We start from the raw sequence: 55,142 nt of genomic DNA, 5'->3' as shown, positions 1-55,142 counted from the left end.
GGCGCTGGCCGCCGATCCCAAGTCCGTCCATGCCCTGATCTACAAGGGAATGGCGGAGAGCGAACTCGCCAAGAAGGACGAGACGACCAGCGTGAGCCGTTGGCGGGACATCCGCGCGCTGTTCATCCAGGCGAACAAGCTCGACACCGAGTATCCCGAGCCGCTGGTCAAGTTCTACGACAGCTTCGAAGCGGCCAAGCAGCCTCCCAGCAAGGGCGCCAAGGACGGCCTGCTCTATGCCTATGTGCTCGCGCCCTACGATACCGGGCTGCGAATGCAGGCCGGGCGGCTGTTGCTGGAAATGGGGGAACTGAAACAGGCCCGTATTGCCTTCGAACCCATTGCCTATAGCCCGCATTCGGGCCCGACGCTGTCGAAGCTGGGCACCGACCTGCTGGCGAAGATCGATGCGAAGGACGGAGCAGGCGCGCTGAAGCTCCTCACCGACGCCGAGGAAAAGGCGAAGAAGGAAGAAGAGGACGCCAAGAACAAGAAGAAGGGCGGCTGATCGCCCTCTCCCGCCGGCGGGCATTGCGGTTAACCACCGCTTGAACCGCCGGCGGTTTTGCCCGAAAGCGGCGCGCCACAAGGAGGTCGCGTTGGTGATGGTTCGGCGTTTGCTGTTGCTTCTGGCACTGGTGGCCGGCCTTGCCGCGCCTGCGCGCGCGGACGACATTTCCGCCTCGGCGCGCGGCGTGGTGCGCATCGTGACGATCGCGGTGGTCGACGATGCCGTGGTCGGCTTCGGACATGGCAGCGGCTTTGCCGTCGCGCCCAACCGCGTGGTCACCAACGCACATGTCGTCGAACTCGCCGATCGCTACCCCAACAACGTCGTCATCGGCGTCGTACCGTCCGAGGGCGACAAGTCGTACCAGGGCCGGCTGATTGCGATCGATCGCCAGCGCGACCTGGCGCTTATCGAGTTTACCGGCGTGCGGCTGCCCCCGCTGACGCTGTTCACCGGCGCGCCGGGCGATGGCGATACGCTGATCGCGCTGGGCTATCCGGGCAATGTCGATGTGGCGACCGCCCAGTCCGCCGCCGATTTCATCACGCCGCAATCGCCGGTGCGCTCGCAGGGCGGCTTTGCCGGCACCCGGATGCTGGAGGGCACCAACGTGCTGCTCCACACCGCCAATATCGCGCGCGGCAATTCGGGCGGGCCGCTGCTCGATCGCTGCGGCCGGGTGCTGGGCGTAAATTCGGCGATCACGCGCGGGGACGAGGGCGATTCGAGCTTTGCCTTCGCAATCGCCGGTTCCGAACTCGCCGCCTTCCTGACCGCCGCCAAGCAGCCCTTCGCGACCGTAGCGGTGCCGTGCACCAGCGTCGAGGAACAGATGGCGCAGGAACGCGACGCCGACGAAAAGGCCCGCGCCGATGCCGCGCAACAGGCCGGCGTGGAGGCTGCGCGCCTTGCCGCTGAGCGCGACCAGGCGATCACCCAGGCACGCGCCCGCAACGAAGCCACCCGCGAGAATTTCATGGCGGGCGCCGCCGTGCTGCTCGTGCTGGGCGCGCTGGCCGTGGGCGGCGGCGGGCTGCTGGCGACGCGCGATCGCCGGCGCGAAGCGATCTGGGTCGCGGCGGGCGGCGGCGTGCTGATGCTGGGCGCGGTCGCGCTGTTCGTGAGCCGCCCTTCGTTCGACGAGTCCAAGGTCATGCCGATGCCCAAGGCCACGGCGGCGGCGCGGGTGCCGAGCACGCTCGAAGTCGGCAAGCTGCAATGCACGCTGGTCCCCGAACGCAGCCGGATCACCGTGACGTCGATCGACAAGGTCGACCTGGACGTCGGCGCCGATGGCTGCATCAACGGCCGCACCCAATATGCCGAGGCGGGCACGCATTGGCAGCGCATCCTGGTGCCCGATCAGGACCAGTCGGTATCGGTGCTAGATTACGATCCGGGCACGCGCATCTACACCAACACCCGCTATTTGTTGTCGTCCGAACAGATGAAACAGGCGCGCGCGCTGCGGGCCGGGGTGCCGATCAAGCAATGCTCGTCCAACCAGGCCGAACGCGCGACTCTCGCCGCCCAACAACAGACGCTGCGCGCGACGCTGCCGCCGGTGTATAACGAGAAACTGGTCTATCGCTGCGGTACCGCCGCGTCCGGGCCGCCGAGCGCTACGCCGGCGTTGTAGGGCGACCCGACCTTCGCTGCGTCTGGGTTCTCGTGCGCGGCATGTGCGCCTGGCACCCGATTGAGCGCGCGATCCACAATCGGGGGCACAGCTTCCAAATCTATTCCTGAAAGCGCCCCGGCGGGAACGCCGGGCTCCTCCTTGCCTGGTGCTGTAAAAAGAATTTGACATGGCCTTTCGGCTGTATAACTTCTTTTACAGGCAATGAGGACGCAAATGGGCATTTCCGCAAGACAACGAAGGATATGGATCGCCGCCGCCGCTACGGTCTTGGCGGCAGCCCTTGGCGGGGTGCTGATCGGGTTGGGGCCGCGCTATCTGCCGGCGCCCGGCGCGGGCGTGTTTGCGGCGATCGTGCTGGCCGGCGCGTTCCTCGCGATGCTGCCGCGCTGGCGCGCGCTCGACCATATGCAGAAGGATAGCCGCCTGATCAGCTGGTATTGGGGCGGCGGTTTCGGCGGCGGACTGGGTCTGGTGCTGGCGGCAGTGCTTGCCGGCACCCGCAGCCCGTTGTTCGCTGGCGCCGCCCTGGTCTGGTTGCTCCAGTTCCTGGGCTATGCCCTCGCCCGGCTCAACTGGTGGCTGGCACATCGCGCAGACGCCGCATGAGGAACCGCCTGCGGGAATCGCGCACCGCCAAGGGCCTGAGCCAGGGCGAACTGGCGGATCGCATGGACGTGTCGCGGCAGACCATCAACGCAGTGGAAGCGGACAAATATGATCCGTCGTTGCCACTGGCGTACAAGCTCGCCGCGTTTTTCGAGATGCCGGTCGAGGACCTGTTCCACAACCCTTTCAAGCCGCCGATGGCGGGCAAGGAATAACCCATGCAAGGCTCCCTGCTGCTCTTGGCGATCCTGACGCTACTAGCTGCCTATCTGGCGGCGCCGGCGCTCGTCGGACTGGCCCGGCACCATCCCGAGCGACGGCTGATAGCCAAGTTGAGCCCGCTGACGCTGTTGTCGTTCGTCCTGTGGCTGGCGCTGCTCGCCTGGGCGTTCACCGGGCGGCGGGACGATGCACGTATCGCGCGTTACGTGGCGCGATTGCGGGAGAGCAATCGCCTGCCTGTCGCCATCGCCGCGCTGGTCGTGGTCGGGCTCGCCGGCAGCCTGCTGACGCTGGTGCGTTGATCCGTCATGGAGTGGATCGTCACGGCGTGCGTCACCGTCGCGCTTGGGCTCGCATTGCCACGCGCGATCGTGGCCGCGAAGAAATCGGTGCGCGGCAATGGCAGAATGGCGGGAGCCGCGCTGTCGATCGGTCTGGCATTTTCCGCGATCTTCGACCCGCGCAAGCAGGAGGCGATCGAGAACATCGGCAAGCGCGTGGACGAGGACGAAAACAGCCTTCGCGATCAGGAACCCGCCGGCGGTGGCGACCCCGTCATCACCCGGTAACCAACGCCAGCACAAAGCAATCCCAACCGAGACTCCGGCTGCTCCGGTAGCCCGTCCAGACACCGCGCCGGTGTCTCGGCCCCCCTAATCCTCCACGCCCTCGCGTCGGCGCAGCACGCGCTTGCGGTCGATGCCGTATGCATAGCCGCCCATGCTGCCGTCGCTGCGCTGGGCGCGGTGGCAGGGGATGATGATCGACACCGGGTTCGCCCCGCACGCGGTGCCCGCCGCGCGCACCGCGCGGGGCGCGCCGGCCTCGGCCGCCAGCTGGGCATAGCTGCGACTCTCACCGGCGGGGATCGCGCGCAGTGCCTGCCACACCGCCTCCTGGAACGCCGTGCCCTGGACATCCACCGGCAGGTCGGTGTCGCGGCCCGGCGTCTCCACTTCGGCCACCACCCGCGCCGCCAGTTCGGCCAGCGCGCTGCCGCCGGCCACGATCTCTGCCGCCGGAAAGCGCCGGGCGAGCTGGAGCGAATCCTCGTCGAACGCGACGCGGCACAGCCCCTTGTCGGTCGCCGCGACCAGCAGCGGCCCCAGGCTGGTCTCCGCGATCGTCCAGCGGATCGTCACCCCCGCCCCGCCGCGCTGCCACACGCTGGGCGTCATCCCCAGCCGCGCGTCGGCGGTCTCGTAAAAGCGGCTCGGCGCCGAATAGCCGGCGGCGTAGATCGCATCGGTCACGCTGCCGCCTTGCGCCAGCGCCGCCGCCGCGCGCCGCGCCTTCAGCCCGCGCGCATAGGCGGCGGGGCTCACCCCGGTCGCGCGCTTGAACAGCCGCTGGAAATGATGCGGGGCATAGCCGACCGCCGCCGCCAGCGCCTCCAGCCCCGGCGCCTCCTCGGCCCCCTCGATCAGCGCCACCGCGCGCGCCACCGCCACCCGGTCGCGCCCCACTTCGTCCGGCTTGCAGCGCAGGCACGCGCGAAACCCCGCCGCGCGCGCCGCCGCCGCATCAGCGAAGAAGCGCACATTCTCGCGCAAGGGCCGCCGCGCCGGGCAGCTCGGCTTGCAGTAAATGCCGGTGGTGGTCACCGCGACGAGGACGCGCCCGTCCCAGGCGCGATCGCGGGCGGCAAAGGCGGCCCAGGCGGCATCATCATTGTGCGAAAGCTGGCTCATGCTCCAGCTATAGCCCGGCCCGATCCGCGCCACATCCCGCCGCTTGCGTTCAAAACAGGCTTGCCGCGCCGCGCGTTTCCGGCCACCGTTACCGCTAACAGGGCGCATCGACGCCGATAGGGGAGAAGGCGATGCGCTTCTGGAAACGCACGCGCGGGCTGCGGTGGTGGATCATCACCGTCGTGATGCTGGGCACGATCGTCAATTATCTGACGCGCAACACGCTGGGCTTCGCGGCGCCGATGATGCTGCGCGACCTGCACATCACCGAACAGCAATATAGCTGGGTGACCGGCGCGTTCCAGGCGGGGATCATGCTCCAGCCGGTGGTCGGTTATATCCTCGACCGGATCGGGATGCGCACCGGCTTCGCGCTGTTCGCCACGGCCTGGGGGCTGCTGACCATGGCGCACGGGCTGGTGTTCAGCTGGCAATGGCTGCTCGCGGCGCGCGGCGCACTGGGCTTTGCCGAGGGGACGGCGCAGACCGGCGGGCTCAAGGTCGTGTCCGAGTGGTTCCCTGCGCGCGAGCGCGGGATTGCGGGCGGCATCTATAACATGGGCGCGTCGGTCGGCGCCGCCGTGGCGCCGCTGCTCGTCTATTGGGCGGCCAGCGTGTGGAACTGGCGCGCGGCGTTCTTCGTCTCGGGCGCGCTGGCGCTGCTGTGGGTGCTGCTGTGGCTCGCCAGCTATCGCCCGCTGGGCGAACATCCCAAGCTCTCCGCCGAGGAACGCGACTATATCCGCGCGGGCCAGGAAGGCTTCACGCAGCAAGCCGTCGCTAAGCCTTCGGTCCTGTCGATTCTGCGCCAGCGCAATTTCTGGGGCATCGCCCTGCCCCGCTTCCTCGCGGACCCGACCTGGGGCACGCTGACCTTCTGGCTGCCGCTGTACCTCACCTCGCGCGGGTTCAGCCTGGGGGCGACGGCGCTGTCGACCTTCCTCCCCTTCCTTGCGGGCGAGCTGGGCTGCCTGTTCGGCCCCACCGTCACGCTGTGGCTGCAACGGCGCGGCGTCGACCTGATCAATGCCCGGCGCTGGACCTTCACGCTGGGCGCGCTGCTGATGACTGCGATGCTGTTCGTCCCCTCCGCCACCAACATCTATATCGCCGTCGCGCTGCTCAGCCTGGGCGGGTTCGCGCACCAGACGCTGTCCGTCACGTGCATCACGATGGCGAGCGACCTGTTCCGCAAGGACGAGCTGGGCACCGTCGCGGGGATGGCGGGGACGATGGCCAATCTGGGCGTGCTGCTGTTCTCGCTGCTGATGGGCGGGCTGGTCGCGCAGATCGGCTATGCGCCGTTCTTCATCGCGCTGGGGCTGCTCGATCTCGTCGCCGCCGCCGTGCTGTGGGGGCTGGTGCGCCCGCCGCGCGAGACCAAGGGCATTGCCCCCGTATCGGAGCTTCCCGTCGCATGATCCGCAATCCCATCCTGCCGGGGTTCAATCCCGATCCGTCGCTCTGCCGCGTCGGCGAGGATTACTACATCGCCACCTCGACCTTCGAATGGTTTCCCGGCGTGCAGATCCATCACAGCCGTGACCTCGCCAACTGGACGCTGCTGACGCGCCCGCTGCGCCGCGCGGCGCAGCTCGACATGCGCGGCGATCCCGACAGCTGCGGGGTGTGGGCGCCGGACCTGAGCCATGACGGCGAGCGGTTCTGGCTGACCTATACCGACGTCAAGCGCTATGGCCGCACCACGGTGGGCGGCGCATCGGGCGCGTCCCTGCGCGATTTCCACAATTACCTGGTGACGTGCGAGACGATCGACGGGGAGTGGTCCGATCCGGTCCACGTCAATTCCAGCGGGTTCGACCCCGCGATGTTCCACGACGACGATGGCCGCAAATATATCCTCAACCAACTATGGGACCATCGCCCGGGCAAGGGCCGCTTCGCGGGCATCGTGCTGCAGGAGTACGATCCCGCCGCGCAGACGCTGGTGGGCGAGCGGCACGTCATCTTCCCCGGCACCGCGCTGGGGCTGACCGAGGCGCCGCATCTCTACAAACGTGGTGGCTGGTATTATCTGCTGACCGCAGAGGGTGGCACCGGGTGGAACCACGCCGTCACCATGGCGCGGTCGCGCAGCATCACCGGGCCGTACGAACTCCATCCCCACGGCCAGATCCTCACCAGCCGGGGCCGCCCCGATGCGCCGCTCCAGCGCGCAGGCCATGCCGACCTGGTCGAGACAGCGGATGGCCAGACCTGGATCGCCTATCTCTGCGGCCGCCCGATTCCGGGGCGCGGGCGATGCACGCTGGGCCGCGAGACCGCGCTCCAGCCGATGCGCTGGGACGCGGACGGCTGGCTCTACACGCTGGACGGCAGCGGCCTGCCGGCGCTGGAGGTGCCCGCCCCCCTGCCCCCCGCCACGCCGCCGCGCGCGACCGAGGAGCGCCACGATTTCGACACGCCCGAGTTGCCGATCGACCTGCAATGGCTGCGCACGCCAGAGCCCGACCGCATCTTCAGCCTGAGCGAGCGTCCCGGCCATCTGCGACTGCACGGGCGCGAGACGATCGGCAGCCTGTTCACGCAGGCGCTGGTCGCGCGGCGGCAACAGGCGCTGTGCTATTCCGCCAGCTGCCGGATGGACTTCACGCCCGCCCATTTCCAGCAGGCGGCGGGGCTGGTCGCCTATTACAACGGTACCAAATTCCATTACCTGCACGTCAGCCACGATGCAGAGGTCGGGCGTCACCTGCGGGTGATGTCGGCGCTGCCCGATTCGCCGCAGGCCGACGCCTTCACGGCGCCGATCGCGATTCCCGAAGGGCCGATCGAGCTGCGCGCCGAAGTCGATTTCGAGCGGCTGCGCTTTGCCTGGCGCGTGGACGACGGCGCGTGGCACTGGCTGCCCGAGTTGTTCGACGCCAGCATCCTCTCCGACGAAGCCAGCGCCCCCGGCATGGCCAATTTCACCGGGGCGTTCATCGGCATGGCGTGCCAGGACATGGCGGGCACCGGCTGTCCGGCGGATTTCGACTGGTTCGCCTATCGCGAGCGGGAATATGCCGTGGACCCGACCGGGTGAGGCGACCGGGTTTGGGGCCTGCCGCCCTGGGCCCCCGCTTTCGCGGGGGAACATGAAAGGCAGCGGGGGGGTATCATCCGTTCTCCTGCGAAAGCAGGAGCCCAGAGTCACGCGCGATAGCCTATCCGCAGCGGCTCAACGCCGCCCGAACGCGCGGCGCAGCTTGTCGAAGCGGCGCGCGCGCGGCGGGGCCGGATCGGGATCGGGATCAGGCTCGTCCTCGCCCGCTTCCGGCTGGCCGCTGGCCTGGGCAAAACGGCGCTGGATCGCTTCCTCCAGGTCGGCGATCACGTCGTCGCGGCCCTTGAACGCCTTGGCCATCGCCGATTGCGGCAGCGGGACCAGGAATTCGCAGCCATGGCGATTGCCGTCGCGCCACACCACCTGCGCCTCGCGCGCGCCCGCGCCGGACAGGCCGATCGCCACCAGCGATCCGGCGGGAATTTCGGTATCGGACAGGAACAGGAAGCCGGTGCGCGACAGGTTTTCCACGACCACGTCGATCGGCTGGCCATCGGCACCGCGCAGCGTGGTGTCGCTGCTCACGGTGAACCGGATCGCACCGCGCTGATCGACTTCGCCCAGAACTTCCAGTCTCGCGATCAACACCCGCGCGCCACTCCCATCGCTGTGGGGTCGCTCTGGGCGCGGAGTCGTTAACGCGACGCGTCAACCGATGGTAAACAGGAGGTAAACGATGCGTGGGGTCCTACCGCGCGACGACGCGGGGCAGCGTAGCGATCGGCTCGACCAATATGCCCCGGAAGAACGTCTCCGCGCCTTCGGACTGGAGCTGGATGCGGCCATGCGTCAGCGGCACGCGCGCGCCCTTGTCGTCGATCTCGGCAAGGTCGGTCAGCGCCATCACCGGCACGCCGTTCACCACATGCACCGCGCGGTCGCCGACTACGTACAAATCCAGTCGATTCCATTCGCCCACCGGCTTCTCGGCATCGGTCGCCGCCTCGACGTTCCAGTCGGGGTTGCCATTGTTGGTCACGTCGATCGGCCTGCCGCCCAGCCGGAAGCGGCGATAGGGGTAGAGGATGCTGCGATCCTGCGCGGCGAAGGTCCGCGCGCGGATCGCGTCGCCCACCGGCACGACCATGCCCGTCGATCCGCGCATGATCTCGAACTCCACCGCGCGCATCCATGTGCCCCACACCACGCCCGGCGCGCCGTGCGAGTGGTAGAGCAGGCCGTTATTCTGCGGCTCGGTCAGCCGCGGGGGCCAGGTCTTGCGCCCCCATTTGAATTCCAGCGTCAGGTGATAGTTGGACAGATCGGCGCGGTGGACCAGACTGCCCCAGATACGCCCGTCCACGCGCAGCGCAGGGGCGCCATCCTCGGTCACCACGGTGAAGGCATCGCTCCCCGCAGGCGGTACGCCCAGCGCGGCGATCGCCGGCCGCTTGTAAGTGAGGCCGGGGTCGGCATAGCCCAGCCACGCATCCCATTCGGACAGGCTCTTGCCGTCGAACAGCGCCCGTTTGGGGCCGGTCGGGCGCGGCACGTCCACCAGCGCCAGCGTCTGCGGTGTCGCCACGGGATCGCCCGCCACCACCGCCTCGCGCATGTCCTGCGCCACCGCGACCGGGGCGAGCATCGCCCCCAGCATCGCCGCCCAACCCAGATGCTGCATTGCACTCTCCCATTGACTTTCGGCAGTGTTGCTTCCATATGCGCCGCCAGCGAGGCATCATGCAGCGTGATCGGACATTTGCCCAGTGCTGGTGTCCCGGCTCTGCCTCGGTTTATTTTGCGGCTTCCCAAGTCACGCGGGTCGTCATTTTTGACCCCGCCTTCGCGCGTCCGCTTGTTCGGGCGCGCGCTCGGCCTGCATTTAAGGTTTTTCCATGGAATTCAAACAACTCGGCCTTTCCGAGGTCGTCCTCTCTGCGCTCACTGCAAAAGGCTATACCGAAGCCACGCCGATCCAGGCCCAGTCGATCCCGTCGCTGCTCGAAGGGCGCGACCTGCTCGGCATCGCCCAGACCGGCACCGGCAAGACGGCGGCGTTCATGCTGCCTTCGATCGATCGCCTGATCGCGTCGGGCAAGCGCGCCCAGCCGCGCGGCTGCCGCATGCTCGTCCTCGCGCCGACGCGCGAACTGGCCAGCCAGATCGCCGAAAGCGCCCGCGCCTATTCCAAGGGCACGAAGCTGTCGGTGACCACGCTGTTCGGCGGCACGTCGATCCACAAGAACAAGACCGACCTGGCGCGCGGCGTGGACATCGTCGTGGCAACGCCAGGCCGCCTGGTCGACCTGATCGACCAGCATTACGCGATCCTGCTGGGCATCGAGATCCTGGTGCTCGACGAAGCCGACCAGATGATGGACCTGGGCTTCATCCACGCGCTGAAGCGCATCGTCCGCGAGCTTCCGTCGAAGCGCCAGACGCTGTTCTTCTCGGCCACGATGCCGAAGTCGATCCGCGAGCTGGCCAGCCAGTTCATCAAGGACCCCGTCGAAGTGAAGGTGACGCCGGTCGCCACCACCGCCGAGCGCGTCGACCAGTATGTCACGCATCTCCAGCAGGCGGAAAAGCAGTCGCTGCTCACGCTCCAGCTGCGCGATCCGGCAATCGACCGCGCGCTGATCTTCACGCGCACCAAGCACGGCGCCGACCGCGTCGTGAAGCTGCTCGCCGGCAATGGCGTGGCGTCGAACGCGATCCACGGCAACAAGAGCCAGCCCCAGCGCGAGCGTGCGCTGGGCGAGTTCCGCTCGGGCAAGGTGAAGATCCTGGTCGCAACCGATATCGCCGCGCGCGGCATCGACGTGTCGGGCGTCAGCCATGTGTTCAACTTCGAACTGCCGAACGTGCCGGAGCAATATGTCCACCGCATCGGCCGCACCGCGCGCGCCGGCGCTGCGGGCATTGCGATCAGCTATTGCGCCGATGATGAGCGTCCGTACCTGCGCGACATCGAGAAGCTGACGCGCCAGAAGCTGATCGTCCAGGCGCTGCCCGAGGATTTCGTCAACGAATCGGCCAAGATCAAGTCGACGCGGATGCCCGTGGCGATGGGCCGTGACGAGCAGAACGGCCGCAACGGTCGCGCGGTGCAGCATGCCGGTCGCCCCGGCGGCGGCCAGCGCAGCGGCGCCCCGCGCGGGGATCGCAGTGCGGCGCCGCGTGGCGATCGTCCCGCCCAGCCGCGCCGTGAAGGCGCGCCGCAGGGCGAGCGCCGCGATGCGCGTCCGTTCAGCGCCGATCGCGCCGGCGAACCGCGCCGCGACAGCGCCCCCCGCGGCGATGGCGCCCCGCGTGGCGACGCTCCGCGCAACTATGCCCGCCCCAAGAGCAAGTTCACCGCGCGTCCCGCACGCCCGGCCGGCTCGGGCGGCAACCGCCCGCGCTAAGCCACGCTGAACGCCAAACGAAAAAGGGGCCCCCGCGCAGGCGGGGGCCCCTTTTTCTTGTGCCGGGCCGTCACCAATGATGCCGTCATCCCAGCGCAGGCTGGGATCCATTTTCCGCTCCGTAGCATCATAAAGCGCAGGCGGAGCGCCGAATGGATCCTGACTTTCGTCAGGATGACAGACAGTGGAAGAGGAGCCCCCCGCCCTTCAGCCCCGCCGGGCCCGCGCGCGGGCGTCGTCGCGGCCCGCGATCAGCCGGGTCGCGCGGTCCTGCCCCTCGCGGGCTTCGTCCGCGCCCAGCGCCGCCGCACGGCCATATAGCGTCACGGCGCGCTCATAGGCACCGGCCTGTTCGGCACACAGCGCAACGTTGAACGCGATCGACGGATGCTCCGGCACCGCGCCGCTCATCGCCGCCCATCCGGCGCACGCGCCCGCCGGGTCGCGCTTGGTCAGCTTCACCAGTGCCTTGAAGCGGTCCGCCACGTCCCTGGGCATGCCCTTGGTGCCTTCCAGCACGCGGATGCGATAGGTTTCGGTGCGCGCCGCGATGTCGAGCCGCACCGATCCGGCGATCTCGCCCAGCCCTGCGGAGACCGCCTGCTCGACCGTTCGCCACGGACGCTCCTTCTCGCACCAGCGGGTTTCGTCGTGAAACGGCTTGTTCGCCGAATAGACGATGCGCCCGTCGGCTTCGCGGGCCATGCGCAGGTCCGCCCCCACGTCGATCGTGCGCACCCGGCACGGCACCTCGACCTTTTCCTCCTTGGTGCACTTGCCCTTGTCGTCCTTGGCCGTGCAGCGCTTCTCGGTCTTTTTATACGGGCGCTCGTTCACGTCGGTGGAAACCGCCCCCGCGATCGATGCCTCTGCCGTTGCGCGCCCGGTGCGGCCCGCCAGCACGTCGAAATGCGTGCCCTGCAACGCGCGCTCGATCGCCAGCGCCAGCGCGGGGCCGTCCTGCCCGCCGATCCGGTCGATGGCGACCGACCGCGCCATGCTCGCCTCGCGATAGTTTGCCGGGAACTCCCCCGTCATTTCCAGCACTTCGGCACGGGCAATCCCCGCCAGCGCCACTCCGGCGGCCAGCGCCGCTGCGATCCGCATTCCTGCCTGCATCGAAATATCCCCCGCACCGCCCCCCGGTGCACCCAGTGTCATTATCGTTACGCGGCTGGTCCAGCCACAGGATTCCCGCGCCCAGCAGGCCCGCACCGGCACAGGATGCACAGGATGCAATCGACTCGGGTTGCATGGAGCGCCACCCGATGCTAGCAGCCCGCCAACCCATTGGGTGGCGCTACATGGCGCTGCCCTGTTTGTGCATGGGGCCAACTCCGAACCCTCCGAGAGGAACTTGATCGCGTGGAGAATTCCGGCGGTATCCAGGCCAGCCTAAGCGGACGCTACGCAACCGCACTGTTTGAGCTCGCGCGCGAATCGAAGGCGCTGCCCCAGGTCGAGGCGAGCCTCGCCACGGTGCGTGCGGCGCTTGACGACTCGGCCGACTTCAAGGCGCTGGTCGCAAGCCCGCGCATCAGCCGCAAGGACGCGGGCAAGGCCGTCGACGCCGTGGCCGAAGTGCTCGCGCTCGATGGCGCGACGCGCAAGTTCCTGGGCGTGCTGGCGGAAAACCGCCGGCTGAACCAGCTTCCCGCGATCATTGCCGCGTTCCGCGCGCTGGCCGCGCAGTTCCGGGGCGAGACCACGGCCGAAGTCGTGTCCGCCCATCCGCTCGATGCCGAACAGGTCGATGCGCTCCAGCAGCAGCTGCGCACCCGGCTCGGCCGCGACGTCACTGTCGACCTTTCGGTCGATCCTTCGCTCCTGGGTGGGCTGGTCGTGAAAATCGGCAGCCAGAGGATCGATTCGTCGATCAAGACCCGACTGAACTCCCTCGCGCACGCAATGAAAGGCTGACAGCAGCAGCTGTCAGTGGGAAAGGCTGAACTATGGATATCCGCGCCGCAGAAATCTCCAAGGTCATCAAGGACCAGATCGCCAGCTTCGGCACCGATGCCGAAGTCAGCGAGACCGGCACCGTGCTGAGCGTCGGTGACGGCATCGCGCGCATCCACGGGCTGGACAATGTCCAGGCCGGCGAGATGGTGGAATTCGCCAACGGCATCCAGGGCATGGCCCTCAACCTCGAAGCCGACAATGTCGGCGTCGTTATCTTCGGCTCGGACGCCGAGATCAAGGAAGGCGATGTCGTCAAGCGCACCGGCACGATCGTCGACGTTCCCGTCGGCAAGGGGCTGCTGGGCCGCGTCGTGGACGGCCTGGGCAACCCGATCGACGGCAAGGGCCCGATCGTCGCCGAGAAGCGCAGCCGCGTCGAAGTGAAGGCGCCCGGCATCATCCCGCGCCAGTCGGTGAGCGAGCCGATGCAGACCGGCCTGAAGGCGATCGACGCCCTGGTCCCCGTGGGCCGTGGCCAGCGCGAACTCATCATCGGCGACCGCCAGACCGGCAAGTCGGCCGTCGCGATCGACACCTTCATCAACCAGAAGACCGTCAACGCCGGCACCGACGAGAGCAAGAAGCTCTATTGCGTGTACGTGGCGGTCGGCCAGAAGCGCTCGACCGTGGCGCAGCTCGTCAAGACGCTCGAAGAGAATGGCGCGATGGAATATTCCATCGTCATCGCCGCCACCGCGTCCGAGCCCGCCCCGCTCCAGTTCCTCGCGCCGTACACCGGCACCGCGATGGGCGAGTATTTCCGTGACAACGGCATGCACGCGCTGATCGTGTTCGACGATCTGTCGAAGCAGGCCGTGGCCTATCGCCAGATGTCGCTGCTGCTGCGCCGCCCCCCGGGCCGCGAAGCCTATCCGGGCGACGTGTTCTATCTCCACAGCCGCCTGCTCGAGCGTGCGGCGAAGATGTCGGACGCCAACGGTGGCGGCTCGCTGACCGCGCTGCCGATCATCGAGACGCAGGCCGGCGACGTGTCGGCCTACATCCCGACCAACGTGATCTCGATCACCGACGGCCAGATCTTCCTCGAAACCGACCTGTTCTTCGCGGGCATCCGCCCGGCGATCAACGTCGGCCTCTCGGTCAGCCGCGTCGGTTCCGCCGCGCAGACCAAGGCGATGAAGAAGGTGTCGGGCTCGATCAAGCTCGAGCTGGCGCAGTATCGCGAAATGGCGGCCTTCGCCCAGTTCGGCTCGGACCTCGACGCCTCGACGCAGAAGCTGCTCAATCGCGGCGCGCGCCTGACCGAGCTGCTCAAGCAGCCGCAGTTCAGCCCGCTGCCGTTCGAGGAGCAGGCCGTGTCGATCTTCGCGGGCACCCAGGGCTTCCTGGACACCGTGCCGGTGCAGGACGTGGTCCGCTATGAAGCGGCGATGCTGACCGAAATGCGCACCAGCCATGCCGACCTGCTGGCCGCGATCCGCGACAGCAAGGATCTCAAGGACGATGTCCGCGACAAGCTCAAGGCTGCGCTGACCGCGTTCGCCAAGACGTTCGCGTAACCCCGTCACCCCGGCGAAAGCCGGGGCCTCGGGCCAACTGCACGTCCCGAGGCATGAGGTCCCGGCTTTCGCCGGGATGACGAAGAAGGAAGAACATGGCCTCTCTCAAGGCGCTCAAAGTCCGGATCAACTCGGTCAAGTCGACCCAGAAGATCACCAAGGCGATGAAGATGGTCGCCGCCGCGAAGCTGCGTCGTGCGCAGGAAGCGGCGGAGGCCGGCCGTCCCTATGCCCAGCAGCTCGAGAACGTCGTCGCCACGCTGGCGTCGCGGCTGACGGTCAGCGACTCGTCGCCCAAGCTGCTCACCGGCACCGGGCGTGACCAGGTCCACCTGCTGATCGTCGCCACGTCGGACAAGGGCCTGGCCGGCGCGTTCAACACCAACATCGCCCGCCTCGCGCGGCGCCGTGCGCAGGAGCTGATCGCCGAGGGCAAGACGGTCAAGATCTACACCATCGGCCGCAAGGGGCGCGCAGTGCTCAACCGCCTGTTCCCCAAGAACATCGTCCACTCGGTCGAGCCGGGCGATCTGGGCAAGCTGACCTTCGCCGATGCGCGCGGCTATGCCGACGATCTGATCGCGCGGTTCGAGGCCGGCGAGTTCGACGTCGCGACGCTGTTCTATTCGAACTTCAAGTCGGTGCTGACGCAGGAGCCGACCGAACAGCAGGTGATCCCGGTCGCCGTCCCCGATGTCGCGGCCGACAAGACCGCCGGCGCCGATGCCGCCGTCGAATATGAGCCCGACGAGGAATCGATCCTCGCCGACCTGCTGCCGCGCAACGTCGCGATCCAGCTGTACCGCGCGATCCGCGAGAATGCGGCGTCGGAGCAGGGCAGCAAGATGACCGCGATGGACAACGCCACGCGAAACGCGGGCGACCTGATCAAGCGCCTGTCGATCCAGTACAACCGCGCGCGCCAGGCCGCGATCACGACCGAGCTGGTCGAGATCATCTCGGGCGCAGAAGCGCTGTGATGCGCGCCGCCGCCGTCCTTTTCCCTGCTGCGCTGGCGCTCGCCGGCTGTGGCGGCGCGCCCGAGGGTGCGGCGCTGCAGAAGCAGGAGCAGGCGCGCGCGGCGGATCTGGGCGCGGTGTCCGGCTGGGCGCGGGCGTTCCAGCCCGACGTGGCGGTATCCGCCGCCAACCAGTTCGGCTTCCGCGCGGCGCCCTATGCCCCGGCCAAGCAGGGGTTCGTCAGCATCGGCGGGCCGGTGACGATCGCCAACAGCTTTGCACCCAAGCCCAACCAGGTCGCCTTCGCGGCGCGCGGCGCGGCGGCGGACAAGGTCGACAGCATCGCCTTCACGCTGCTTATCGACGACGCCAAGAGCGCCGACCAGGCGCGCACCCGCACCGCCGATCTGGTCCGTGACTATCTGTTCCAGTCCAAGATCGACGCCAAGCCGATCCACGCCGCGATCGAAACCGGCGCGCCCGTGAAGGGCGATCTCGCCGGCACGTCCTATGCGATTGAATCGGACGCCCGGCACCTCACCGTGACTTTCACCCGCACCGGGGCTACGCCCCCCGCAAACAGCTAAGCCGCAAGGAAGCAGACGATGGCAACCGCCGCTGAAATCACCCAACCGGGTACCACCAACAATGTCGGCCGCATCAGCCAGGTGATCGGCGCCGTCGTCGACGTTGCGTTCGACGGCACGCTGCCTGCGATCCTCTCCGCGCTGGAGACCGACAATAACGGCCAGCGTCTGGTCCTCGAAGTCGCGCAGCACCTGGGCGAAGGCGTGGTCCGCACGATCGCGATGGACGCGACCGAGGGCCTGACCCGCGGCCAGACCGTGACCGACACCGGCTCGCAGATCCGCGTCCCCGTCGGCCCCAAGACGCTGGGCCGCATCCTCAACGTCATCGGCGAGCCGATCGACGAGCGTGGCCCCGTGGGCGCCGAGACGACCTCGCCGATCCACGCGCCCGCCCCGCTGTTCGTCGACCAGTCGACCGAGAGCGCGATCCTGGTCACCGGCATCAAGGTCATCGACCTGCTCGCGCCCTATGCAAAGGGCGGCAAGATCGGCCTGTTCGGCGGCGCCGGCGTGGGCAAGACCGTGCTCATCCAGGAACTGATCAACAACATCGCCAAGGGCCATGGCGGCACGTCGGTGTTCGCGGGCGTCGGCGAGCGTACCCGCGAGGGTAACGATCTGTACCACGAATTCCTCGACGCGGGCGTCATCGCCAAGGATGCCGATGGCAATCCGCAGTCCGAGGGCTCGAAGGTCGCGCTGGTCTATGGCCAGATGAACGAGCCGCCGGGGGCGCGTGCCCGCGTCGCGCTGTCGGGCCTGACGATCGCCGAATATTTCCGCGACGTCGAAGGGCAGGACGTGCTGTTCTTCGTCGACAACATCTTCCGCTTCACCCAGGCGGGCGCCGAAGTGTCGGCACTGCTGGGCCGCATCCCGTCGGCGGTGGGCTATCAGCCGACCCTGTCGACCGACATGGGCGCGCTGCAGGAGCGCATCACGTCGACCAACAAGGGTTCGATCACCTCGGTGCAGGCCGTGTACGTGCCCGCCGACGATCTTACCGATCCGGCGCCGGCCACGTCGTTCGCCCACCTCGACGCCACGACCGTGCTCAACCGCGCGATTTCGGAACTCGGCATCTATCCGGCGGTCGATCCGCTCGATTCGACCAGCCGCGTTCTGGAACCCCGCATCGTCGGCCAGGAGCATTACGAAACGGCACGCGCCGTCCAGTCGATCCTTCAGAAGTACAAGTCGCTGCAGGACATCATCGCGATCCTCGGCATGGACGAGCTTTCCGAAGAGGATAAGCTGACCGTGTCGCGTGCGCGCAAGATCCAGCGCTTCCTCAGCCAGCCGTTCCACGTCGCCGAAGTCTTCACCGGCATCCCCGGCGCGTTCGTGCAGATCGAAGACACGATCAAGTCGTTCAAGGCGGTGGTCAACGGTGACTATGACCACCTGCCCGAAAGCGCCTTCTACATGGTCGGCGGCATCGAGGATGCGATCGCCAAGGCCAAGAAGATGGCCGAAGAGGCGTAAATCCTTCTCCCGGTGGGAGAAGGATACGAAGGCTTGGCAGCTTGCTGCCTAGCCGGAGTTGGATGAGGGTGATGCGTCCATCACCCTCACCCTCCCATCGCAGGCGCGATGGGCCCCTCCCTCTCCCGGTGGGAGAGGGGTTGAAGGAAGATCGAACATGTCCCTCCACTTCGAACTCGTCACGCCCGAACGTCTCGTCCGCTCCGAGGACGTGCATATGGTCGTCGTCCCCGGCACCGAGGGCGATTTCGGCGTGCTGGGCGGCCATGCGCCGCTGATGTCCACGATCCGCGACGGCAATCTGGAAATCTATCGCGCGACCGATTCGGCGCCCGAGATCATCCGCATCGAAGGCGGTTTCGCCGAAGTGAATGCGCGCGGGCTGACCGTGCTGGCCGAAAAGGCCGAAGACGCCGCGAAGTAAGCGGTTATTCGCCGACGCGCTGGAAGGTCCAGCGCATCGGCTTGCTGCCATCGGCCAGCGATACTTCGGCCATCAGCACCGCCCCCTCGCGCCAATAGCGCACGCGCTGCGGGTAATCATGGTCGCGATTCTCGAACGTCACGGCCTGCGCGCCGAGCGCCACCGCCGGAAAGTCGGTCGGCGCCTGCCCGCGCGGCTCGGCATGGAACACCAGCACCCCACCCGCCCGGGCGATCCGCATCGTCTCGCCGGGCGTAACGACGCCCTCGCGCCGCACCTCCGCCGTACCGGATAGCCCGCCTTCGGGCGCGCGCTCCCATCGCTCGCACATCTGCCGCCCCGCCCTCGGCGCGGTGCACCAGGTCCCTGTCATCCAGTCGAGCGGAGCGCCCGTCTGCAGCAGCGCGGGTAAAAGGACCGAGATCAGCATCGCCAGAGACTTGCAGGAAACCAGCGGGGCCGCAACACCTCACGCCGCGCCGGTGGCGCCCTCGCGCTCCCGCACGCGCAGCGCGAGCAACATCGCGATCAGCGCGAAGATCGGCTCGATAAAACGGGGATAGTGCAACATCCCCTCGATCAGGCTCATCGCCACCAGGCACAGCAGCATGGCTAGGGCCGGATACAACCGGTGCCGCCCCGCCGCAAAGCCGCTCACCGCCACCATCGAACGCCCGAGCAGCCACAGCCCGCCGGCCGCGCCGACCACCCCCCAGTTGATGAGGAATTGCAGCACGACATTGTGCGGCTGGGTGTGCCACCACCCGACATAGACTTCCCAGAAATTCGCGCCCGACCCCCAGCCGAACCAGGGTGATTGCAGCCAGCGCGCATATGTCGCCTGCCACAACCCCAACCGCCCGCTCGCCAGCGCATCCGCGCTGCTATCGTCGCTAGGAGCCCATAGCAGGAACTCAGACAACCCCTCGGGCAGACACAGCCAGGCGATCACACAGGCAAGGCCCGTCAAACTGGCGACAACACCCATCGCACGGACAGTGGGCAGTCGGCGATCCAGCAGCACCAGCACGGCCATCGCCACTCCCATGCCGAACACCGCCCCGCGCGTACCCGACCACACCGTGAGCGCGGCGGCGCCGACATAGGCCGCCTGGCGCCAGCCGATCCAGCGGGGCGGCGGTGCGAACAACAGCGACGCCAGCAGCCCTGCGGCCACGGTCCCCGTCCACGATCCGAAATGCCGCACGCTGATGAAACCGGGCAGCGCCGCGCCCCATTCGATGACTCCGCCCGGGACCATGGCTGCAGGCAGCGGGAAATTGAATCGCCACACCGTCAGCAACGTCAGCGGGATCAGCCCGATCGCCATCCACGCCAGCAACGCGCCCAGCCCGTCGCGGCGACTCGCCAGGGCAAGGTTGTACACCGCCAGGGCGAAACGCAGATGCACCAGCGTGAAGATCGAGATGGTGACCGATACCCAGGGCTGGCGCGAAAGCAGCGTGCTGCTGATGCACAACCCCGCAACCAACAGCGCCACCGCGACCCGCACATCGATCGGCAGCCCTTTCAGGCTGGCCCACCCCGCGGTCTCGCGCCGCTGCACCCACAGGATGACGCCCAGTTCGGCGAAGACGAACGGAAACTCCAGCAACCGGGTCCATTCCATCCAGGGCTGCGGCATCTGATGGACGAAGGTGGGGTAACAGGCGGCAGCGACCAGCGGCAGGACGAGGCCGAAGACGATCCCGATCACCGCGCCGGGGCTGGCATCGAACAATGCCCTGGCAAAGGGCGCGGGCGCGGAGCGGGGCAGCATCGTCATGCCCGTGGCCTAGCCCGCTCGTGCCTAAGAATCCGTTAGCCATCCGCACAGGTGCGCAGGATCGGCGGCAGGCCCCGGGGGTTCGGTTAGCGAAATCTCAAGCCTTGTCCTCTACCCCGACCAGACATCGCGAGGATTTAGAGTTTTCGATGAGCGCTTTCGGACGACGCAGCGGTTTGGGTGGCGGAACGGGGGTTCGTCCCGCGTTCGGTGTCGCGCGCCCGATGCACGGCCCCGGCCCTGCCCGGCCCGATCCGGTGCCAGCCGGCGGCGACCAGTTCCCGCCGCTGGGCAACGTGCCCCTGCCGGGTGCGGCCTTCCCCGATCCGATGGAGCAGCGCGATCCCGCGGGCGTCAGCGCCGCGAGCAGCGATGCGATGCAGCGGTTGGCCGAGCGCCAGGCGGCGTCGGGCGATGCTGGCGCGTCGCGGATGGAGGGGTTCGAGGCGTCGATCCACCGCATCAAGGAACAGGTGCTGCCGCGCCTGCTGGAGCGCGTCGATCCCGAAGCCGCCGCGACGCTCAGCAAGGACGAGCTGGCCGAGGAATTCCGCCCGATCATCGGCGAAGTGCTCGCCGAGCTGAAGCTCACGCTCAACCGCCGCGAACAGTTCGCGCTGGAAAAGGTGCTGGTCGACGAACTGCTCGGCCTGGGTCCGCTTGAGGAATTGCTCGCCGACCCCGCGATCAGCGACATCATGGTCAACGGCCCCGACCAGACCTTTGTCGAGCGCAAGGGCAAGCTGGAACTCGCCAATATCCAGTTCCGCGACGAGGAGCATCTGTTCCAGATCGCCCAGCGCATCTGCAACTCGGTGGGCCGCCGCGTGGATCAGACCACGCCGCTGGCCGACGCGCGGCTCAAGGACGGTAGCCGCGTCAACGTCATCGTGCCGCCGCTGTCGCTTCGCGGCACCGCGATCTCGATCCGCAAATTCTCGGCCAAGCCGATCACGCTCGACATGATGGCGCAGGGCGGATCGATGAGCCAGAAAATGGCGACGATGCTCAAGATCGCCGGCGCCTGCCGCTTCAACATCGTGATTTCGGGCGGCACAGGCTCGGGCAAGACGACGATGCTGAATGCGCTGTCCAAGATGATCGATCCGGGCGAGCGCGTGCTGACGATCGAGGACGCCGCCGAACTGCGCCTGCAACAGCCGCACTGGCTGCCGCTGGAAACCCGCCCGCCCAATCTGGAGGGTCAGGGCGAAATCACGATCCGCGATCTGGTGAAGAACGCCCTTCGTATGCGCCCCGATCGCATCATCCTCGGCGAAATCCGTGGCAGCGAGTGTTTCGACCTGCTCGCCGCGATGAACACCGGCCATGACGGCTCGATGGCGACGCTCCACTCCAACTCCCCGCGCGAATGCCTGGCGCGTATGGAAAACATGGTGATGATGTCGGACATCAAGGTGCCGAAGGAAGCGATCAGCCGCCAGATCGCCGATTCGGTCGACCTCATCATCCAGGTGAAGCGCCTGCGCGACGGCAGCCGCCGCGTCACCAACGTCACCGAGGTGATCGGCATGGAAGGCCCGGTGATCGTCACGCAGGAACTGTTCAAGTTCGAATATCTGGACGAAAGCGCCGACGGCAAGATCATCGGCGAATATCGCTCGATGGGCCTGCGCCCCTATTCGCTGGAAAAGGCCAAGCAATATGGCTTCGACCACGCGCTGCTTGAGGCGTGTCTCTGATAAGTACGCCAAGCGCCTGACAAGCAAGGTTGCTCCCCCGCGAAAGCGGGGGTCCAGAGCCCAAAGCGCATCGCTCGACACCCTGGACTCCTGCTTTCGCAGGCGCCCGGCACCGCGAAAATCCGAAACCGTCCGCTGCCGAAACCGTTTAGCGTGTGCCGATGCTCTCGCTCCTGATTCTGCCCGCGCTGATCGCCCCCGCCCCCGATGGCCGGACGGTGCTCGCCCCCGACACCGAGTCGCGCTGGGTGGCGTTCGAGCTTACCCCCTATAACCAGATCCGCTTTCCGATCGAGATCGACGGCCGCCCCGCCCGCGCGATCCTCGATACGGGGCTGAGCGATACCGTCGCGACCAGCGATTTCGCGCGAGATGCCGGCATCCGCACGCGGCAATCGGTGAACGCCGTCGCCATCGGCGGCAGCGTCCCGGTCGCCTGGGCGAGCGGAATCGCGCTTCGCTTCGGCGGACTGACGCGCAGCGGCGGGCGGATCGGCGTGGTCAACTCGGGCGAACAGGCGCGGTTCGGCGCCGATCTGCTGGTGGGCAGCGACGTGCTGGGGTGCTGCGCGCTCGACATCGACTTCGAGCGCCGCCGGTTCCGCATCCTGCCCAGCGGGCGCATGCCCTTTACCGGCGACACCGCCCGGCTGGCCCGCTCGCCGGGATCGGGCATCTATGTCGCGTCGGTCACGCTGGCGGGCAAGCGGCTGACGCCGATCGTGGTCGATACCGGCGATGGCGCCGCGCTCACGCTAAGCACCCCGGCGTGGCAATCGGTCGGGTATCGCGAGTCGCGGATCACGACGACGCTTGGCTGGGGCATGGGCGGTGCGCTGGTCACCGACACCGCGATCGTACCCTCGCTGGTCCTGGCGGGCGGCGCGCCGGTCGAAACCGAAGTCCGGGTCGAGCCGGCAGGGGGCTTTATCGAACGGATCGGTGCCGCCGGGCGGTTGGGCACCGGCATGATGCTGCGCTTCCGCGTCCTGCTCGACCCCATGGCGGGGCACATGGTCCTAGCCCCCCGCGCCGACGCGCCCGGCACAGCGATCCGCTCGACCAGCGGGCTGCTCGTCACCTATGCCGAGGGCGCGCTGCGCATCGTCCATGTCATGCGCGACTCGCCCGCCGCGCAGGCGGGCTTGCGTGCGGGCGAGACGATCTGCACCGCCGACGGCACGCCGGTCGCCGAGCAGGTCGATGCGCAGGGGCTCGTCGAATGGACGGCGGGCACGCCCGGCCGGGTGCTCGACCTGGGCCTGTGCGACGGCACCCGCCGCACGCTCACGCTGGCGCGCTTCTATTGACGCAAATGGATCGCCAGGCTGGCAAGGATTACGGCCGCCAGCATTGCCAGCACTTGAATCAGCGCCCATGGCATGAAGCCGACGCGGTCCAGATCGCGCCGATGCTGTCGCCGTTTTTCAGCAAAACCGCTGAAGACGGCAAGTAACATTGCCGCAACCGCATTGCCCCATAAGATGATGTGCATAGTCTCGAGTCGCTCCCCCGCCCGCTAATCTAGGAACGGAAATCCCATGCGCCAGTACCTGCCCTTCGCCGCCGTGCTCACCACTGCCGTCGCGGTCGCCAGCGTCGCTGCGGGCGAGCCGACCCAACAGCGCCAGTCGCTGCGCGACGCAGTCGCCGCGCCCAGCCGCACCCCGGCCAACACCGCGCGCGACGCCTATCGCCACCCGGCTGAGACGCTGGCCTTTTTCGGCGTGACGCCGTCCAAGACGATCGTGGAAATCTGGCCCGGCGGCGGCTGGTACACCGAAATCCTCGCCCCGCTGGTAAAGGGCCATGGCACCTATTACGCCGCCGGCCCCTGGCCCGATGGGCTGAAAGGCGTGCAGGCACTGCAGGCGCGCGACGCCGCCACCTATGGCGCCGTGAAGCTCGCCGCCTTCCCCGCCTCGGCCGGCCAGCCCAAGGTGGCCGATGGCAGCGCCGACGTGGTGCTGACCTTCCGCAACGTCCATAACTGGCGCATGGGCGGCGAGGAAAAGGCGGCCGACGCCTTCCGCCAGATGTTCGCGATGCTCAAGCCCGGCGGCACGCTGGGCGTGGTCGACCACCGCCTGCCCGAAAGCGCCGACGCCGCGCGCGAGCAGAGCAGCGGCTATGTGAAGGTGTCCACCGTCAAGAAACTCGCCGAAGCCGCCGGCTTCCGCTTCGTCGCCGCATCCGAAGTCAACGCCAATCCCAAGGACACGACCGACTGGCCCGCCGGCGTATGGACCCTGCCGCCCACCTACCGCCTGAAGGACGTAGACCGCGCCAAATACGCCGCGATCGGCGAAAGCGACCGGATGACGCTGAAGTTCAGGAAGCCGTAAGGGGGCGTTCGCGCCAGGCCGCGCCTCTGCGCGAACCGCGTCTTCTTCGCGCCGTCGCGCCTTCGCGTGGAAAAACCTCCCGCGAAGGCGCGGCAGCCCTACTTCGCCAGCTTCTCGATCTTGTCCTGCAGCCGGGCCAGTTCGGCCTTCAGCGCGGCGACGTCGGTCGGGCTGTCCTGGGTTTCAGTTGCGGCGGGCGCCGCGGGGGCGCCTGGCATCCCCGGCATCCCCGGCATCGGCACGCTGCCCGGCTTGAACGCGCTGGCCGCGGCTTCGAACATTGCCATGTTGCGCTTGGCGATTTCGGCGAAGGGAGAGTTGGCGAACGCGCCCTCGACCGCCGACTTGAACTGTTCCTGGTTGCGGCGGAAGCTTTCCATCGACGCTTCCAGATAGCCCGGCACCATCGCCTGCATGCTGTCGCCGTACATCGAGATCAGCTGGCGCAGGAAATTGACCGGCAGCATCGTCTGGCCGCGCTGTTCCTCTTCCATGATGATCTGGGTCAGGACATTATGCGTGATGTCCTCCTCGCTCTTCGCGTCGATCACCTTGAAGTCGCGCCCCTCGCGCGTCATCGCGGCAAGGTGGTCCAGCGTGATGTAGGACGAAGTCTCGGTGTTATAGAGACGGCGGTTCGCATATTTCTTGATGATGACCGGCCCGGAACCAGGTGTAGCTTTCTTCATGGAAACCCCCGCGTGAATGACGAACACCTAACATCCTTTGCCGCGTCGCAACAAGGGCCAAGGCCTTTGCCGTTGTTTCTTGAGCTGCTGCGCAGCGAAACCGCAGCATCGCCCGAACGGCGCCACGCGGCACTTGGCGGCTTGCGCGCCTATCAGCAGGCACAGCTTCCCCCTGCGCGTCCGCCCCGCCCGGTGATCGCCCGCGCGGGCCGCGCGGTACTGCGCGATTATGGGACAGCGGGCGGCGGGGGGCGCCCCGTGGTATTCGTGCCCTCACTCATCAATCCGCCCTCGGTGCTCGACATTGCCGAAGGACGCTCGCTTCTGGAATGGCTTGGCACGCAGGGGCTGCGCCCGATGCTGGTCGATTGGGGCGCGCCGGGGCCCGAGCACCGGGCTGAAAGCATCGACGACCACATCACCGGGCTGCTCCTGCCGCTGCTCGACGCATTGGGCGAGCCGCCGCTGCTCGCGGGCTATTGCCTGGGGGGCACGATGGCGCTGGCCGCCGCCGCGCTGCGCCCGGTGGTGGCGCTGGCGATGATCGCTGCACCGTGGCGATTCGCGCGCTACGGCGCCTTCGCACGCGCAGCGATTGCGGCGCATTGGGACGCAGCGCGCCCGGCGTGCGATCTGCTGGGGCTCGTGCCGATGGAAGTGCTCCAGGCCGGTTTCTGGCAGCTGGACCCAGCGCGAACCATCGCCAAGTTCGAGCGATTCGCCCGGCTCGATCCCGACAGCGAGGCGGCGCGCGAGTTCGTCACGCTGGAGGCATGGGCCAATGGCGGCGCGCCCCTCACGCTGGCGGCGGGCGAGCAATTGTTCGACCGATTCTACATGGCCGACCGCCCCGGACGCGGCGCGTGGTGGATTCACGGCACGCGCATCGTGCCCCGCCGCCTGCCCTGCCCGGCGATCGAGTTCGTCTCCGCCACCGACCGCATCGTCCCCGCCGCCAGCGCCGCCGGCCTGCCCGACAGCCGCACCGTCGCCGCCGGCCATGTCGGCATGATCGTCGGCAGCCGCGCCCGCCGCACGCTGTGGGAGCCGCTGCGCGACTGGCTTCTCGCCGCGCCGCACACTAGATAACCTTCCAAACAAACCCGCAGGAGTCCCACGTCCCATGACCGAAGTCGTCATCACTGCCGCGAAGCGCACCCCCGTCGGCAGCTTCCTCGGCGCGTTTGCCGCCACGCCCGCGCACGAACTGGGCCGGGTCGCGATCGAGGCCGCGCTGGCGCAGGCCGGCGTGTCGGGCGCGGACGTCTCCGAAGTCATCCTCGGCCAGGTGCTGACGGCGGCTCAGGGCCAGAACCCCGCGCGCCAGGCATCGATGGCCGCCGGCGTGCCCAAGGAAGTCCCGGCATGGGGCGTCAACCAGGTCTGCGGTTCGGGCCTGCGCACCGTCGCGCTCGCCTATCAGGCGATCGTCAGCGGCGACGCCACGATCGTCGTCGCGGGCGGGCAGGAATCGATGTCGATGTCCGCGCATGCTCAGTCGCTGCGCCCCGGCACCAAGATGGGCGACGTCAGCCTGGTCGACACGATGATCAAGGACGGCCTGACCGACGTGTTCAACGGCTATCACATGGGCATCACGGCCGAGAATGTCGCCGAACAGTGCCAGGTGACGCGCGAGCAGCAGGACGTCTTTGCCGTGCGCTCGCAGAACCTCGCCGAAAAGGCGCGGGCTGGCGGCCGCTTCGTCGATGAAATCGCCCCCGTCACGGTGAAGACTCGCAAGGGCGAGACCGTGGTTGCCGAGGACGAATATATCCGCGCGGGCGCGACGATCGACAGCGTCTCGGGCCTGCGCCCGGCGTTCAAGAAGGACGGCACCGTCACCGCCGCCAACGCCAGCGGCCTGAACGACGGCGCCGCCGCTTTGGTGCTGATGAGCCGCGAAGAGGCCGAGAAGCGCGGCGCGCCGATCCTGGCCACGATCAAGAGCTGGGCGAGCGCGGGCGTCGATCCTGCGGTCATGGGCCTGGGCCCGGTGCCGGCGTCCAAGCGCGCGCTGGAAAAGGCGGGCTGGAGCGTCGGCGACCTCGACCTGATCGAAGCCAACGAAGCCTTTGCCGCGCAGGCGCTGGCGGTCGGCAAGGAACTGGGGCTCGACCCCGACAAGGTCAACGTCAACGGCGGCGCGATCGCCATCGGCCACCCGATCGGCGCATCGGGTGCGCGCGTGCTGACCACGCTGATCTACGAGATGCAGAAGCGCGACGCGAAGAAGGGGCTGGCGACGCTCTGCATCGGCGGCGGCATGGGCATCGCGATGTGCATCGAGCGGTAAGGGCACACAAACCGCAGTAAGACGAAGGCCGGGGAGCGATCCCTGGCCTTTATCACATACAGAGCAATCTACCGCACGAACCGCGACATCACGCCTGCCTATGGTCTCTCATCTGAGACGTCGTCATTGATATGCGGATCGAACTCGATCGTCAGCTGAGCGTCCCGCGGCGGCAGCGGCAATTCAGAGATGCCGATTACTCGGCCACTATCTGCCCAAAGGCGTCGTATATCTCCATCGTCGCTGTAGATCCTCTCAGCGCCCTCAACACGAGAGATCGACACGATTTGCTGATCGAACTTTGCCTTCGGTCTTGATAACGAAGTGCGCGGCCCTGCAATGCGAGCCCGTTCCATAACGGAATACTCGACCGCAGCGCGCTCGTCGAACGGCGCGATCACTATGTGTCGCGATGTGTTGAGGATGCTCAACCACTCCGCCGCCGCTGCTCCACCGTACACAAGCACTTCCGCCAAAGCCGGAGCGGGGATTACGATCTTCGCTTTGGTGCGCTGAAGTTCCGCAATCAGGTGCGAAACGCGAGCCTGACAACTTGATACTGGTTGCCCATCGTCGCCGAGCGGGGGAGCGGCGTTCTCGTTGAGCAGATAGATCAGGACACTCGCATCGAAAGCAACGATCATTCAAGCATCCCCTTCGTGCCGATCTGCGAGCAGTCGCTGGACGACATCGGGCACCTGCGCGAGTTCCGAACCCGGCGCCACACGAAGGCGCCTCACGACTTCCTCAAGCGGGGCTTCGTCTAGCACCTCAAAGTCACTGATCCGGAAACTCTTTAGCTCCCACGAGCCATTACCGTGCCGAAGCCAACTACCCACGCCATGGAAGCGCAAAGTTCTATCCCACAATTGATGACGGAGCCGCAGAGCTACAGCCTCACTCGTAACGAGACTCCCATAATCGCGATCGCCATCCCGGACGCCAACATGCTTCGTATCGTCTTTTCCCTCGATCCGATAAACTTGCCCGTCGATATGACCCGTCTGCCGAAAAGGTCCGAACACAATCGGCTGGGGCCGCCGCTTACCCGGAAAAGGCACCACAACGTCCTCAGCGTCGCCAGCGAGAGCTCCGATCGCATTGTCCTTTAGAAGCATGTCATCGAGGTCTTTGTAGGCCTTCAAGGCGTCCTTCGGAGCCGAGCCAGCGCGGATCGCCCAAACACGCTCGCGCACTTTTGGTCGCGCCGGCTCATCGACTTCCACGCGGATCGCTACAGATCCCTCCTCGATAACATCAAGGTGGACATTGGCGCTCTCTCCCAGCAATCGGGCGACGCCTGCGATATACGCCGCGAGACGATCCAACGGGATCGTCTTCGGGGTGTAGCTTTCGCTAATGGTGAAGCTATAGCCTTTTGCCAACGTCGTGCCCGTCCAAGTTCAAGCCATCAGATACGAAATTTCCATAGTTGCATAGCGCATCCGCGCGACAACCAACGACTGAAATTCAACACCGGATCGCCTATATGGAGCTTCACGGGGAATCTGTCACGGCCCGCCTGGGAGTAGTAGTTTACACCCTCGCCAGCTTCGCGAGGTATGATGTACGAGGAAGATGGCTCTGGGAATGGCAGACAGAACCCAGAACGCCTCCCTACCAAACCCGGTCGCACCGCTTCCCCAGCCCCGTCAGCAGCTCGTATTCCAACAACCCGCTGCGCGCCGCCGTCTTGGGCAGGGCATAGTCCATCGCCACCCAATCGCCCTCGGCCAGCACCGGCATCCGGTCAATCCCACCAATGCACGCGCACCCGCACCATCGCGCGAAAAACGATCTAAAAATAGCCGAATACCCCTTTTCAGGGGCGCCGGAGTTGATCGATGACCATCAAGCAGAACTTGTTCGCCGCCATGGCCGTGCTGGCACTGACGCTGGTTGCGCTGGTCGGCGCGTTCACCTGGAGCGCGCGTTCCAGCGAAGCGGCACTGTCGACGGTGCACGATGATCGCGTCGTGCCGCTAAAGGACCTGAAACTGGTCGCAGACAGCTATGCGGTGCTGATCGTCGATTCGGCGCACAAGGCACGCAACGGCAACCTCACCACGGCCGTCGCCCTCGCGAACGTCGATCACGGCAGCGCGGAAGTCGCCGATGCCTGGAAGCGCTACCGCGCGACCAGGATCGAAGGGCAGGAAGAAGCGCTGGCGAAAGACGCCGAGGTCACGATGGAGAAGGCCCGCGCCGCGACCGAGACGCTGAAGTCGATCCTGCGCGCAGGCGACAAGGGCGCACTCGACCAGTTTGTCGTGCGCGATCTCTATGCCGCGATCGACCCGGTGTCCGACGCGATCGGCAAGCTCGTCACGCTGCAGATCGACATCGCCGGCAAGGAGACCGACACCGCGCTGGGCAGGGCCCATCTGGCGATGGTGATCCTCGCCGTGCTGGCGCTGGTCGGGATCGTCGTTCTGGGCGCGGCGATGTTCGTCGTCACGCGCAAGGTCATTGCCCCCATCCAGAATCTGGCGATCACGATCCGCGACCTCGCCACCGCCCAGGGCTCGGTCCAGGTCCCGCATCTGTCCCAGCACGACGAGATCGGCGACATCGCCCGCGCCGTCGACGTGTTCCTGACCGCGTCGCTCGCCAAGGACCGCGAAGCCTCGTCCGCCGCTGCGGCGATCCAGACGCTGGTGACCAGCGCCCTGTCCGAAGGGCTCTCGGCGATGTCCAAGGGCGACCTGACCAAGGAAATCACCGCCGCGTTTCCGCCGAGCTATGCGTCGGTCAAGAACGACTTCAATTCCGCGCTTGCCGCGCTGCGCACCCTGGTGCGCTCGGTCGCCGACAGCACCGGCGCGATCCTGACGGGATCGTCGGAAATCGCCCAGGCATCGGAGGATCTGGCCCGCCGCACCGAAGCGAACGCCGCGAGCATCGAGGAAACCTCCGCCGCCGTCAGCCAGATCGATGGCCGGCTGCAGGCAAGCGCAAAGGCCGCAGCCCGCACCGTCGCGCGCGCCGATGGGGCCATCGCGACCGTCTCCGCCGGGCGGACCACCGCCGATGCGGCGATGCAGGCGATGACGCGCGTGAACGAGAGCGCCAAGGGAATCGACAGCGTGATCGAGGGGTTGGACAAGATCGCGTTCCAGACGCGCGTGCTGGCGATGAACGCCGCCGTGGAAGCCGGTCGCGCCGGGGAAGCGGGCCGTGGTTTCGCGGTGGTCGCCGACCTCGTCTCTGCGCTCGCCATGCGCGCCGAGGAAGAGGCAGGCCGCGCCCGCGACCAGTTGACCGCGACGCAGACCGATATCGTCGCGGCGGTGGACATGGTGCAGAAAGTGGATTCGGCGCTGGCCGACATCACCGGCGACGTCAGCGAAGTCCACACCCTGCTCAATCAGATGGCGCAGGACAACCAGGCGCAATCGACCGCGATCACCCAGATCGGCGTCGCGATCGGAACGATGGACCATGCGACTCAGCAGAACGCGGCGATGGTGGAACAGACCGCAGCCGCCGCGCGCAGCCTGTCCGGGGAAGTCGGCGCACTGAGCGATCAGGCCGGTCGGTTCAAGGTCGGCGGCGAAGCGTCCGCTGCACGGTCCGGCCACGCGGCGTCTCGTTCGCAAACCACAGCGGTTCCGCTGGCGGCGCTGGCGAACGCGAGCGCGTCGGAGGAATGGGCGTCGTTCTGATCGGCGGCGCCCCTATTCCCAAACCCGGTCGAACCGCCGCCCCAGCCCCGTCAGCAGCTCGTATTGCGACAATCCGCTAAGCGCCGCTGTCTCGGGCAGGGCATAGTCCATCGCCACCCAGTCGCCCTCGGCCAGCCCCGGCGCGGCGTCGACGCACAGCGCGGTCAGGTCCATCGACACGCGCCCGATCACCGGCAGCACGGCGTCGCCCGCATGTGCGCGGCCCTTGCCGGAGAAGCAGCGGAGATAGCCGTCGGCATAGCCGATGTTGAGCGTCGCCACTTCCATGTCGCGCGGCGCGGTGAAGGTGGCGTTGTACCCCACCGTCTCGCCCGCGCGCACCCGGCGGCGCTGGATGATCCGCGCCTCGGGCGTCGCGACCTGGCGGATGCCCGCATGCCCTGCGCGCTGCACCCCGCCGTACAGCGCGATGCCGGGGCGAGTCAGGTCGAACGCATAGTCCGGCCCCAGCGCGATGCCCGCGGAATTGGCCATGCTCATCCGCCGCGCCGACGTGCGCCCGGCCAGCGCGGCGAACGCCGTGCGCTGCGCGGCATTCAGCGGCACGTCCTCGTCGGCGCTCACCATATGCGTCAGCAGCGTCTCGATCCGGAGCCCGTCGAGCAGCCCCGCGCCGACAGCGTCCAGCGACACGCCCAGCCGGTTCATGCCGGTGTCGACCATCACGTCGCACGCGCCCCCGCCGCCGTCGCGCCAGCGCGCCACCTGTCCGGGCGTGTTGAGCACCGGGCGCGTCCCCGGCGGCAGATCCGCCATCTCGCCGCCCTGCACCCCGTGCAGCACCGATACCGTGCCGACGCCCTCGGCCAGCAGATCGCCCAGCGCCCGCGCCTCGCTCCATGCCGCCACGAAGAAGTCGCGGCATCCCGCCTGCGCCAGCCGCCGCACGACGTCGCGCGCGCCCAGCCCATAGCCATCCGCCTTCACCGCCGCGCCGCACGCGGCACTGCCGCTCATGCCTGCAAGCAGCTTCCAGTTGGAGACGAGCGCGGCGCCGTCCAGGCGCAGGCGAAGCGGGGAATCGGTCATGCGCCTGCGATTAGGCGCAACCGCAATCCTCTTCCACCACCGTTTCCTTGAGCCAGAACATCGTCACGACCAGCGCCATCGCCACCACGGCAAAGGTGTACCACAGCCCGGCAAAGGGATTGCCCGATTTGGCGACGATATACTGGCTGATAAGCGGCAGGAATCCGCCGAAATAGCCGGTGCCGATATGATAGGGGATCGACATCGAGCTGTAGCGGATGCGGCTGGGGAACATCTCGCTCAGCAGCGCCGCGACCGGACCATAGGTCACGCCCGACAGCGCCATGAGCGCCAGCACCGCCAGCACGATCACGGCGATATTGCCCGGCGACGGCACCACCTTGTCCAGCGCATAGCCCGACTGCTCCAGCGCGCGGTCCAGTGCGGCGTCGCTGGTGTCGTCCACCGGCTGGCCGCCGATGCTGACGGTCACCACGGGGGCCGTGCTTGTCGTATAGAGCACGCCCTTTTTGGAGAAGTAATCGAGCAGCCGCCCGCACTCATCGGCCTGGGTCGCCACGAACGGATCATAGGCGCAGTGCGGCCCGGTGACGACCACCGGTGCGCGCATCGATGCCTTGGCCAGCCCCGGATTGGCCGACCCGCCGATCATCCAGAAGAGCGGGAACAGCAGGACCAGCGTCAGGATATAGCCGATCACAATGGGCCGCTTGCGCCCCACTTTGTCCGACAGATGCCCGAAATAGACGAAGAATCCGGTGCCCAGGATCGCCGCTCCACCCGTGATGAGCTGCGCCACCGTCGGCTCGACGCGCATCGGCCCGGTCAGGAACGACAGGACCGAGAACATCGAGGTGTACCAGATCACGGTCAGCCCCGCCGCGATCCCGAACAGCGCGACCAGCAGCCGCTTCCAGTTGCCGGGATAGGTGAAGCTCTCGATGAACGGATTGCCCGCCGTCTCGCCCTTGTCCTTCATCGCCTTGAACACCGGGCTCTCGCGCAGCTTGAGCCGCATCCACAGCGAGATGGCGAGCAGCACGATCGAAAACAGGAACGGCACGCGCCATCCCCACGCGTCCCACTGCGCCCCCAGCCCGAACTTGCACGCCAGCACCACCGCCAGGCTGAGGATGAAGCCGCCGGTCACGCTCGCCTGGATGAAGCTGGTGTGATAGCCCGCGCGCCCGTCGGTCGAATGCTCGGCGACAAAGATCGCCGCCCCGCCATATTCGCCGCCCAGCGCCAGCCCCTGCAGCGCGCGCAGCACCAGGATCAGCGCCGGCGCCGCCATCCCGATCGCGACATGGCCGGGGACCAGCCCGACGCCGGCGGTGGCAATGCCCATCAGCGTGATCGTGACGAGGAACGTGGTTTTGCGCCCCAGCCGGTCACCCAGATAGCCGAACAGCACCGCCCCCAGCGGCCGGAACCCGAACCCGACGGCAAACCCCGCCCAGGCGAGCAGCGTCTGGAGCATTTCGTTGCTCGCGGGGAAGAACGTCCGTCCGATGATCCCCGACGCGGCGAGCGTGCCGTAGATGAAGAAATCATACCATTCGAACACCGTGCCCAGCGACGCCGCGCCGATCACCAGCCGCATGTCCTTCGCGCTCGGCGCGTCCGCCTTGGTCGCCATGCCCCGTCCCCTTCGCGGCAAGGTGTAGCGCAGTTGAAATCGGCGGCAAGGGGGCGCGCGGATAAAATACCCCTAGCAATTAGATTGTGCACAATCTATATAGCGGTCAGCCGGCGCGATGCCGCCCATCAAGGAGATTGACCATGAGCACTTTGTACAGCACCCGCGTCACTGCCGTCGGCGGTCGCAGCGGTTCGGTTCGCAGCGAAGACGGAATCCTGGCGCTCGACCTCGCCCTCCCCGCCGGCTTGGGCGGCAAGGGCGGCAAGACCAATCCCGAGCAGCTGTTCGCCGCCGGCTATGCCGCGTGCTTCGAGAATGCGGTGCTGCATGTCGCCAAGGGCAAGAAGGTCGCGATCCCCGACGATGCCGTGACCGTGGTGGCCGAAGTCGGCATCAGCCCCAATGCGAGCGGCGGCTTCGCGCTGTCGGTGTCGCTCGACACGACGATCACGGGCGTCGAACAGGCCGTGGCCGAGGAACTGGTCCACGCCGCGCACGCGGTCTGCCCCTATTCCAACGCGGTGAAAGGCAATATCGACGTTGCCCTGACCATCAAGGCCGCATGACATGAACCCCGGGGAAGCAGCATTGCCGCACGAACAGGACGATCCGCTCCGGCTCGACCGGCAGATCTGCTTCCCCCTTTATGCCGCCACCAACCTGCTGACCCGGCTGTACCGCCCGGTGCTGGCCGAGCTGGGGCTCACCTATTCGCAATATCTGGTGATGCTGGTGCTGTGGGAATCCGCGCCCCAGACGGTCAACGCGCTGGGCGCGCGGCTGCACCTGGACAGCGGCACGCTGACGCCGCTGCTCAAGCGGATGGAAGCGGCGGGACTGGTGACGCGCACCCGCGACACCGCCGACGAACGCCGCGTGCTGATCGCGCTGACACCCCATGGTGACACACTGCGCGAGGCGGCACGCAAAGTGCCCGAGACGATGGCGGCCGGCATGGCCTTCGACCCCGCGCAGGCCGATGCGTTCCGGGTCGCGGTGCAGGGGCTGGTGCGCGGGCTGGCCGAGCGCGCGGAGTAGCCTGCGGGAGACCGCCGCGCGGTTGTCGCGGCGCACATCGGCGCATCTGAACGCCGTCATCCCAGCGCAGGCTGGGATCCATTTTCCGCTCCGTCGGGTAAAAAAGCGCAGGCGGAGCGCCGAATGGATCCTGACTTTCGTCAGGATGACGGGTGTTGCCCTCAGTCCAGGTTGGGCCGCAGATACCGCTGTGCCAGCTCCAGGCTGATCCCGCGCCGCGCGGCATAATCCGCGACCTGGTCCTGCCCCACGCGCGCCACGCCGAAATACTCGGCCTGCGGGTGCCCGAAGTAAAAGCCCGACACCGCCGCCGTCGGCAGCATCGCGAAGCTCTCCGTCAGCGAAATCCCCGTGCGCTTGTGCGCGTCGAGCATCTTGAACAGCACCGGCTTCAGGCTGTGTTCGGGGCAGGCGGGATAGCCCGGCGCGGGGCGGATGCCGCGATATTGCTCGCGAATCAGCGCGTCGTTGTCGAGCTGCTCGCCCTCCGAATAGCCCCACAGCGCGGTGCGGACATATTGGTGCAGCCGCTCGGCGAATGCCTCCGCAAGCCGGTCGGCCAGCGCCTTGAGCAGGATGTCCGAATAATCGTCGATCGCCGCCTTGAACCGCGCCAGATGCGGCTCGATCCCGTGGATGCCCACTGCGAAGCCGCCGATCCAGTCGCCGTCATGGTCGATGAAGTCGGCCAGGCACATGTTCGCGCGGCCTTCGCGCTTGGCGATCTGCTGGCGCAGCATCGGCAGGCGGAAATGCTCTTCATCCTCGACATGGACGATGATGTCGTCGCCCTCGCGCCGGCACGGCCACAGCCCCACCACGCCGCGCGCGGTCAGCCACTTCTCGGCGATGATCGTGTCGAGCATTTTCTGCGCATCGGCGAACAGCGACGTCGCGCTTTCGCCCACGACTTCATCGGTCAGGATCGCGGGATAATTGCCCGCCAGCTCCCATGCGCGGAAGAACGGCGTCCAGTCGATATAGCGGCGCAGATCGGCCAGGTCCCAATCGAGGAACTCGTGCACCCCCGGCAGCCGCGGCTTGCCCGGCTTGAGCGCCATGTCCGCCTCGAACGCATTGGCGCGCGCGTCCTCCAGCGACAACAGCGCGCTCTGCCCCTTGCCCGCGCGGGCGACGCGGACCTGTTCATATTCCGCCGCGATCTTGGCGACATAATCGTCGCGGATCGTGTCGGACACGAGCGTCGTCGCCACGCCCACGGCGCGGGATGCGTCGAGCACATGGACCACCGGCCCCTTGTACGCCGGCTCGATGCGCAGCGCGGTGTGCACCCGGCTGGTCGTCGCGCCGCCGATCAGCAGCGGCATGGTCATGCCCGAACGCTGCATCTCCTCGGCAACGGTCACCATCTCGTCGAGCGAGGGGGTGATAAGGCCCGACAGCCCGATCATGTCGGCGTCGTTCTCGTTCGCGGCCTCCAGGATCTTGGTCCACGGCACCATTACGCCCAGATCGACCACGTCGAAGCCATTGCACTGGAGCACGACGCCGACGATGTTCTTGCCGATATCGTGCACGTCACCCTTGACGGTCGCCATGATGATCTTGCCCTTGCCCTTGGCGCCGGGCTCCTTGGCGGCTTCGATGAAGGGCAGCAGGTGCGCCACGGCCCTCTTCATCACGCGCGCCGATTTCACCACCTGCGGCAGGAACATCTTGCCCGATCCGAACAGGTCGCCGACCACGTTCATCCCGTCCATCAACGGGCCCTCGATCACTTCGATCGGGCGGGCAAAGGCCAGGCGGCATTCCTCGGTATCCTCGACGACGAACTGGTCGATGCCCTTGACCAGCGCATGTTCCAGCCGCTTCTCCACCGGCCAGCCGCGCCACTCCGCCGCCTGTTTCTCGGCCACCGCGTCGGTGCCGCGAAACTTCTCCGCCAGCGCGACCAGCCGATCGCCCGCCTCGGGATCGCGGTTGAGGATCACATCCTCGCACGCGGTGCGCAGCTCGGGCTCGATCTGGTCATAGACGTCGAGCTGGCCGGCATTGACGATCGCCATGTCCATGCCCGCAGGGATCGCGTGGTACAGGAACACCGAATGCATCGCCTTGCGCACCGGCTCGTTGCCGCGGAAGCTGAACGACAGGTTGGAAAGCCCGCCCGAGATATGGACGTGCGGGCAGCGCGCCTTGATCTCGCGGCACGCCTCGATGAAATCGACGCCGTAGTTGTTGTGCTCCTCGATCCCCGTCGCCACCGCGAACACGTTGGGATCGAAAATGATGTCCTCGGGCGGGAAGCCGATGCCGGTCAGCAGGTCATAGGCGCGGCCGCAGATCTCGACCTTGCGTTCCTTGGTGTCGGCCTGGCCGACCTCGTCGAACGCCATCACCACCACGGCGGCGCCGTACGCCATGCACTTGCGGGCATGCGCAAGGAACTGGTCGACGCCTTCCTTCATGCTGATCGAATTGACGATCGGCTTGCCGGACACGCATTTCAGCCCGGCCTCGATCACGTCCCATTTGGACGAATCCACCATCACCGGGATGCGGGCGATGTCGGGCTCGGCCTGGATCAGCTTGAGGAAGGTCGTCATCGCCTCGTGCGCGTCGAGCAGCCCTTCGTCCATGTTGACGTCGAGCACCTGCGCGCCGGCCTCGACCTGCTGCAACGCGACTTCGACCGCCGCCGCATAGTCCCCCGCCATGATGAGCTTCTTGAAGCGCGCCGATCCGGTGACGTTGGTGCGCTCGCCGATATTGACGAAATTGGTGGAGGAGGTGGTGGTGGTGGTCATGGTTTTGGTTCTTCTTTGATCCTCCCCGGCACGGGGAGGGGGACCATGCGAAGCATGGTGGAGGGGGCCCTCCTCTTGCCTTTCCGCTGGTGGAGGGCCCCCTCCACCACGCCGCTGCGCGTCGCGGTCCCCCTCCCCGTTCCGGGGAGGATTTAAATCACGCCGCCATCGTGAACGGTTCCAGCCCCGCCAGCCGCGTCCGCACTTCGGGCACCGGAATCGCGCGCGGAGTCAGCCCGGCGACGGACCGTGCAATCTCGGCGATGTGCGCGGGTGTCGAGCCGCAGCAGCCGCCCAGCACATTGACCTGCTCGGCATCGGCCCATTCCTTGACCAGCCCGGCGGTGGTCGCCGGCGCCTCGTCATAGGCGCCCAGCTCGTTGGGCAGGCCGGCATTGGGATAGACCATGATGAGCGTATCGCACAGCGCCGACAGCGTCTTGACGTGCGGACGCAGCTGTTCCGCGCCGAACGAACAGTTGAGCCCGATCGTCAGCGGCTTCGCATGGCGCACCGCGTGCCAGAACGCCTCTACCGTGTGGCCCGACAGGTTGCGCCCCGACAGGTCGGTGAGCGTCATCGACATCATGATCGGCAAGTCGCGGCCCAGCGCCTCGCCCGCCTCGATCGCGGCCATGATCCCGGCCTTGGCATTCAGCGTGTCGAACACCGTCTCGATCAGCACGAAATCGATGCCGCCTTCGACCAGCGCGTCGATCTGTTCGCGGTACACGTCCTTCAGATAATCGAAATCGATCTCGCGATAGCCCGGATCGTTGACGTCGGGGCTCAGCGACAGCGTCTTGTTGGTCGGCCCCAGCGCGCCTGCGACGAAGCGCGGGCGGCCGTCCTTCGCCTGGAACTCGTCGGCGATGCTGCGCGCCAGCTTCGCGCTCTCGATATTGATCTCGCGCACCAGATGCTCGGCGCCGTAATCGGCCTGGCTGATCCGGTTGGCGGAAAAGGTGTTGGTCTCGGCAATGTCCGCCCCTGCCTCGAAATAGGCGCGGTGGATGCTGGCGGGCACCTCGGGCTTGGTCAGCGCGAGGATGTCGTTGTTGCCCTTCTGGTCATGGGTGAGGCCCAGATTGCCCGCATAGGCCGCCTCGTCGAGCTTCCAGTTCTGGATCTCGGTCCCGAAGGCGCCGTCGGTAATCAGGATGCGCTTGGCCGCCTCGGCCAGAAATGCTTCGCGTGGTGTCATCATCTTGTCCTTCTGGATCCTCCCCGGCACGGGGAGGGGGACCGCGTCGCGAAGCGGCGTGGTGGAGGGGGCGTGCCGCACGCCGATCGCTTGCGGCACGCCCCCTCCACCATCCTTCGGATGGTCCCCCTCCCCGTTCCGGGGAGGATTGAATTTACGCCGCCACCGCCACGGCCCCCGGCTGTGCCCGCACGCCCAGCAGGTGGCAGATCGCGTAGCTCAGCTCGGCGCGGTTGAGCGTGTAGAAATGGAACTGGCGCACGCCGCCGGCATAGAGCTTGCGGCACAATTCGGCGGCCAGCGTCGCGGCGACCAGCTGGCGCGCGGCGGGATGGTCGTCCAGCCCGTCGAACAGGCGCCCCAGCCATGCCGGCACATCGGTGCCGCACATCGCCGACATGCGCTGAATCGCGGCATAGTTGGTCACCGGCATGATCCCCGGCACGATCTCGGCATGGATCCCCGCCGCCGCCGCATCGTCGCGAAAGCGCAGGAAGGTCTCGGGCTCGAAGAAGAACTGCGTGATCGCGCGGTTCGCGCCCGCGTCGATCTTGCGCTTCAGATTGTCGAGGTCGGCCTGCTTGTTGGGCGAATCGGGGTGGCATTCGGGATAGGCGCTCACCGAAATCTCGAACGGGTGCAGCCGGCGCAGCCCCGCCACCAGATCGGCGGCGTTCTCGTACCCGCCGGGGTGCGTCTGGTATTTCTCGCCCGCGCGCGGGGGATCGCCGCGCAGCGCAACGATGTGCCGCACGCCCGCAGCCCAATATTCCTCGGCCACGGCGTCGATCTCTTCGCGCGTCGCCTCTACACAGGTCAGGTGCGCGGCGGCGGGAATCGCCGTCTCGCGCGCGATCCGCGCCACCGTGGCATGGGTACGCTCGCGCGTAGTGCCGCCCGCACCATAGGTGACGCTGACGAAGCGCGGCCCCAGCGGGGACAGCGTCTCGATCGACTCCCACAGCGTCGCTTCCATCTTCTCGGTCTTGGGCGGGAAGAACTCGAACGAAATGTCGATGTCGCCCGCCACGTCCGCAAACAGCGGCCCCGCCAACGGATCCACGCTACTCATGCCGCCTTAACCCTCTCTGTCACGGTGCCGGTCTTGCGACCCAGCCATAATTTCACGGTCAGTTCCGCGCCTTCCAGCGTCTCGACCTGCACGGGGGCCAGCCCCGCGCCCTCGAACCAGCCCAATATCTGCTCGTCCGAAAAGCCCAGCCTTGTGTGCGCGTCGCGCAGCCGCAGCTCCTCGCAGTCGTGCGGCGCGAAATCGACGATCAACAGCCGCCCGCCGTCGCTCAGCACGCGCGCCGCCTCGGCGATCGCCTCGCCCGGCTGCTGCGCGAAGTGGAGCACATGGTGCAGGATCGCCGCATCCGCCCCGCCATCGGCCAGCGGCAGCGCGTACAGGTCCGCCTGGCGCAATTCGGCATTCAGCCCGCGCTGCGTCAGCTTGGCGCGCGCCAGCCGCAGCATTTCGGAGCTGCGGTCGATCCCCAGCGCAGTCTGCGCGGCGGGGGCGAACAATTCCAGCATCCGCCCGGTGCCGGTGCCGATGTCGATCAGCCGGCCCAGCGGGGCATCGCCCAGCGCCTCGGCCATCGCCGCCTCGACCTTGCTGTCCGCCACGTGCAGCGCCCGCATCGCGTCCCATTGCCCCGCATTCGCTTCGAACCATTCGGCCGCCGCCGCCGCGCGATCCGCGCGCACGGCCTCCAGCCGCGCTTCGTCGGCCGCCGTCCAGTCATCGCCATCGCGCCATGCGTCCAGCGCGGCAAGTACGGGCTTCACCGTGGCCTGCGCACCCAGCGCGACGAACACCCAGCTGCCTTCCTTGCGCCGCTCGGCCAGGCCGGCATCGCACAGGATCTTCACATGCCGGCTGACGCGCGGCTGGCTCTGGTCCAGCACCTGCGCCAGTTCGCCGACCGACAGCTCCATCGCGCGCAGCAGCGACAGCACGCGCAGGCGCGTCGAATCCGCCAGGGCGCGGAAGATGGTGAGAGCGGAAGCCATTGGACGGATCATATAAAGAAATCTTTATATCAGGTCAACGGGCGGCAGGCGGGTGTGACGCCGACAGGCCATCAATTGCCTTGCGTGTGGCACAAGCGCTCGGTTAGCGCGTTGGGGGTCGTCGTTCGAAAGGAAATCCGATGCGTCCCCTGCTGATCCCCGTTGCCACTCTCGCCCTGCTCGGCCTGTCCGCCTGTGGCGGCGCGAAGAACGAGGCCGCCGAAGCGAACGAGACGCTTGCCGGCGACAGCAATGCGATGGGCGAGGCAGTGAGCGACGTGAACGCCGCCAACGCGGCACAGGACGCCGCCTTCGCATCGGCGGAAAACGCCTATGCCGGCAATGTCGCGGAAACGGGCACCGACGGCCCGGTCTCGAACGAAATCACCGATTGATGCGCCGCCTCGCCTGCGCCGCGCTGCTGCTCGCCCTTGCCGGGTGCGGCAGCGCGCAAGACAAGGACGCGCAGGCCGAGGCGCGCCAGCTCGATGCCGCCGCCGCCGCGATCGACATCAACGCCACCGCGCCCGAAGCGGCGCCCGACAACCGCGTGGAGACTGCCCCATGACCGACCTTCGCCCGCTCGGCGCCTCCGGCCTGTCGATCGCCCCGCTCGTGCTGGGCGGCAACGTCTTCGGCTGGACCGCGGACAAGGCGACCAGCTTCCGCCTGCTCGATCGCTTCGCAGAGGCCGGCGGCGGGCTGATCGACACGGCCGATGTCTATTCGGCCTGGGTGCCGGGGCATCAGGGCGGCGAATCCGAAAGCGTGATCGGCGAATGGCTGCGCACATCGGGCAAGCGCGACAAGGTGCTGATCGCGACCAAGGTCGGGATGCTGCCCGGCGAGGGCGGCGAAAAGCTGGCCCCGGCCCGCATCGCGGCGGCGGCGGATGCCTCGCTCGCGCGGCTGGGCGTAGACGCGATCGACCTCTATTACGCGCACCAGGACGATGAATCGGTGCCGCAGGAGGACGTGCTGGCGGCGTTCGACACGCTGCTCCGCGCGGGCAAGATCCGCACGCTCGGCGCCTCCAATTTCCACGCCCTGCGCCTGAAATCCGCGCTCGACCTCGCCACGGCCAACGGCCTGCCGCATTACCGGGTGGTCCAGCCCGAATATAATCTCGTCAGCCGCCACAAGTTCGAGGGCGAGCTGCAGAACCTGTGCATCACCCACAATCTGGGCGTGGTGCCGTTCTACGGCCTCGCCTCGGGCTTCCTCACCGGCAAGTATCGCAGCGAAGCCGATCTGGGCAAAAGCGTGCGCGGCGGACGGATGGGCGATCTGCTCGCGGGCAAGGGCCCGGCGGTACTCGCCGCGCTGGACACCGTCGCCGCCGAGACCGGCGCGACGCTGGCGCAGGTCTCGCTCGCCTGGCTCGCCGCCCAGGACGGCGTGACCGCCCCGATCGCAAGCGCGACGTCGCTCGAACAGCTCGACGAGCTGCTGGGCTATGCGGAGGTGACGCTGACGGCGGAGCAGCTGGAGCGGCTTACCGAAGCGGGGGCCTGAAGGAAGGGGGCTCCACAAAATTACTACCCGTAGCATCAAATTTTCTGGCAACGGGGGGAGGCAAGCGAGAACGGAGAACAGCGATGGCGGTGTATGCAATTTGGAACAACAAGGGAGGCGTCGGTAAAAGTTACCTAACGTTCCAAATTGCTTCAGAATATGCGCGCACACACCGGGACCAACGGGTGCTGGTCATAGACCTGTGTCCACAAGCGAACTCGTCAAGCATGATACTCGGCGGAATCGTTGAAGGGGAAAATCGTATCGAGGAGCTCTCCGGACAGAATCCTCCAAGGACGATATCGGGATACGTGAATGATCGAATTGTGAGTCCGTACGTCGATACAAATTCCGGATCCAACTTCGTCACACATGCCTATCCGCTCAACAACATGGTGCCTGAAAACCTTTACCTCGTTTGCGGGGATGAAGAGCTGGAGATGCAGGCATCAAGAATTCAGCTTGCATGCTCCGCCGGCCCAAACAATGCATGGCAAATAGTACACACTTGGATTAGAAATCTTATCGATGACGTGAGAGCGTCTTGGAATCAAGATAATATCACTGTCTTTATCGACTGCAATCCCAGCTTCACTGTTTATACAGAACTTGCCATATCGGCTGCGGATCGACTTATCATTCCGTTCTCAGCAGACGGCTCGTCAAAGCGGGCCGTGAAATCGCTTCTTTCTCTCGTATATGGCATTCAGCGCAGAACGGGGCAGCCACAATCACAGTTTTTTCGCAATACTCAACAGTTCAGAATGGCACTGCCACAGATATATTCTTACGTTGGCAACCGACTAACCCAAATGAATAATAGTTCCGCCAGCGCATTTCGCAATGTTGTACTTGAAATATTTAATGAGGTTTTCAGAGTCTACCAGAGCAATCCTGGACTTTTCTCAATACATCCAAATGGTGCCCCCGCACCTGTGAATCGAACAACATTTCGATCTATGTTCGAAGAGCAGGTGAATGACGCCAATACTGCCTCGGTCGTGTCTGGAGCCCTAGGCATTCCCATTTGCCGACTCACCGCAGGAGTCAAAACCTTCGCCGGTCGCAGCTCGCGAGTTAACCAGTCGCAGCTCGATAGGCAGCAACCGAATATTCGGAATTTCGTAGCTAAAATTGAATGATACTCAGATGGCGAGAGCGTAAATTACGGTTGCGAAGTATGCCCCCTCAATCCCCAACAAACCCAAACGCCGTAACCCCGCGCTCGCGCTCGCTCCCCGCCGCCGCCCGCCCCGCAGGCACTGCCGAGCGCTGGGCGCACGCCACCCGCGTGCATGCCCGGCACCCCAGCCCGATCGGCGCCGCCCGCCCGGCCAGGTCCACCCCGCGCGCCGCCGCCAGCGTTCCCGCTTCCGCCGCCGGCACGCCCAGCGCGATTACGAAGCGCGGGCGCGCGCCGTCGGGGGCGCCGCCATGGGGGTGCACGCAGCGCGCGATAGTGAAGGCGCGCGCGCCGTCCTCCAACTCGACCAACTGCACCGCCGCCTCATCGGTCCGCGCAAAGGCGTCATAGGCATTCCATAACGGGCACGGCACAGCCGCCTCGACCAGCGGCGATCCGCTCGCCCCGGCATAGCGCTTCGACACCTGCCCCGCGCGATCGACGCGCAGCATGAAGAAGGGCAGCCCGCGCGCGCCCACCCGCTGCAACGTCGTCAGCCGGTGCGCGATCTGTTCCCAGCTCGCGCCGAAGCGCCGCTGGAGCAGTTCGCCGTCATAGCCGCTGGTCTCGCACGCGCGCAGGAACCGCGCATAGGGCATCAGCAGCGCAGCGGCGAAATAGCCCGTCAGGTGGCGGCGATACAGCCGCTCGCCGACGCGCTCCAGCGCCGCGCCGCGCACCAGCGCGTCGATTTCGGTGCGCGCTTCCTGTGCCAGCTGCTCGGCCAGCGCAAAGCTACGCGCGGGGCCATCGAGCATTTCCGAAAGCTGGATCTGGCGCGCGTGGAGGTCCAGCCGCCGGGTCAGCCCGGGCATCACATCGGCGGGCAGGATGCGGACCGACAATTGGTGCTTCACGCGCAGCCGCTCGGCCATCGCGCCGTACAGATCGCCCGCGCTCTGGCGCAGGTCGTCGGCCAGCGCCTCGGCGGCGGCGTCGAGGTCGGCGAAGTGGTTGCGCCAGCGCTCGATCTCGCGGCGGACCTGCTGGCCCGGATCGACGGCGCCGGGTTCCGCGACGCCGCCCGCCCCCATCCGGTCATAGGCGCGCGCAAACGCCTCCGCCCCGTCGGGCGCGCCGGCCAGCCATTCCTCCAGCTGGTGGCGATCGACGGGGATGTCGGCGAATAGCGGATCGGCCAGCCGCCGCCGCAGCGCCTCCGCCCCGCCGCCCGGTGCTGCCGCGCTCAGCTGGCGGGGATCGAAATCATAGGTCTCGGCCAGCCGCAGCATCAGCGCGGCGGACACCGGCCGCTGGTTGCGCTCGACCAGGTTGAGATAGCTCGGCGAAATATCCAGCGCCTCCGCCATCGCCGCCTGCGCCACGCCCAACTGGCGCCGCAACCGGCGGACGGCGTGCCCGGCGAATAGCTTGCGTTCGACCATGCTGCTCTCCTTCTGCGCCGTTTCCCGCGCCTTCTTGCTCCCCTCCCGCTTGCGGGAGGGGCCGGGGGAGGGTGCGCCGTGGAGACTCCTTCCGCGACGACCACGCCCTCCCCTAACCCCTCCCGCAAGCGGGAGGGGAACGCCCCATAAAAAAAACCCGTCATCCCGGCGAAAGCCGGGACCTCATGCCTCCCGCTGGACCGCCGATAGTCCACGCCTCCGCGAGATCCCGGCTTCCGCCGGGATGACGAAGGGGGCGCAGCCTCCGCTCCCCGCTATAGCTGCCAAACCTTCTGTAAATACTTTACAATACGACACCCCGCCTCCGCAACCCACGACACACGCACACCCTGCCGCCGTCACAGCACCCCTCCCCGCCGTGCCTAAACTTCCTAAACATATCCCCACAGGATCTGGACGCTTAGTCAAGGAATTCACAAATGACGCAGCAGCACCGCTTCGAAGACCTCGTCCCCGCCCCCGCCGGCCGTTTCGACGGCATCGTCCGCCCCTACAGCGCGGACGACGTGGCGAAGCTGCGCGGTTCGATCGCGGTCGAGCACACGCTGGCCCGCCGCGGCGCGCTCAAGCTGTGGGAGCTGCTGCGGACCGAGGACTATATCAACGCGCTCGGCGCGCTGTCGGGCAACCAGGCGATGCAGATGGTCCGCGCCGGGCTGAAGGCGATCTACCTGTCGGGCTGGCAGGTCGCGGCGGATGCCAACACGGCGGGCCAGATGTACCCCGATCAGTCGCTCTACCCTGCCAATGCCGGGCCGGAGCTGGCCAAGCGGATCAACGCCACGCTCCAGCGCGCCGACCAGATCGAACATATGGAAGGCGGCGCGACGCGCGACTGGTTCGCCCCGATCGTCGCCGATGCCGAAGCCGGTTTCGGCGGCCCACTCAACTGCTTCGAGATCATGAAGGCCTATATCGCGGCGGGCGCGGCGGGGGTCCATTACGAGGACCAGCTGGCGAGCGAGAAGAAGTGCGGCCATCTGGGCGGCAAGGTGCTGATCCCGACTCAGGCGCATATCCGCAACCTCGACAGCGCCCGGCTGGCGGCGGATGTGTGCGGCGTGCCCACCGTGATCTGCGCCCGCACCGATGCGGAGAGCGCGAAGCTCATCACGTCCGACGTCGACGAACGCGACCATCCGTTTCTGACGGGCGAGCGCACGGCGGAGGGCTTCTTCCGCCTCAAGGACGGCACCGGCGTCGACCATTGCATCCAGCGCGGGCTGGCCTTCGCGCCCCATGCCGACCTGTTGTGGTGGGAGACGTCGAAGCCCAATCTCGACGACGCCCGCCGCTTCGCCGAGGCGATCAAGCGCGAGCATCCGAACAAGATGCTGGCCTATAACTGCTCGCCCAGCTTCAACTGGGAGAAGAACCTCGACAAGGACGATATCGCCCGGTTCCAGCGCGAAATCGGGGCTATGGGGTACAAGTTCCAGTTCGTGACGCTGGCGGGGTTCCACCAGCTCAACTTCGGGATGTTCGAGCTGGCGCGCGGGTATCGGGATCGCGGCATGGCGGCCTATTCAGAGCTGCAACAGGCCGAGTTCGCGGCGGAGGCCAACGGCTATACCGCCACCCGCCACCAGCGCGAAGTCGGCACCGGCTATTTCGACGCGATCGCCCAGACCGTGGCGGGGGGCGCAAGCTCCACCACCGCGCTCGCTGAGAGCACCGAAGCCGCCCAGTTCACCACCGAAGCCGCGTAAGGAGAGTATGTCATGACCAACGAACCGCAGCGCAGCCGCGCCGTCTTTTCGACCGAGGATTTCCGCCTGATCCGCGAAGCCGTCGGCACCCATCTGCAAAAGGTCAAGGATTCGCCGGACTCGGTCAAATTCTCCAACCTTTACCACCGCCTGGGGCGCGTGGCCTGACTTTCCTGGGGAGGAAAGGATGCTCGCCGGGGTCCGGTCCCCGGCGGGCATTTCCGCGTTCAGGCGGCTTTGCCGCGAAGCCACTCGGCCAAGGCTTCCTCGCTGAGTTCTCCCGCCGCGAGCGCCAGAACGGTCTGGATCGCGTCAGCCTTGTCTAACGCAATCTCAATGCCGTTCAGCTTCAGGAACAGGCGCGTCATCACCCAGGCGGTGCGCTTGTTGCCATCGGCAAAGGGGTGATTGCGGGCGATCCCGAAGCCATAGGCCGCAGCCAGCGCGAACGGATCGTCCTCGCCATAGTGAAACTTGTTGAGCGGGCGGGCGATCGCCGATTCGAGCAACCCGGCATCCTTCACACCGGCCAGCCCGCCATGTTCAGCAAGCTGGCGGTCGTGCACCGCCATCGCGATGTCCGCCGTGAGAAAGCGCAGCGCCGCCGTCACTTGGCGAGGACTGCCAGAATGTCACGGTCCTCCCGCATGATCTCTTCTGCCGCCTGCATCGCCTCGGCAAAGTCCGGGTCGGAAGCACGGAGCACGACGCTGCCCTGCCCTTCGGTCAGAAACAGCTCATCCCCCAGATCGACGCGCAGTCGCGCCAGCACTTCCTTGGGCAGGATGACTCCGGCGGAGTTGCCGATGCGGATTATCTTGAGCGGCTTGTTCATACGATAGTTATAACATTCTCACGCATCCCCGGCAACGCCGCGCAGCCGCTCGACGCGCGCCAGATGCTCGGCCCGCCCGAAGGGAAAGGCGCGGTAGAGCAGCGCAGCCGCCAGACCGAGCCCGAGGTACAGCGCGCAGAACAGCACGGTCAGCCGATCGATAGTCGCCTCGGGAACGCTGCCCTGCACGGCGGCCTCCGGGAAGCCGGCGATCGCCAGAATCACCCCGGCGGCAAAGATGCCCAGTCCGCTCGTGCATTTCTGGACGAAGAAGGCGCCGGCGAAAAACACGCCCTCGGACCGGCGGCCGGTCTGCATTTCGGAATGCTCGACGACATCGGCCATCATCGAGGCGCCCAGAATGGTCGACGACACGCTGCACGCCGCATTGGCGGTAAAGATGCCCAGCAGCAGCGGCAGCATCCATGGCGTGCCCGGCGCGGGGAACAGCCCGGCGAAGCGCAGGACATAGGGCAAGGTAAGGAGCAGCGCGGCACCGGCCATGAACCCCATCGCCGCCACCGGCTTGCCCACCCGCCGGGCGATGCGCGGCGCGATCACGAACGCCAGCGCGACGCCGGCCAGCAGCGTCACCGCCAGCCACTGATAATCCCCGGCCGCAAAGTGCCAGACATGCGCGTAGAGATAGTTGGACAGCGCGAAGCTGATTCCCTGCGCCGCATAGAAGCACAGCCCGGCGCCCATCAGGATCGCAAAGGCGCGGTTGCGGACCGTCTCACCCAGTTCGCGGAAATTCTCGGCAATCGACTGCGGCACGATCTCCGGGCGCGGCAACCGCGCGATCTCGCCGCGCGTGCCCAGCGCCGATACGAGGATCGCGACCAGCATCGCCCCCGCGCCCGCCGCCGCAAAGGCGACATAGCCCTGCCGCACCAGCAATCCGTCGCGCAGGAACCAGCCATAGGACGCCATCAGCATCCCCAGCCCGCCGATCCAGCCGAACAGATAGCGATACGCCATGATCCGCGTCCGCTCGTCATAATCGCCCGACAATTCGGCGCTCAGCGCCTGCGACGGCACTTCATAGGCGGATACGGCGGTGCGCACGACCACGGCAGTCGCGAACACCCACAGCAAGGTCGCGCCCGCCCCCCAGGCCGGCGGGTTCCACAGCAGCAGCCATCCGATCGCGATCGGCGCGGCGGCGCCCAGCATCCACGGATGCCGCCGCCCCCAGCGCCCGCGCGTGCGATCGGACAGGAATCCGATCGCCGGGTCGATACATGCGTCGAGCAGCAGCGCGCACATGATCGCGAACCCCACCTGCGCGGCAGGCAGCCCGATCACCTGGTTGTAGAACAGCAGCAGGAAGGTCGAGAAGGCGAAGTCCTTCACCCCATAGGCGACCGCGCCAAAGCCATAGGCCAGCATCGTCGCCTGTCGCACCCGGCGCAGCGGCGGCGCCGCGCCTGCGGGGGTTTGGTGTCCGCGCGGCGCCTGCATCCTGCTTCCCATCGGTTGTTTGCGGCCCAGCATAGGACCGCCAAGGGCAGCGTCAATCTTCCCAGATTGGAAGAACGGGTATGGCTTGATGGCCCATGGAATAGGGGTATATCTATATACTTAGAAAGCGAGGAACGCGCCCATGGCCCTGGACCCCGAAGTCTTCGACGCGCTGCTCGATACCGTTCGCCGGTTCGTGGCCGACCGGCTTCGCCCGCTGGAAGGCGCAGTCGAGGCAGCGGACGCCATCCCGCAGGACGTGGTCGAGGAGATGCGCGCGCTGGGGCTGTTCGGCCTGTCGATCGCCGAGGAATATGGCGGGCTGGCGCTGACGATGGCCGAGGAATGCCGCGTCGCGATCGAGCTGGGCCGCACCACCCCCGCCTTCCGCTCGACCTTCGGCACCAATGTCGGCATCGGCTCGCAGGGTCTGGTGATCGCCGGCACGCCCGAGCAGAAGGCGCAGTGGCTGCCGCGCATCGCCAGCGGCGAGATCGTCACCAGCTTCGCGCTGACCGAGCCCGATGTCGGCTCCGATTCGGGCGCGGTGAAGACGCGCGCGGTGCGCGACGGCGATGTCTATCGGCTCAGCGGCGCCAAACGCTACATCACCAATGCGGACAAGGCCGACCTGTTCACCGTGATGGCGCGCACCGGCGACGAACCCGGCGGCCGTGGTGTCTCCGCCTTTCTCGTGCCGCGCGACCTGCCCGGCCTCAGTGTCGGCGAGCCCGAGAAGAAAATGGGGCAAAAGGGCGCCAAGGTCGCGGATGTGATCTTCGCCGACGTGCCCGTCCCCGTCGCCAACCGGCTGGGCGCCGAGGACGAGGGTTTCCGCATTGCGATGCAGGTCCTCGATCGCGGGCGGCTGCACATCGCGGCGGTATGCGTCGGCGTCGCGGAGCGGCTGATCGCCGATTGCGTCGCCTATGCCAGCGGGCGCACCCAATTCGGCAAGCCGATCGCCGAACACCAGCTGATCCAGGCGATGCTTGCCGATTCCAAGACCGAGGCGCTGGCCGCCCGCGCGCTGGTGCTGGAGACGGCGGCGGCAAAGGACGCAGGCGCGAACACGACGATGGAGGCTGCGGCGGCCAAGTATTTCGCCAGCGAGATGGTCGGCCGCGTCGCCGATCGCGCGGTCCAGATCTTTGGCGGCGCGGGCTATATCGCCGACTACGGGATCGAGCGGCTGTACCGCGACGTCCGGCTGTTCCGCATTTACGAAGGCACCAGCCAGATCCAGCAGCTCATCATCGCCCGAGAGACATTGAAGCGCGGGGGATAAATCGCGGTCGCCCTCACCCTTCCCACCGCCTTTCGGCGGCGGGCCCCTTCCCTCTCCCGACGGGAGAGGGAGGGAGGCGCGAAGCGCCGGAAGGGTGAGGGTGACGTGCTTGCAAAGGGAGAAGATATGGACACCAGCACATTGTTCCGCCTCGACGGGCGCGTCGCCTTGGTCACCGGCGGGTCGCGCGGGATCGGGCGGATGATCGCCACCGGCTTTGTCGCGCAGGGGGCGAAGGTCTATGTGTCCTCGCGCCACGCCGGCAATTGCGAGGAAACCGCCGCCGCGCTGGGCCCCAACTGCATCGCGCTGCCGCACGACATCGCAACGGTCGAGGGATGCCGCGCGCTCGCCGCCGACCTGGCGGAGCGCGAACCCGCGCTAGACATCCTCGTCAACAATGCCGGCGCCGCCTGGGGCGAGCCGTTCGAGACCTTCCCGGAAAAAGGGTGGGACAAGGTCATGGACCTCAACGTCAAATCGCCCTTCTTCCTGACCCAGGCGCTGCACGCGCTGCTCAAGGCCGGCGGGTCAGCGGGTCGCCCGGCCAAGGTCATCAACATCACCTCGATCGACGGCCAGCGACTCAACCCGTGGGAGACGTACAGCTATCACGCCTCCAAATCCGCGCTGATCTATCTGACCAAGCGCATGGCCGCGCGGCTGGTGCGCGACCATATCAACGTCACTTCGATCGCCCCCGGCGCCTTTGCCAGCGACATGAACAAGGCCGCGCGCGACCATGGCGGCGAAGTGGCCCGCGCCATTCCGGCGGGGCGGATCGGCGTGGACGAGGACATGGCCGGTGCCGCGATCTACCTCGCCAGCCGGGCGGGCGACTATGTCGTCGGCGATACGATCACCGTCGACGGCGGACTGGTCAACGCCGCGCTGGGCATCAGCATCGACGGCTGATGCCCTTGCGGCGGGGGTAAGGGCGATACACCCTCACCCCCTGCCGCAGCTTAGCGCGCGATACCGCCCGCCGCGAGCACCGCCAGCGTCACCAGTTCGCTCGCCGTGGCGGACATTGGCGCGATCTGCACCGGCTTTTCCATCCCGATCAGCATCGGCCCGATCGTGGAATCGCCGCCCAGCTCGCGCAGCAGCTTGGCCGAGATATTGGCCGACTGGAGCCCCGGCATGATAAGGACATTGGCCGGGCCCGACAGGCGCGAGAACGGATAATTCGCCATCTGGCGCGGGTTGAGCGCGACGTCGGGCGACATTTCGCCTTCATATTCGAACGCGGGCTTGCGCTCGTCGAGCAGCTTGATCGCCCCGCGCACATTCTCCAGCCAGCGCCCTTCGGGATTGCCGAAGTTCGAATAGCTGAGAAACGCCACGCGCGGTTCGTGGCCCATGCGGCGCGCCACCTGGGCCGTGCCATCGGCAATCGCCGCCAGTTCCTCGGCATCGGGGCGTTCGTTGACCGTGGTGTCGGCGATGAACACCGTGTGCGACTGGCCGACCAGCACATGGATGCCGAACGCAGTACGACCCGGTGCATAGTCGATCACCCGCAGCACCTGGCGCATCGTCTCGGCATAGGTGCGGGTGACGCCGGTGATCATCGCATCGGCCTTGCCGAACTGAAGCAGCAGCGCGCCGAAGATGTTGCGGTCGCGGTTGACCATCCGCTCGATATCGCGGCGCAGATAGCCGCGCCGCTGGAGCCGCTGATAGAGGAACTCGACCATTTCATCGACGAGCGGCGAATTGACGCTGTTGTGCAGTTCGAAATCGTCGGGGTTCGCCCCCAGCGCCTTGAGCCGGTCCTGCACCGATTCGCGGCCCACCAGCACCGGGATGCCATAGCCGCCGTCCTTGAACGCGATGGCCGCGCGCAGCACGACTTCCTCTTCGCCCTCGGCAAAGATCACGCGCTTGGGATTGGCGCGCGCGCCTTCATAGGCGAGGCTGAGCACCGAAGTCGTCGGGTTCAGACGCGCCCGGAGCGCCTGGCGATAGGCCGACATGTCGATGATCGGCTTGGTCGCCACGCCCGAATCCATTGCCGCCTGCGCGACGGCAGCGGGAATGATTTCCATCAGGCGCGGGTCGAACGGCGTCGGGATGATATAGTCGGGGCCGAAGCTGTGCTGGGTGCCATAGGCGGTGGCCACTTCCTCCGGCACCTGCTGCCGCGCCAGTTCGGCCAGCGCGCGGGCGGCGGCCAGCTTCATCGCGTCGTTGATCCCCGTCGCGCGCACGTCGAGCGCGCCGCGGAAGATGAAGGGGAAGCACAGCACGTTGTTGACCTGGTTCGGATAGTCCGAACGGCCCGTGGCGATGATCACGTCCGGGCGGACACGCTTTGCCTCGGGCGGCGTGATTTCGGGGTCGGGATTGGCCATCGCGAAGATGATCGGCTTGGGCGCCATCTTGGCGAGCAGTTCCGCCGGCAGCGCGTTGGCGGCGGACAGGCCCAGGAACACGTCCGCCCCTTCCAGCGCCTCGGCCAGCGTCCGGCGGTCGGTCTTGGCGGCATGGGCCGACTGCCACTGGTTCACGTCGTCGCGGCCCTGGTAGATCACGCCGGTGCGGTCGCACATCAGCAGATTGTCGTGCGGCAGGCCCATCGCCTTGATCAGCTCGGTGCACGCGATCGCGGCGGCGCCGGCGCCATTCACCACCATCTTGGTCGTCTTGATGTCGCGCCCGGTAAGGTACAGCGCGTTGATCAGGCCGGCGGCGGCGATGATCGCGGTGCCGTGCTGGTCGTCATGGAACACCGGGATGTTCATGCGCTCGCGCAGCGTCTGCTCGATCACGAAGCATTCGGGCGCCTTGATGTCCTCCAGGTTGATGCCGCCGAAGCTCGGCTCCATCAGCTCGACCGCGTCGATGAAGCGATCGACATCCTCGGTCTTGAGCTCCAGATCGATCGAGTCGACATCGGCGAAGCGCTTGAACAGCACCGCCTTGCCTTCCATCACCGGCTTGGACGCGAGCGCGCCAAGATTGCCGAGGCCCAGAATCGCCGTCCCGTTCGAGATCACCGCGACCAGATTGCCCTTGGCCGTATAGTCGTACGCCAGCGACGGGTCCTGCGCGATCGCCAGCACGGGCACCGCGACGCCAGGCGAATAGGCCAGCGCCAGGTCGCGCTGCGTCGCCATCGGCTTCGATGCCACGATCTCGATCTTACCCGGACGCCCCTCGGAGTGATACCGCAGCGCTTCGCGCTCCGAAAACTGGACGTTCGATTCCTCAGACATTCTCGTCTCCCATGCTTGCTTTCCCTTTAGGCAGCACTTGTCCCCAAGAAAACCCGCCTTCGGGTGTTGATCGATCCGCGTGTTGCGGTAGGCCCTGCACCATGTCCGCCCCCGCTCCAACTCCGATGATGGCGCAATATCTCGCGCTCAAGGCCGAGGCCGACGATTGCCTGCTGTTCTACCGCATGGGCGATTTTTTCGAGCTGTTCTTCGACGACGCCAAAATCGCCAGTGCCTGCCTGGACATCGCGCTCACGGCGCGCGGCGAGCATGAAGGCACGCGCATCCCGATGTGCGGCGTGCCGGTCCATGCAATGGAAGGCTATATGGCGCGCCTTATCAAGGCCGGGCACCGCGTCGCCATCGCCGAACAGACCGAAACACCCGAACAGGCGCGTAAGCGGATGGGGTCGAAGGCGCTGGTGAACCGCGCGATCATCCGCGTGGTGACGGCGGGGACGCTGACCGAAGAGAACCTGCTCGACAGCCGCACCGCCAACTGGTGCGCCGCGATCGGCGAGGCCGGCGGCATGGTCGCCATCGCCTGCGCCGACATTTCCACCGGACGGTTCGAAGTGATCGAAAGCGAGCCCGACCGGATCGGCGCCGAGATCGCGCGCCTTTCCCCCGCCGAGACGATCGCGAGCGACGCGACGGGCTTTGCCGAGCTGGCCACCGCACTGCGCCCGCGCGCCGATTTCGATAGCGGCGCGGGCGAGGCGCGGCTGAAGGCGCTGTTCGGCGTGGCCACGCTCGACGGGTTCGGCAGCTTCAGCCGCGCGGCGCTGGCCGCCGCCGGCGGGCTGGTGGCGTATCTGGACCATACCGCCAAGGGATCGCTGCCTTTCCTGCGCGCGCCGCGGGTCAGCACGACCAGCGCCGCCATGGCGATCGACGCGGCGACGCGCGAAAGCCTGGAGCTGACGGTCAGCGCGGCGGGAGTGCGCAAGGGCAGCCTGCTCGACAGCGTCGATCGCACCGTCACCGGCGCGGGCGCGCGCCTGCTCGGGGCCGACATCGCCGCGCCGCTGATGGACCGGGCAGCGATCGAGGCGCGGCTGGATCTGGTGCGGCGCTTCCACGACGATGCCGGGCTGCGCGACAGCGTGCGCGGCACGCTGCGCGCGCTGCCCGATATTGGCCGCGCGCTCGGGCGGCTGGCGGCGGGGCGCGGCAGCCCGCGCGACCTGGGCCAACTGCGCGACGGGCTGGACGGCGCGTGGCGGCTGGGCGAGCGGCTGGACGGCATCGCGGACAAGCCCGACCTGCTCGCCCGCCTAGCCCCGCGGCTGCGCGGACACGGCTCGCTGATCGATCTGCTGACTCGCGCGCTGGTGCCCGAACCGCCGGTCGATGCCGCGCAGGGCGGCTATATCGCCGAGGGCTATGACGCCGCGCTCGACGATCTGCGCGATGCGGGCGCCGGCGGCCGCCGCGCCATCGCCGCGCTGGAGGCCGAATACCGCACCCGCACCGGCATCGGCGCGCTCAAGATCCGCCACAATGGCGTGCTCGGCTATCATATCGAAGTGCCCGCGCGGTCTGCCGATCCGCTGATGGCGCAGGACAGCGGCTTCACCCATCGCCAGACGCTGGCGGGCGTGGTCCGCTTCAACGCCCCCGAACTCCACGATGTCGCGCTGAAGGTGACGCAGTCGGGCGCCCATGCGCTGGCGGCGGAAGCCGCGCATCTGGAGGACCTGACCGGCACCGCGCTGGCGAGCCGCGAGGCGATTGCCGCGACCGCCGATGCCCTCGCCCGGATCGACGTCGCCGCCGGACTGGCGGAGCGCGCGGCGGAAGGCGGCTGGGCCCGGCCAACGCTGGTCGATGCTGCCTGTTTCGACATTGCCGGCGGACGGCATCCGGTGGTGGAGGACGCGATCGCACGCTCGGGCGGGCGCTTCGTCGCGAACGACTGCTCTTTGTCCGAAGCCTCGCGGCTGTGGCTAGTCACCGGCCCGAACATGGGCGGCAAGTCCACCTTCCTGCGCCAGAACGCGCTGATCGCGGTGCTGGCACAGGCAGGCAGCTATGTCCCCGCCGCCTCCGCCACGCTGGGGCTGGTCGACCGCCTGTTCAGCCGGGTCGGCGCATCGGACAATCTGGCGCGCGGCCGATCGACCTTCATGGTCGAGATGGTCGAGACCGCCGCGATCCTGGCGCAGGCAACCCCGCGCAGCTTCGTGATCCTCGACGAAGTCGGGCGTGGCACCTCCACCTATGACGGGCTCGCCATCGCCTGGGCCGTGGTGGAGGCGATCCATGAGGATAATCGCTGCCGTTGCCTGTTCGCGACGCATTATCACGAGCTGACGCGGCTCGCCGA

At 67.2% G+C, this 55,142-nt stretch carries 54 protein-coding genes (2 of these 54 running past the window's edge); 32 read left to right on the top strand and 22 right to left on the bottom strand.

Annotation, left to right across the window (positions count from 1 at the left end; genetic code table 11):
* The 6 genes from ACG3SL_RS01335 to ACG3SL_RS01310 all read left to right on the top strand — a co-directional run.
* Positions 1-508: the 3' portion of a hypothetical protein gene (locus tag ACG3SL_RS01335; RefSeq protein WP_448663345.1), read on the top strand. Its footprint begins 1,049 nt before the window's first position; 508 of the gene's 1,557 nt are visible here — the last part of the coding sequence; its start codon lies beyond the left edge, outside the window; the stop codon is at positions 506-508.
* Positions 509-605: 97 nt separating this feature from the next.
* The gene (locus tag ACG3SL_RS01330; RefSeq protein ID WP_448663344.1) at positions 606-2,150 is read left to right on the top strand and encodes a S1C family serine protease; all 1,545 of its coding nucleotides are present in this window, start codon (positions 606-608) and stop codon (positions 2,148-2,150) included.
* 216 nt (positions 2,151-2,366) lie between these two features.
* Complete coding sequence (locus ACG3SL_RS01325) at positions 2,367-2,759, top strand: hypothetical protein (RefSeq protein WP_448663343.1); 393 nt, start codon at positions 2,367-2,369, stop codon at positions 2,757-2,759.
* Positions 2,756-2,974, top strand: a complete 219-nt coding sequence (locus tag ACG3SL_RS01320; RefSeq protein ID WP_448663342.1) for a helix-turn-helix transcriptional regulator — start codon at positions 2,756-2,758, stop codon at positions 2,972-2,974. The genes ACG3SL_RS01325 and ACG3SL_RS01320 overlap by 4 nt, the downstream gene beginning before the upstream one ends.
* A 3-nt stretch (positions 2,975-2,977) precedes the next feature.
* Positions 2,978-3,283 carry a hypothetical protein gene (locus ACG3SL_RS01315; protein ID WP_448663341.1) on the top strand — a complete coding sequence of 102 codons (306 nt, stop codon included), beginning with the start codon at positions 2,978-2,980 and terminating at the stop codon, positions 3,281-3,283.
* Positions 3,284-3,289: 6 nt separating this feature from the next.
* Positions 3,290-3,550, top strand: a complete 261-nt coding sequence (locus ACG3SL_RS01310) for a hypothetical protein (RefSeq protein WP_448663340.1) — start codon at positions 3,290-3,292, stop codon at positions 3,548-3,550.
* Between the two features lie 84 nt (positions 3,551-3,634).
* On the opposite strand, the gene ada is transcribed toward ACG3SL_RS01310, so the two are convergent.
* Positions 3,635-4,672, bottom strand: a complete 1,038-nt coding sequence (ada, locus tag ACG3SL_RS01305) for a bifunctional DNA-binding transcriptional regulator/O6-methylguanine-DNA methyltransferase Ada (protein ID WP_448665211.1) — start codon at positions 4,670-4,672, stop codon at positions 3,635-3,637.
* Positions 4,673-4,803: 131 nt separating this feature from the next.
* Here ada and ACG3SL_RS01300 point away from each other — a divergent pair, with 131 nt between their 5' ends.
* Together ACG3SL_RS01300 and ACG3SL_RS01295 are read left to right on the top strand one after the other, a co-directional pair.
* Positions 4,804-6,093, top strand: coding sequence for an MFS transporter (locus tag ACG3SL_RS01300; protein WP_448663339.1), 1,290 nt, complete (start codon positions 4,804-4,806; stop codon positions 6,091-6,093).
* Positions 6,090-7,718, top strand: coding sequence for a glycoside hydrolase family 43 protein (locus ACG3SL_RS01295; RefSeq protein ID WP_448663338.1), 1,629 nt, complete (start codon positions 6,090-6,092; stop codon positions 7,716-7,718). The genes ACG3SL_RS01300 and ACG3SL_RS01295 overlap by 4 nt, the downstream gene beginning before the upstream one ends.
* A 135-nt stretch (positions 7,719-7,853) precedes the next feature.
* On the opposite strand, the gene ACG3SL_RS01290 is transcribed toward ACG3SL_RS01295, so the two are convergent.
* Positions 7,854-8,324 carry a PilZ domain-containing protein gene (locus tag ACG3SL_RS01290; RefSeq protein ID WP_448663337.1) on the bottom strand — a complete coding sequence of 157 codons (471 nt, stop codon included), beginning with the start codon at positions 8,322-8,324 and terminating at the stop codon, positions 7,854-7,856.
* Positions 8,325-8,427: 103 nt separating this feature from the next.
* Complete coding sequence (locus tag ACG3SL_RS01285) at positions 8,428-9,360, bottom strand: 3-keto-disaccharide hydrolase (protein ID WP_448663336.1); 933 nt, start codon at positions 9,358-9,360, stop codon at positions 8,428-8,430.
* 214 nt (positions 9,361-9,574) lie between these two features.
* Here ACG3SL_RS01285 and ACG3SL_RS01280 point away from each other — a divergent pair, with 214 nt between their 5' ends.
* On the top strand, positions 9,575-11,086 hold the full coding sequence (locus ACG3SL_RS01280) for a DEAD/DEAH box helicase (protein ID WP_448663335.1): 1,512 nt from the start codon (positions 9,575-9,577) through the stop codon (positions 11,084-11,086).
* A 207-nt stretch (positions 11,087-11,293) separates the two neighbouring features.
* Here ACG3SL_RS01280 and ACG3SL_RS01275 read toward each other — a convergent pair whose 3' ends face one another.
* A complete protein-coding gene (locus ACG3SL_RS01275) occupies positions 11,294-12,205 on the bottom strand; it encodes a hypothetical protein (protein WP_448663334.1) in 912 nt (303 codons plus the stop codon).
* 246 nt (positions 12,206-12,451) lie between these two features.
* On the opposite strand from ACG3SL_RS01275, the gene ACG3SL_RS01270 reads away from it, so the two are divergent.
* The 6 genes from ACG3SL_RS01270 (at position 12,452) to ACG3SL_RS01245 (ending at position 18,026) form a co-directional block, all read left to right on the top strand.
* Positions 12,452-13,006: a F0F1 ATP synthase subunit delta gene (locus ACG3SL_RS01270; RefSeq protein WP_448663333.1), complete on the top strand. Its 555-nt coding sequence runs from the start codon at positions 12,452-12,454 to the stop codon at positions 13,004-13,006.
* 32 nt (positions 13,007-13,038) lie between these two features.
* Positions 13,039-14,568: a F0F1 ATP synthase subunit alpha gene (gene atpA / locus ACG3SL_RS01265; protein WP_448663332.1), complete on the top strand. Its 1,530-nt coding sequence runs from the start codon at positions 13,039-13,041 to the stop codon at positions 14,566-14,568.
* Positions 14,569-14,663: 95 nt separating this feature from the next.
* On the top strand, positions 14,664-15,548 hold the full coding sequence (locus tag ACG3SL_RS01260; protein WP_448663331.1) for a F0F1 ATP synthase subunit gamma: 885 nt from the start codon (positions 14,664-14,666) through the stop codon (positions 15,546-15,548).
* Entirely contained in the window at positions 15,548-16,114 is a 567-nt protein-coding gene (locus ACG3SL_RS01255; RefSeq protein ID WP_448663330.1) for a hypothetical protein, read from the top strand. The genes ACG3SL_RS01260 and ACG3SL_RS01255 overlap by 1 nt, the downstream gene beginning before the upstream one ends.
* Before the next feature lie 18 nt (positions 16,115-16,132).
* Positions 16,133-17,602 (top strand): F0F1 ATP synthase subunit beta, encoded by a 1,470-nt coding sequence (gene atpD, locus ACG3SL_RS01250; protein WP_448663329.1) that lies wholly within the window; start codon positions 16,133-16,135, stop codon positions 17,600-17,602.
* 157 nt (positions 17,603-17,759) lie between these two features.
* A complete protein-coding gene (locus tag ACG3SL_RS01245; protein WP_448663328.1) occupies positions 17,760-18,026 on the top strand; it encodes an ATP synthase F1 subunit epsilon in 267 nt (88 codons plus the stop codon).
* A 4-nt stretch (positions 18,027-18,030) separates the two neighbouring features.
* Here ACG3SL_RS01245 and ACG3SL_RS01240 read toward each other — a convergent pair whose 3' ends face one another.
* Complete coding sequence (locus ACG3SL_RS01240; RefSeq protein WP_448663327.1) at positions 18,031-18,456, bottom strand: DUF6265 family protein; 426 nt, start codon at positions 18,454-18,456, stop codon at positions 18,031-18,033.
* 39 nt (positions 18,457-18,495) lie between these two features.
* The gene (locus ACG3SL_RS01235) at positions 18,496-19,812 is read right to left on the bottom strand and encodes an O-antigen ligase family protein (RefSeq protein ID WP_448663326.1); all 1,317 of its coding nucleotides are present in this window, start codon (positions 19,810-19,812) and stop codon (positions 18,496-18,498) included.
* A 149-nt stretch (positions 19,813-19,961) separates the two neighbouring features.
* On the opposite strand from ACG3SL_RS01235, the gene ACG3SL_RS01230 reads away from it, so the two are divergent.
* A complete protein-coding gene (locus tag ACG3SL_RS01230) occupies positions 19,962-21,515 on the top strand; it encodes an ATPase, T2SS/T4P/T4SS family (RefSeq protein WP_448663325.1) in 1,554 nt (517 codons plus the stop codon).
* A gap of 161 nt (positions 21,516-21,676) precedes the next feature.
* Positions 21,677-22,825 (top strand): aspartyl protease family protein, encoded by a 1,149-nt coding sequence (locus ACG3SL_RS01225; protein WP_448663324.1) that lies wholly within the window; start codon positions 21,677-21,679, stop codon positions 22,823-22,825.
* Here the strand turns inward: ACG3SL_RS01225 and ACG3SL_RS01220 are convergent.
* Positions 22,819-23,010 (bottom strand): hypothetical protein, encoded by a 192-nt coding sequence (locus ACG3SL_RS01220; protein WP_448663323.1) that lies wholly within the window; start codon positions 23,008-23,010, stop codon positions 22,819-22,821. The genes ACG3SL_RS01225 and ACG3SL_RS01220 overlap by 7 nt on opposite strands.
* Positions 23,011-23,056: 46 nt before the next feature.
* On the opposite strand from ACG3SL_RS01220, the gene ACG3SL_RS01215 reads away from it, so the two are divergent.
* On the top strand, positions 23,057-23,860 hold the full coding sequence (locus ACG3SL_RS01215; RefSeq protein ID WP_448663322.1) for a class I SAM-dependent methyltransferase: 804 nt from the start codon (positions 23,057-23,059) through the stop codon (positions 23,858-23,860).
* Between the two features lie 98 nt (positions 23,861-23,958).
* On the opposite strand, the gene phaR is transcribed toward ACG3SL_RS01215, so the two are convergent.
* Positions 23,959-24,549: a polyhydroxyalkanoate synthesis repressor PhaR gene (gene phaR / locus ACG3SL_RS01210; RefSeq protein WP_448663321.1), complete on the bottom strand. Its 591-nt coding sequence runs from the start codon at positions 24,547-24,549 to the stop codon at positions 23,959-23,961.
* 66 nt (positions 24,550-24,615) lie between these two features.
* On the opposite strand from phaR, the gene ACG3SL_RS01205 reads away from it, so the two are divergent.
* Together ACG3SL_RS01205 and ACG3SL_RS01200 are read left to right on the top strand one after the other, a co-directional pair.
* Positions 24,616-25,638: an alpha/beta hydrolase gene (locus tag ACG3SL_RS01205; protein ID WP_448663320.1), complete on the top strand. Its 1,023-nt coding sequence runs from the start codon at positions 24,616-24,618 to the stop codon at positions 25,636-25,638.
* A 34-nt stretch (positions 25,639-25,672) separates the two neighbouring features.
* A complete protein-coding gene (locus ACG3SL_RS01200) occupies positions 25,673-26,845 on the top strand; it encodes an acetyl-CoA C-acetyltransferase (protein WP_448663319.1) in 1,173 nt (390 codons plus the stop codon).
* 98 nt (positions 26,846-26,943) lie between these two features.
* Here ACG3SL_RS01200 and ACG3SL_RS01195 read toward each other — a convergent pair whose 3' ends face one another.
* The 3 genes from ACG3SL_RS01195 to ACG3SL_RS01185 all read right to left on the bottom strand — a co-directional run bounded on the left by ACG3SL_RS01195 (position 26,944) and on the right by ACG3SL_RS01185 (position 28,591).
* Entirely contained in the window at positions 26,944-27,489 is a 546-nt protein-coding gene (locus ACG3SL_RS01195) for a hypothetical protein (protein WP_448663318.1), read from the bottom strand.
* On the bottom strand, positions 27,490-28,230 hold the full coding sequence (locus ACG3SL_RS01190; RefSeq protein WP_448663317.1) for a hypothetical protein: 741 nt from the start codon (positions 28,228-28,230) through the stop codon (positions 27,490-27,492).
* A 232-nt stretch (positions 28,231-28,462) separates the two neighbouring features.
* Entirely contained in the window at positions 28,463-28,591 is a 129-nt protein-coding gene (locus ACG3SL_RS01185; RefSeq protein ID WP_448663316.1) for a hypothetical protein, read from the bottom strand.
* Positions 28,592-28,689: 98 nt separating this feature from the next.
* Here ACG3SL_RS01185 and ACG3SL_RS01180 point away from each other — a divergent pair, with 98 nt between their 5' ends.
* Positions 28,690-30,510, top strand: coding sequence for a methyl-accepting chemotaxis protein (locus tag ACG3SL_RS01180; protein WP_448663315.1), 1,821 nt, complete (start codon positions 28,690-28,692; stop codon positions 30,508-30,510).
* A 12-nt stretch (positions 30,511-30,522) separates the two neighbouring features.
* Here ACG3SL_RS01180 and ACG3SL_RS01175 read toward each other — a convergent pair whose 3' ends face one another.
* Positions 30,523-31,560 (bottom strand): alanine racemase, encoded by a 1,038-nt coding sequence (locus ACG3SL_RS01175; protein ID WP_448663314.1) that lies wholly within the window; start codon positions 31,558-31,560, stop codon positions 30,523-30,525.
* A 10-nt stretch (positions 31,561-31,570) separates the two neighbouring features.
* Complete coding sequence (locus ACG3SL_RS01170; RefSeq protein WP_448663313.1) at positions 31,571-33,160, bottom strand: MFS transporter; 1,590 nt, start codon at positions 33,158-33,160, stop codon at positions 31,571-31,573.
* Positions 33,161-33,303: 143 nt separating this feature from the next.
* Here ACG3SL_RS01170 and ACG3SL_RS01165 point away from each other — a divergent pair, with 143 nt between their 5' ends.
* Entirely contained in the window at positions 33,304-33,729 is a 426-nt protein-coding gene (locus ACG3SL_RS01165) for an organic hydroperoxide resistance protein (protein ID WP_448663312.1), read from the top strand.
* 1 nt (position 33,730) lies between these two features.
* On the top strand, positions 33,731-34,201 hold the full coding sequence (locus ACG3SL_RS01160; RefSeq protein ID WP_448663311.1) for a MarR family winged helix-turn-helix transcriptional regulator: 471 nt from the start codon (positions 33,731-33,733) through the stop codon (positions 34,199-34,201).
* Positions 34,202-34,362: 161 nt separating this feature from the next.
* On the opposite strand, the gene metH is transcribed toward ACG3SL_RS01160, so the two are convergent.
* From metH to ACG3SL_RS01140, 4 genes are all read right to left on the bottom strand, one after another.
* Positions 34,363-36,969, bottom strand: coding sequence for a methionine synthase (gene metH, locus ACG3SL_RS01155; protein WP_448663310.1), 2,607 nt, complete (start codon positions 36,967-36,969; stop codon positions 34,363-34,365).
* A gap of 157 nt (positions 36,970-37,126) precedes the next feature.
* Entirely contained in the window at positions 37,127-38,173 is a 1,047-nt protein-coding gene (locus tag ACG3SL_RS01150; RefSeq protein WP_448665210.1) for a homocysteine S-methyltransferase family protein, read from the bottom strand.
* Between the two features lie 154 nt (positions 38,174-38,327).
* Positions 38,328-39,245: a methylenetetrahydrofolate reductase gene (metF, locus tag ACG3SL_RS01145; RefSeq protein ID WP_448663309.1), complete on the bottom strand. Its 918-nt coding sequence runs from the start codon at positions 39,243-39,245 to the stop codon at positions 38,328-38,330.
* A complete protein-coding gene (locus ACG3SL_RS01140; protein WP_448663308.1) occupies positions 39,242-40,192 on the bottom strand; it encodes an ArsR/SmtB family transcription factor in 951 nt (316 codons plus the stop codon). The genes metF and ACG3SL_RS01140 overlap by 4 nt, the downstream gene beginning before the upstream one ends.
* 140 nt (positions 40,193-40,332) lie before the next feature.
* On the opposite strand from ACG3SL_RS01140, the gene ACG3SL_RS01135 reads away from it, so the two are divergent.
* The 4 genes from ACG3SL_RS01135 (at position 40,333) to ACG3SL_RS01120 (ending at position 42,849) form a co-directional block, all read left to right on the top strand.
* Positions 40,333-40,587, top strand: a complete 255-nt coding sequence (locus tag ACG3SL_RS01135; protein ID WP_448663307.1) for a hypothetical protein — start codon at positions 40,333-40,335, stop codon at positions 40,585-40,587.
* Positions 40,584-40,760, top strand: coding sequence for a hypothetical protein (locus tag ACG3SL_RS01130; RefSeq protein WP_448663306.1), 177 nt, complete (start codon positions 40,584-40,586; stop codon positions 40,758-40,760). Before ACG3SL_RS01135 ends, ACG3SL_RS01130 begins: the two co-directional genes overlap by 4 nt.
* Complete coding sequence (locus ACG3SL_RS01125) at positions 40,757-41,707, top strand: aldo/keto reductase (RefSeq protein WP_448663305.1); 951 nt, start codon at positions 40,757-40,759, stop codon at positions 41,705-41,707. The genes ACG3SL_RS01130 and ACG3SL_RS01125 overlap by 4 nt, the downstream gene beginning before the upstream one ends.
* Positions 41,708-41,790: 83 nt before the next feature.
* Positions 41,791-42,849, top strand: coding sequence for a ParA family protein (locus tag ACG3SL_RS01120; protein WP_448663304.1), 1,059 nt, complete (start codon positions 41,791-41,793; stop codon positions 42,847-42,849).
* Positions 42,850-42,895: 46 nt separating this feature from the next.
* Here ACG3SL_RS01120 and ACG3SL_RS01115 read toward each other — a convergent pair whose 3' ends face one another.
* The gene (locus ACG3SL_RS01115; protein ID WP_448663303.1) at positions 42,896-44,275 is read right to left on the bottom strand and encodes a helix-turn-helix domain-containing protein; all 1,380 of its coding nucleotides are present in this window, start codon (positions 44,273-44,275) and stop codon (positions 42,896-42,898) included.
* 440 nt (positions 44,276-44,715) lie between these two features.
* Here ACG3SL_RS01115 and aceA point away from each other — a divergent pair, with 440 nt between their 5' ends.
* The gene (aceA, locus tag ACG3SL_RS01110) at positions 44,716-46,005 is read left to right on the top strand and encodes an isocitrate lyase (protein WP_448663302.1); all 1,290 of its coding nucleotides are present in this window, start codon (positions 44,716-44,718) and stop codon (positions 46,003-46,005) included.
* Positions 46,006-46,017: 12 nt separating this feature from the next.
* Positions 46,018-46,173: a hypothetical protein gene (locus tag ACG3SL_RS01105; protein WP_448663301.1), complete on the top strand. Its 156-nt coding sequence runs from the start codon at positions 46,018-46,020 to the stop codon at positions 46,171-46,173.
* A gap of 59 nt (positions 46,174-46,232) precedes the next feature.
* Here the strand turns inward: ACG3SL_RS01105 and ACG3SL_RS01100 are convergent, their stop codons facing one another.
* The 3 genes from ACG3SL_RS01100 to ACG3SL_RS01090 are packed head-to-tail and all read right to left on the bottom strand — an operon-like array spanning position 46,233 to position 48,304.
* Positions 46,233-46,616: a type II toxin-antitoxin system death-on-curing family toxin gene (locus ACG3SL_RS01100; protein ID WP_448663300.1), complete on the bottom strand. Its 384-nt coding sequence runs from the start codon at positions 46,614-46,616 to the stop codon at positions 46,233-46,235.
* The gene (locus ACG3SL_RS01095; RefSeq protein ID WP_448663299.1) at positions 46,613-46,840 is read right to left on the bottom strand and encodes an AbrB/MazE/SpoVT family DNA-binding domain-containing protein; all 228 of its coding nucleotides are present in this window, start codon (positions 46,838-46,840) and stop codon (positions 46,613-46,615) included. The genes ACG3SL_RS01100 and ACG3SL_RS01095 overlap by 4 nt, the downstream gene beginning before the upstream one ends.
* An 18-nt stretch (positions 46,841-46,858) precedes the next feature.
* Entirely contained in the window at positions 46,859-48,304 is a 1,446-nt protein-coding gene (locus ACG3SL_RS01090; protein ID WP_448663298.1) for an MFS transporter, read from the bottom strand.
* Positions 48,305-48,446: 142 nt separating this feature from the next.
* On the opposite strand from ACG3SL_RS01090, the gene ACG3SL_RS01085 reads away from it, so the two are divergent.
* Both ACG3SL_RS01085 and ACG3SL_RS01080 read left to right on the top strand, forming a co-directional pair.
* Positions 48,447-49,592, top strand: a complete 1,146-nt coding sequence (locus ACG3SL_RS01085) for an acyl-CoA dehydrogenase family protein (protein WP_448663297.1) — start codon at positions 48,447-48,449, stop codon at positions 49,590-49,592.
* A 126-nt stretch (positions 49,593-49,718) separates the two neighbouring features.
* Positions 49,719-50,507 carry an SDR family oxidoreductase gene (locus ACG3SL_RS01080; RefSeq protein ID WP_448663296.1) on the top strand — a complete coding sequence of 263 codons (789 nt, stop codon included), beginning with the start codon at positions 49,719-49,721 and terminating at the stop codon, positions 50,505-50,507.
* A 50-nt stretch (positions 50,508-50,557) separates the two neighbouring features.
* Here ACG3SL_RS01080 and ACG3SL_RS01075 read toward each other — a convergent pair whose 3' ends face one another.
* Entirely contained in the window at positions 50,558-52,813 is a 2,256-nt protein-coding gene (locus tag ACG3SL_RS01075; protein ID WP_448663295.1) for an NADP-dependent malic enzyme, read from the bottom strand.
* A 125-nt stretch (positions 52,814-52,938) separates the two neighbouring features.
* Here ACG3SL_RS01075 and mutS point away from each other — a divergent pair, with 125 nt between their 5' ends.
* Positions 52,939-55,142, top strand: the 5' portion of a protein-coding gene (gene mutS / locus ACG3SL_RS01070; protein WP_448665209.1) for a DNA mismatch repair protein MutS. Its footprint extends 376 nt past the window's final position; the window shows 2,204 of its 2,580 coding nt (coding positions 1-2,204); it begins with the start codon at positions 52,939-52,941; the stop codon falls past the right edge of the window.

Source organism: Sphingomonas degradans, assembly GCF_053502645.1.
Note: the sequence above shows the minus strand (reverse complement) of the source record. Positions and strands in the feature narration are given on the sequence as shown.

Excerpts from the sequence above, each read along its gene's own strand:
- ACG3SL_RS01330 (WP_448663344.1), top strand. The coding sequence starts at position 606 with ATGGTTCGGCGTTTGCTGTTGCTTCTGGCACTGGTGGCCGGCCTTGCC.
- ACG3SL_RS01325 (WP_448663343.1), top strand. The coding sequence starts at position 2,367 with ATGGGCATTTCCGCAAGACAACGAAGGATATGGATCGCCGCCGCCGCT.
- ACG3SL_RS01320 (WP_448663342.1), top strand. The coding sequence starts at position 2,756 with ATGAGGAACCGCCTGCGGGAATCGCGCACCGCCAAGGGCCTGAGCCAG.
- ACG3SL_RS01315 (WP_448663341.1), top strand. The coding sequence starts at position 2,978 with ATGCAAGGCTCCCTGCTGCTCTTGGCGATCCTGACGCTACTAGCTGCC.
- ACG3SL_RS01310 (WP_448663340.1), top strand. The coding sequence starts at position 3,290 with ATGGAGTGGATCGTCACGGCGTGCGTCACCGTCGCGCTTGGGCTCGCA.
- ada (WP_448665211.1), bottom strand. The coding sequence starts at position 4,672 with ATGAGCCAGCTTTCGCACAATGATGATGCCGCCTGGGCCGCCTTTGCC.
- ACG3SL_RS01300 (WP_448663339.1), top strand. The coding sequence starts at position 4,804 with ATGCGCTTCTGGAAACGCACGCGCGGGCTGCGGTGGTGGATCATCACC.
- ACG3SL_RS01295 (WP_448663338.1), top strand. The coding sequence starts at position 6,090 with ATGATCCGCAATCCCATCCTGCCGGGGTTCAATCCCGATCCGTCGCTC.
- ACG3SL_RS01285 (WP_448663336.1), bottom strand. The coding sequence starts at position 9,360 with ATGCAGCATCTGGGTTGGGCGGCGATGCTGGGGGCGATGCTCGCCCCG.
- ACG3SL_RS01280 (WP_448663335.1), top strand. The coding sequence starts at position 9,575 with ATGGAATTCAAACAACTCGGCCTTTCCGAGGTCGTCCTCTCTGCGCTC.
- ACG3SL_RS01275 (WP_448663334.1), bottom strand. The coding sequence starts at position 12,205 with ATGCAGGCAGGAATGCGGATCGCAGCGGCGCTGGCCGCCGGAGTGGCG.
- atpA (WP_448663332.1), top strand. The coding sequence starts at position 13,039 with ATGGATATCCGCGCCGCAGAAATCTCCAAGGTCATCAAGGACCAGATC.
- ACG3SL_RS01260 (WP_448663331.1), top strand. The coding sequence starts at position 14,664 with ATGGCCTCTCTCAAGGCGCTCAAAGTCCGGATCAACTCGGTCAAGTCG.
- ACG3SL_RS01255 (WP_448663330.1), top strand. The coding sequence starts at position 15,548 with ATGCGCGCCGCCGCCGTCCTTTTCCCTGCTGCGCTGGCGCTCGCCGGC.
- atpD (WP_448663329.1), top strand. The coding sequence starts at position 16,133 with ATGGCAACCGCCGCTGAAATCACCCAACCGGGTACCACCAACAATGTC.
- ACG3SL_RS01245 (WP_448663328.1), top strand. The coding sequence starts at position 17,760 with ATGTCCCTCCACTTCGAACTCGTCACGCCCGAACGTCTCGTCCGCTCC.
- ACG3SL_RS01240 (WP_448663327.1), bottom strand. The coding sequence starts at position 18,456 with ATGCTGATCTCGGTCCTTTTACCCGCGCTGCTGCAGACGGGCGCTCCG.
- ACG3SL_RS01235 (WP_448663326.1), bottom strand. The coding sequence starts at position 19,812 with ATGACGATGCTGCCCCGCTCCGCGCCCGCGCCCTTTGCCAGGGCATTG.
- ACG3SL_RS01230 (WP_448663325.1), top strand. The coding sequence starts at position 19,962 with ATGAGCGCTTTCGGACGACGCAGCGGTTTGGGTGGCGGAACGGGGGTT.
- ACG3SL_RS01225 (WP_448663324.1), top strand. The coding sequence starts at position 21,677 with ATGCTCTCGCTCCTGATTCTGCCCGCGCTGATCGCCCCCGCCCCCGAT.
- ACG3SL_RS01220 (WP_448663323.1), bottom strand. The coding sequence starts at position 23,010 with ATGCACATCATCTTATGGGGCAATGCGGTTGCGGCAATGTTACTTGCC.
- ACG3SL_RS01215 (WP_448663322.1), top strand. The coding sequence starts at position 23,057 with ATGCGCCAGTACCTGCCCTTCGCCGCCGTGCTCACCACTGCCGTCGCG.
- phaR (WP_448663321.1), bottom strand. The coding sequence starts at position 24,549 with ATGAAGAAAGCTACACCTGGTTCCGGGCCGGTCATCATCAAGAAATAT.
- ACG3SL_RS01200 (WP_448663319.1), top strand. The coding sequence starts at position 25,673 with ATGACCGAAGTCGTCATCACTGCCGCGAAGCGCACCCCCGTCGGCAGC.
- ACG3SL_RS01195 (WP_448663318.1), bottom strand. The coding sequence starts at position 27,489 with ATGATCGTTGCTTTCGATGCGAGTGTCCTGATCTATCTGCTCAACGAG.
- ACG3SL_RS01185 (WP_448663316.1), bottom strand. The coding sequence starts at position 28,591 with ATGCCGGTGCTGGCCGAGGGCGATTGGGTGGCGATGGACTATGCCCTG.
- ACG3SL_RS01180 (WP_448663315.1), top strand. The coding sequence starts at position 28,690 with ATGACCATCAAGCAGAACTTGTTCGCCGCCATGGCCGTGCTGGCACTG.
- ACG3SL_RS01175 (WP_448663314.1), bottom strand. The coding sequence starts at position 31,560 with ATGACCGATTCCCCGCTTCGCCTGCGCCTGGACGGCGCCGCGCTCGTC.
- ACG3SL_RS01170 (WP_448663313.1), bottom strand. The coding sequence starts at position 33,160 with ATGGCGACCAAGGCGGACGCGCCGAGCGCGAAGGACATGCGGCTGGTG.
- ACG3SL_RS01165 (WP_448663312.1), top strand. The coding sequence starts at position 33,304 with ATGAGCACTTTGTACAGCACCCGCGTCACTGCCGTCGGCGGTCGCAGC.
- ACG3SL_RS01160 (WP_448663311.1), top strand. The coding sequence starts at position 33,731 with ATGAACCCCGGGGAAGCAGCATTGCCGCACGAACAGGACGATCCGCTC.
- metH (WP_448663310.1), bottom strand. The coding sequence starts at position 36,969 with ATGACCACCACCACCACCTCCTCCACCAATTTCGTCAATATCGGCGAG.
- ACG3SL_RS01150 (WP_448665210.1), bottom strand. The coding sequence starts at position 38,173 with ATGACACCACGCGAAGCATTTCTGGCCGAGGCGGCCAAGCGCATCCTG.
- metF (WP_448663309.1), bottom strand. The coding sequence starts at position 39,245 with ATGAGTAGCGTGGATCCGTTGGCGGGGCCGCTGTTTGCGGACGTGGCG.
- ACG3SL_RS01140 (WP_448663308.1), bottom strand. The coding sequence starts at position 40,192 with ATGGCTTCCGCTCTCACCATCTTCCGCGCCCTGGCGGATTCGACGCGC.
- ACG3SL_RS01135 (WP_448663307.1), top strand. The coding sequence starts at position 40,333 with ATGCGTCCCCTGCTGATCCCCGTTGCCACTCTCGCCCTGCTCGGCCTG.
- ACG3SL_RS01125 (WP_448663305.1), top strand. The coding sequence starts at position 40,757 with ATGACCGACCTTCGCCCGCTCGGCGCCTCCGGCCTGTCGATCGCCCCG.
- ACG3SL_RS01120 (WP_448663304.1), top strand. The coding sequence starts at position 41,791 with ATGGCGGTGTATGCAATTTGGAACAACAAGGGAGGCGTCGGTAAAAGT.
- ACG3SL_RS01115 (WP_448663303.1), bottom strand. The coding sequence starts at position 44,275 with ATGGTCGAACGCAAGCTATTCGCCGGGCACGCCGTCCGCCGGTTGCGG.
- aceA (WP_448663302.1), top strand. The coding sequence starts at position 44,716 with ATGACGCAGCAGCACCGCTTCGAAGACCTCGTCCCCGCCCCCGCCGGC.
- ACG3SL_RS01105 (WP_448663301.1), top strand. The coding sequence starts at position 46,018 with ATGACCAACGAACCGCAGCGCAGCCGCGCCGTCTTTTCGACCGAGGAT.
- ACG3SL_RS01095 (WP_448663299.1), bottom strand. The coding sequence starts at position 46,840 with ATGAACAAGCCGCTCAAGATAATCCGCATCGGCAACTCCGCCGGAGTC.
- ACG3SL_RS01090 (WP_448663298.1), bottom strand. The coding sequence starts at position 48,304 with ATGCAGGCGCCGCGCGGACACCAAACCCCCGCAGGCGCGGCGCCGCCG.
- ACG3SL_RS01085 (WP_448663297.1), top strand. The coding sequence starts at position 48,447 with ATGGCCCTGGACCCCGAAGTCTTCGACGCGCTGCTCGATACCGTTCGC.
- ACG3SL_RS01080 (WP_448663296.1), top strand. The coding sequence starts at position 49,719 with ATGGACACCAGCACATTGTTCCGCCTCGACGGGCGCGTCGCCTTGGTC.
- ACG3SL_RS01075 (WP_448663295.1), bottom strand. The coding sequence starts at position 52,813 with ATGTCTGAGGAATCGAACGTCCAGTTTTCGGAGCGCGAAGCGCTGCGG.